Below are 42,516 nucleotides of genomic sequence, written 5' to 3'. Positions count from 1 at the left end.
GAATCCTGAGAGATAAGGACAAATACAAAGAGTGGTAAGGTGGTTGAAAGAACAGCTAGGATTTTCCATGCCATTATTAATCCCTCATAGATATAAATTAGTGCACAATTCCTATATCATGGCAAAAATTCTCTTCCTCCTAATGGATGAAAAAAGGCTTCCTACCTCGTTAGTAATAGCAAAGAACTCTCTTAATCGGTATGAAGACGTAAAGGTAATAATTTTAGGTGAAGCGCTTAAGGCACTTAAATCTCTAGATGAAGAAGGGTTGGCTGCCTTAGAAGAATTACAGAAACGGGGAGCAATAGATTCAGCATGCTTCTATTCAGCTGAAAAGGAGGGAATCAAGGATGATGTATTGGACATGGGTATAACGTTAGCTCCTATAGGCGAAAGGATGGCAAAATATATTAACCAAGGATATGTTCCATTAACGTTTTAAGATATCTTCAATGACCTTATGTGCGCTATTTCTTCCTGGAACCCCCGTTACTTGCCCTCCTGGATACGTTCCAGAGCTAGCATTATAAAGACCATTAATTGGCGTAGTATATCCCCACCCTTTAACTGGCCTTCTATCAAATAGAAATTCAGAATACATGGGCATATGGTTCATGTCTCCGAAAGGAGCGCTATACTCCTCTTCTAAAACAGAGCTTCTTAATTCTTCTATGTGAATTGCTTTCCTTCTAATGTCTGGGAAAAAGTCCTCAACTTCGTCTAATCCTCCCATGATAGTTATAACATGGCCTCCAAGCTCGTCTATCATTGAAGGTATCGTAACCTCACCACCTGGTAAAGTGTAGAGAGTCCCAGGATTTTTTTGAATGAAATCAGGCATTTTTGGTAACTCCTTTAGGATTACATTTGTACGTCTCCATGCCGGTCTAAATTCTGGATGACTTACTTTAATGTATCCAGAAGTGAGAGCAGAAAGATTAACAGGACTTCCGGCATTTATTACAACACCGGTTTGAATTTCCCTTTTATCTGTTAACACACCCTTTACTCCGTCATCAAAAAGTATTTCCTTAACAGTTTCCCCAAACAGGAAATCAACTCCCAAACTCTTAGCTCTTCTATACAAAACTTCTCCTACTGTTCCCATTCCACCCCTTACTAACCTCCAATCTAAAGAGAAGTAGTAAGTCATAACATAGGCTGGCAAATTCGTCATAAAGGAGTAGTCAAAATATGGATGAAACTCTGGATCAAGGTATTCTTTTAATACCTTACCAGTGTTCTCTGCAAAGATCTCGAGATCAGTTCCCTCAATTTCCTTCTTTACTTCCTCAAAAGATGGCGGAACTGTCAAGTATTGAAATTTTTCTTCTATTAATTTCTTAAACCTAAAGATCTTTTCCTCAAATTCTGGATATTTGAATTGCTTAAATGCCTTGAACTCATTAATTCTCTTTTCCTTATCTCTCCATATCTTCATAATTTTGCTATTTTCTGTAACGAAGATATCGGCTACTGGCGAATCTATTAGGGGGAATGTCACATTAATCTCATCCATTACTCTTCTGGGGAAAAGTCCTAGAACATAGGAAAGTCTCGAATATTTTACACCCTTATACTCCTTTGTCTCTGCCATACCCCCAGGAAGATTTCTTTTTTCCAATACTAAGACCTTTAGCCCATGCTTTGCTAGAACAATTGATGATACTAAACCGTTATGTCCTGAACCTATTATAATGGCATCATATTTCATAACAAGATTTCACATTTTCTAGCTTTAACTATTAACGGTTAACGAGGAAGTTATTTTCCCTTTAAGTAAAGTAGAATAAAATGGTAATTAAGTATCCAGATATTCTACTTATACATCTAGATAGTAACAATTTAACGAGATCTGAAGATTACTCTTATCATTTTAAATATCATCCTGAGTAATCTCCCCGTTCAAGAAAGGGTTAGTTTCTTTTTCGTATCCTAAGATTGTTGAATTTCCGTGTCCAGGATATACAACGAGATTATCATCAAGGGCCTTTATCCTCTCAAGGGATCTGAACATAGCTTCCTTAGAACCACCTAAATCTGTCCTACCAATTGTATTAGCAAATAACGTATCTCCTGTAAATATCTCTTCCTTTCCTAGAAGGCAACAACTACCCATTGTATGGCCCGGAGTCTCTATTACTCTAAGTTCTCTCCTCCCAATAACTATAGTATCTCCCTCGCTTATAAACAAATCAGGCTCAATTATCTTCTCAATTTTAATTCCAAATGTTTCAGCCATTTTGCTTGAAGCTTTAAGCAAATCTAAGTCTCTTCCATTAAGGAGAAATGGAGCTGATACTCTCTTTTTGATTTCATTAACTCCGAGTACATGATCAAAATGGCCGTGAGTTGCCACTATAGCCTTTACTTTCTTTCCTTGAATACTGCTTATGACTTCTTGCGGATCTCCTCCCGGGTCAATTATCACCGCTTCATCTCCATCTACCACAACATAACAGTTTGTATTTAACGGGCCGATTGTATAAACTTTAACTTGCATAATTTTCTAATTATAGGGAAATTAATTAATCTTACGAAATACTTTGAGAAGACTAGAAAGCGTTATTTTCTCATCATAGTTCAACTTGACCCAGTGAAATTTACATTAACCTCCTCTGGTTCTTCATACCACTTAACTTTTTCTCCAACCTTTGCTCTCATTTTCCACTTTAAACTCTTTGGATGTTCCTCTACCGCTTTCCTTATCCTTTCCATTTTGGATAGGATTTCATTGTATCCTTTAGAGTATTCACGCATTCTTTCGTCGTTTATAGTATATGTTTTGTAAAACCCCCAATCTTCTGAGAGTATTTTTACAACATAATTCAAGTCAAGGGTTTTTTCATCATCATGGTCCCCTAGATCAACGTCGTAAAGTAAAGCAGCTATGTCTTTTCTATCGTTCTCTGTTAAGTTAACTATTTGAATCTTGGTCAAGAAAAGGTCTGAAGTAGGGATCGTGTACTTCATTATCTTTAACCTATCCTTTAGGGTAATTTTATGGCACATCGCAAACTCATCAAGAAATACGTCTATTGTTGAGTTTAGGACTGGATCAAAAAACATAAGTCTGGTGCCTCCATGAAGAGCATTAAACCTTTTGTTTGGAGTCATACCAAGAGATTCCATAAACTTAGATATTTTGCTTGATTGAGAAGAAAGGCCGAAGTAATCGGCATCTTTATATTGTCTGGGAAAGAGTTCGCTCCCCCTTTTTGCTATAATTGCAATAGCTGCACCTCCTATAAGCCTCAATATGATACCTTCCTTATTTGCCCTTTCTATAACTTCCATTGCCCTTGAAAGGAGCTGTTCCTTTGGAATTACCATAATGTATATTAAAATACGATAGGTTAAAAACATCTTAATAAAAAGCTAACAATTTAACGTTATGTTAACCTAAACAATATGCGAATAAAAATATTCATTATTAACGATGGATAAAACTTTCATAAAATATAACTTAACCTACATAGAATGATAAATTATGATCAGAATCAACAAAATTTAATTAAAAGTTTCCATATGTTGTACAACTCAGTGCGAATAAATTATCATAAAGATACGGTCTTAAAATAATTTTTATTTTTCAGAACACTATTAATTTTATGACCCCAGAAGATGCTTACTCCATAAGGGTCATATCAGACGTTAAATTAAATGAAAATGGATTAATGTACGTAGAAACAGAAATAAGAAATCACGACTATTACTCTATGTTGTTTTCTAACGACAAGAAAGTTATCTCAGGACACATATCTCTTCCTTCATACTATAATGGTTATCTATATTATGTTAAAGGAAAGAAGGAAAAACACTTAATAAGAAAGAAAGAGTATGGAATTGAGGAAGATTTATTATCCCTTCGTAGCATCTCGAATTACACTTTTCATAGAAAGGGAATTCTTATCCTAGGAGAGGAAAAAATCAATTCTAAAACGCCTTTTTCTACAACTAAAAGGAAGTATAGATTTGACAGCAGAGGATTATTAAGGTCAAGACAATCTCTCTTTATATTTGATGGAGAACTTCGTAAGTTAGTTAGCGGAGACTTTGACGTTACTGACGTATCTACAAATGGAGAAAGAGTGGTTATTTCTGCCACGATAGATGATGATGATTTTGGTATAGCTAATGTTTATGAGGTAAACGTGGATACAGGTGAAATTCATAAAATCAGCGAGGGGAAGGGGACAGTTGAGGCAGTAGCAGTAAACAAGAAAGGAGAAGTGGCTTTTTTGGGCCAAAGAGAAGGACTATCTCCTTGGGCTAGTAATAGGATATTCTTTCCCGAAAAAGGAAAGAGCGTCATTTGTGGAAAGACTTGTGGTAACTTTGTTTTAACAGATATCTTTGATGGAACAAAAATAAGGATAATCTATGATGATGTAGTATACACTTTAGGGCAAGAAGGAGGGGAAACACATCTATATAAAGTCCTCGATGATGCTGAAAAGATTACATCAGGCCAAATATCGGTTAGAGGTTTTGATTATTATAATGGAAAGCTAGCCTACTTTTACTCCACTCCCACAAAACCTTCAATCCTAAAGTTTGAAGATAAGGAAGTAGATCCTAATCAAGGGATCAAATCCATAACTCCGGTAAAGGTTAATCATCACATCGAAGGTTGGGCAATGATCTCGTCTAACAATTCTCCTACAATTTTATTTATCCATGGAGGACCACATATGGCTTATGGTTATGCATACTTTATAGAATTTCAGTTTTTTGCCTCAAATGGATTTAATGTTATTTACTGTAATCCTAGAGGTAGCAAAGGGTATGGAGAAGAATTCGCTAAAGGTTGCGTAGGAGATTGGGGAGGAAAAGATATGCAAGATATACTAGACTTCACAAGGAAGGTAATTGAAGATTTTAAGTTAAACGGAAAGATCGGAATAACAGGAGGATCTTATGGAGGATTTATGACGAACTGGATTATCACAAGGACTGATCTTTTCTCTGCTGCAATAAGCGAAAGGAGCATATCCAACTTAGTTAGTATGTGTGGAACTAGCGACATAGGATTCTGGTTCAACGCAATAGAGGCTGGAATTGAGGATCCGTGGAATAAAGAAGGAATGGAGAAACTCATGACCCTATCACCCATATACCATGTAAGTAATGTGAAGACTCCTCTTATGCTAATTCATGGAGAAAATGACTACAGGTGTCCTATAGAACAAGCAGAACAATACTTTTTAGCGCTGAGGAGCAAGGGAGTGGAGGCAGAACTTGTTAGATATCCTGGGGAAAGCCATGAACATGCGAGAAAAGGAAAACCTGATTTCATGGTGGATAGATTACGGAGAAAGTTAGAGTGGTTCTCTTTACATCTTTACAGTAAAAAATAGGTTTCCAACTATCAGCTATTGGAATGTAAACTTAACATTGTTTTTCTAATATTAGCTATAATAACTTATCTAGATGAAATTAATTAATCAAGTTGATGTGGTATCATGAAGGGTTGGTCGAAAATATCAGTTCATGTCTCTTATTGTAAAGGCAACAAAATTGAGGAAGAAATATTGACCTTAATGTGAATTTTGATGTTAGTTTATCTTTTCAACTTAGAGCTTCTTGATCCTTTCCCATCCTCTTTACGTAATGTTCTAGACAACTTGCAATTGAGATCTGTTATATTTTAGTTCTATTGATCGCTTTCTATGCAAGATCAAAAATAGGACGTAACATAAGACATTTAATATTAATGTAAAATCAACCTTATAATAAGGATTATTTAACATTAATAGAAAGATTTTCAATCTCATAACTCCTATTTGCACAAAATAGATGATAGATTATAGTCAAGATTTATTAACCCTGTAACGTGGAGATAAATATGGATAGGCTAACCAGTACAGCCATTGTGTTGATAGGCCACGGTTCAAGGAGAGGTACGTATAATGAGGACATAGAGATTATGGTTAATGATATTTCTAATTACGTAGGGATTCCGGTATTTCTTTCGTATAACGAATTCAATTCTCCCAACTGGAGAGATTTAATTAATGAACTGATTGAAAAGGGTTACTCAAAGTTTATAATAGGACTCGTATTTCTAGGTAGAGGAAACCACATATATAATGATATAATGGGCGAGATGATTGGAAGGCCTGTAGAAATTGAGAAGTGGATCAATATAACATTGAATGGAAAAGAAATAAGTTTTTACTTCACTGAAACATTAGCCAGATCTCCTTTAGTAAGAACAGCCCTATTGTATAGGTTATTAAAACCACTTAATCTCTTTTCAACGGCTGAATTTGTAGAAAATCCAGAAGAAATAGAAGAAAGATCTCTTTCGCTAATTAATCAATATCTAATGGAAGAGGATAATAGGAAAAAGAGGATAATAGCTAAAGCCATCTTTGCATCAGGAAACCCTGAAATCGCAAAGGCTATCTATATTCATGAAAAAGCGATTGACTCTACCATAGAAGCTTTGAGGACAGGAGTTGCTATACTGTCTGACGTCAATATGGTAAAGGCCGGTCTCAGATGGAAGACCGATTGTCTAATTAATGACCCAAAAATAATAGAAGTCGCCAAAAAGGAGGGAATAACTAGAGCTGAGGCATCTATAATTTATGGACTGAAGGAACAGAGATTAGTTGTTATAGGAAACTCTCCAACTTCGATCCTAGGTCTAATTAAGGCAATTAAAATGGGCGCCGAGGTCCCAGCTGTCATAGCAACGCCTCCAGGTTTTACGAACGCTATAGAAGCAAAAAATGCGCTAATATCTTCAGGAATTCCATCTATAGTAATTAGAGGCACTTTGGGAGGATCTGGAATTGCTGTAGCGATAGCAAACGAGATAGTAAAAATGGCAGGTGAAAAAGCATGAGTGGAAAGCTTTACATCGTAGGTATTGGCCCAGGAGATAAAGACCTTAGAACCTTAAGGGCGCAGAGAGTCCTAGAGGAAAGTCAGGTTATTGTTGGATATAATACCTATTTGAAGTTGATATCTGATATCATTGAGGGAAAGGAAGTAATTGGGGCTAGAATGAAGGAAGAAGTGTTTAGGGCAAATGTAGCAATAGAGAAAGCTTTAGAGGGAAAAGTCGTATCTCTTGTGTCCAGTGGGGATCCTCAAGTTTACGGAATGGCTAGTCTAGTTTTTGATATCATTGCAAGAAGAGGAATGACTTTAGATGTCGAAGTAATACCCGGAGTTACTGCTGGATTAGCCGCAGCTGCTAGGATTGGAAGTCCAATTTCACTAGACTATGCATCAATAAGTCTTAGTGACTTGCTCATACCTAGAGAAGAGATATTAAAAAGAGTAGAAAGTGCAGCAACGGGCGATTTTGTAATCCTTCTCTACAACCCGATAAATAAACCTCTTCTTGAAGAGACGATGTCAATAATCTCGAAGTTTAGATCTCCTGAAACTCCTGTAGGCATAATTACCAAGGCTTATAGACAAGGAGAGATTAAGGAGGTAACCACGTTAAGGGACTGGAAAAAATACGAGAACGAAATAGGTATGGTTACAACGATTATTGTAGGGAACTCAAGAACGTATAACGCTGGAAATTTAGTTATAACGCCTAGAGGTTACGAGAGGAAGTACGAACTATGATTGAAACGCTAAAAAGATTTGGTATAACAACAGGAGGTTCAGCAGCTGCTGCTTCAAAGGCAGCTGTGATCTGGGCACTCACTGGAGTAAAGCAAAGAACAGTAGTTATTCCTACCCCAATAGGTCTCAGGATTGAAGTACCAGTGAGTGATTGTTGGACTGAAGGTGAGGAAAGATGTTGCATGGTGAATAAGTTTTCTGGAGATAATCCAGACGTTTTAAATGGAGTAGAAATCGTTGCGTGTATCTCTCTAAGGGGAGAAGAGATAAAAGTGGTAGGCGGAAGTGGAGTTGGATTAGCAACTAGAGACGGTCTAAAGGTAAGTAAGGGTGAGGCTGCGATAAACCCTATTGCAAAGCAAATGATTATTGATGCGATCAGGGAGGTTTGGGATAAAGGGGCAATAGTTGAAGTAAAAGTACCGAGAGGAGAGGAACTCGCTAATCAAACTATGAACCCTATTATTGGAATTAAAGGAGGAATATCAATACTTGGCACAACGGGAATTGAGTCTCCTGTTAGCGATGAAGATTACATTGAACATATAAGATGTGAACTTAACGTGATGAAGGGAGAGTGGATAGTCCTAGCGATGGGAAATACTAGCGTAGATTACTCAAGAAAAAGATTTGGAGAAAGAGTTGTTAAAATAGGTGATAGGATAGGAGATTCCTTAAAACTAGCGGAGGAACTGGGCTTTAGAAAAATAATTCTTGTTGGTCAACCGGGGAAGATGAGTAAAGTAGCTGCTGGCATCTTCAATACACATAATAGGTTTGGGGATTCACGTATTGAATCATTGGTTTACGCTTGCGTTATTGCTGGGATCCCTTCAAACCTTTTAACTAAGGTCGCTTCAGCGCTTTCGGTTGAAGAAGGTTTACATTATTTAGGAGATCTTTCAAGTAAAGTGATTAGGGTAATTGCAGAAAGATCTCTTTTTAGGTTATCGCACAAATTTCACGTCTCCTTAGGGATCGTAGTTATAGGATACTCTGAGGAGGTTCTTGCAGAGGTAGGTGATACAAGTGTGGGAATTTGATGTAGCAGGAATACCAGACGAAATGTTTGTAAGGGAAGAGAAAGTTCCAATGACAAAAGAAGAGATTAGAGCAATAGTAATAAGTAAACTGAGATTAAAAAGAGGGCAGTCATTTCTGGACATAGGATGTGGAACGGGAAGCATTACAGTGGAAGCTGGAATGATTGTAAAAGGGGGAAAGATAATAGCTATAGATAAAGATGAAAAAGCAGTTCGTCTTACTAAGGAGAATGTAGAAAGATCTGGTATTAAAAATGTTGAAGTAATTCACTGTGCAGCACCAGAGTGTCTAAAGGAAATGGGAGGATTTGACAGAGTTTTTGTCGGTGGAGGATCTGAAAAACTAGAGGAAATACTTTCACAAGTTAAAGGAAGGAGAATAGTAGTTGATGCAATACAAATAGAAAGCGCTTATAAGGCTATATCGACTATGGAGAGGTTAGGTTTTAAGGATATAGATGTTACTCAAGTTATAGTAAGTAAAGGTCTTAGAACTTCAACCGGAACTGCAATGATATCGAGAAATCCTGTAATAATAGTTTCAGGTGATTCGCCGTGAAATTATCAGTTGTAGGTTTAGGTCCTGGAGATCCTAAGTTGATCTCAGTAAGAGGTTCAGAAGCCCTTAGAGAAGCTGATGTTGTATTTGTCCCATATTCTTCTGGTACTGGAAGAAGTTTAGCGATTGAAATAGTTAAGGAATATTCTTTAGGGGAGATAGTTTTCCTTGGCTTTCCAATGAGTGAGGAAGTAGATGAAGGAAAACTAAAGGAAATAGGAAATGAAATCTGCACTAAGGCAAAGGCTAGATCGGTCTTTGCTACTCTTGGAGATCCTGTGCTTTACAGCACGTATTTTAGAGTAAAGGATTACATTAATTGTTTTGACCAAGTGGAACTAATTCCTGGAATCTCATCAATCACTGCCTGTTCTTGTAAAGCAGAATTAAACTTAGGTTCTAAGGACGACACAATAGCTATTATCCCTTCTAGCAGAAGAGATGTTATACAGCTAGCGAAGGATAAATTTGACACAATAGTTATAGTAAAGGGAAGCCATGAATTAGACGTGGATGCTAAACTACTATCGGGATATCATATCACTTATGCGAGGCGATGTTACATGACAGGAGAGGTAATAGCTAAATGGAAAGAGGAGAATTACCATAGGGACTACTTCTCCATGATTATAGCAAAAAAAGGTGAGGGAAGACGGTAGGTAAAGTCGTTTTCATAGGATCAGGCCCAGGGGATCCAGAGTTAATAACTGTAAAGGGAAAGCAGTACGTAGAGCAAGCCGATGTAATAATATATGCTGGTTCACTGGTTAACCCAACGATATTAAGCTGGGCTAAACATAACGCTGAGATTCATGATAGTTCTTCATTAACCCTTAACGAAATAGTGGAGATAATGGTCAAGAGCGCAGATGAAGGAAAACTCGTGGCTAGGTTAAAATCTGGAGATGGAGGAATTTATGGAGCTTTACTTGAGGAAATGTGGGCTCTTGAGGCTTCAGGAATTCCGTTTGAGATAGTGCCTGGAATAACTGCCGCTATAGCTGCAGCATCAGTTTTACCTAGCGAGTTAACCATACCAAAGATATCGCAATCCGTTATAATAACGAGGGCATCTTTAAGGGTTCCAATGAAAGGATCGCTAAGGGATTATGCTCATCACGTAAAGGAAGGAGCTACAATGGTGATCTACACTGGCGTGCATATAATAGAGAAGGTAATAGATCAACTGAGGGAAGGGGGACTAGACGATTCTGTACCAGTAGCTGTAGTTTACAGGGCAACATGGACAAATCAAAAGATTGTTAAAGGCACTATAGGAGATATAGTTCAAAAGGTAAAGAAAGAAAAAATATATAGAGATTCTGTAATAATTGTGGGAATATCCGCTAATCCAGATATAGTGAAGAACGAGGTAAGATCTAGCGTTTACGATCCATCGCATAACCACTCATATCGGCCTTGGAAGGTAAAGGAAGATGATTGAAAGGTTTTGGAGAGGAGTGCTAATCTTATCGGTATCAGAAGAAGGATGGAAAACTGCTGAGGACATCAGAGAAAAAATTGAAAAAGAGTTTGAAGTTCCAGTAATTCATTCTAGTTATAATCCAAAAATTTTAGAAAACTACTGGGACTGCATAGACCTAGTGATTTTTATCATGGCTTTGGAAGGATCTATAAGGATCTCTTGTAGATTTGCCAAGTCAAAGGATAAGGATCCAGCAGTAATATCTATCGATGATAGATCTAAATTTGTGATACCAATATTAGGTGGTCATTGGGGATCTAATGACGCTGCTGAAGATATAAGTAGGTTGATTGGTTCTCCTGCTGTTATAACTACTGCATCAGAACTTCAAGGTATCCCGAGCGTTGAAAGAATAGCATCGTTCATAATTGCGAAAGTAGAAAATCCCCAAGAGTTAGCAAAAGTAAATGGAGCTATAGTAAGAGGAGAAAAGGTTTGCTTAAATGGGATCGATTTAAACCTTGGAGATCATTTCATTAAAGGGGATGACTGTAAGTACGTCATTTCAATAGGTAAGGCTAAAGGGGAACATGTAATATTTTTGAGGCCACTAAATGTTGCTGTAGGTATAGGTTCAAAGAGGGAAGTCAACGTTGAAGGTGTATGGAAAGAACTTAGTGCTAGAGTTAAGGAAATGAATATTCAAGACAGAGTAAAAGTTATCGGTTCTGTAAGGGAAGAATTTAAGGAAATTGCACATAGGCTTAAAGCAGAATTTAAGGTATTTAGCTTAGAAGAATTAAAGGGATTTTCATCTCCTTGCATTACACCATCAGGAGAGAAGCTTAAGAGCCTAGGCGTTCCAGGAGTTTCTGAGGCAATTGCACTAACCTTAGGTGGAAAGAGTTCCAGGTTAATATTAAGAAAAGTAAAGGTAGGAAACTATGCTACACTTTCCTTTGCCACAATAGAGGGAGACTAATGATATACTTAGTTGGAGTAGGTCCTGGAGATCCAGAACTTATTACCGACAAGGGAAAGAGACTTATAGAAAGTGCAGATATAGTTGTAGGTTGGGGATCAGTAGTAGAGAGGTTCTCCAACATTATTAAAGGAGATATAGTAAAGTTGGAATACAAGTCAGAAAGAGAACAGCTAGACAACGTTATAGATAAAGGTAGGACTCAGAAAGTAGTTATTCTAGATCACGGAGATCCATCAGTTTCAGATTGGCAATTCATTGAAAAAATAAAGGAAAGATGCAGAATCCGTGACTTACCTCTTGAGATAACACCTGGTGTTTCATCATTGAATTATGCTTTATCTAGAGAAGGTATAGACATGGCAACAATTATCTTCTTCACCCTGCATGTAAGAGGAGATGTTAACAAATATCTGGAACAGGCAGTAGAAATTTCCAGGATCGGAAGAACAATAGCTCTAATTCCAGAACCTTATGCTGACGGCCCATCTAGGGTAGCTAAATACTTCTTAAGTAAGGGGATAAAGTTTAGGGCAGTGGTCTATCAGAGACTAAGTTACCCTGATGAGAAGAGGGAAGAATTTTTAGATGAAGACTTAGCCAACACATTAGAGAAGTTTAGCGATCTTACATTCATGTTTATTTACCCTCTTCAACGTCATTGAATTAGTATATTGTAATCTATAATCCTCCATCTTTTCTCTTCTCCCTTATCTCTCTAGCTATGTGTATTAACCATACATTCATGCTTCCAATATAGGACATTAGTCCAACATATTTTCCGTCTATGGCGTCAATTCTTGAACTCTGATTCCATGGATTAAGAGATCTTATTGTATCCCACTCTCTCTTAGCGATTTCCATTCCTTCACTATCCATTCCCCTTAAGATCATCAGTGCTGACACGGCAAAGGAAACCCTTGGCCAGCAAGATCTCATTTGCCCAGTACTAAGGTCAATTTTGCCATCGGGTAAAGTTGAATTAGTTAAGCAAAAATTTGAGGATCTATAGTTGAGTTCATATATAGATCTTAACGCCTTATCTATCTTTTCTTCCTCGACTATAGGTGGCAAAGAAAGTAATTGACACCAAATCTGCCCAGCTATTTGAGAGTTTATACATGAACTATTTTCTTCTTCATTTCCTCTTCTAGAGTTAATAAAGTACTTGCCATTCCATAAAGAATTCATAGAATAACTAGCCTTCTCGTAAACTTCCCTGTACTTTTTATCAATCTCCTTTCCAAGAATATTTGCCATTGAAAAGAAAGCATTCATTGAACATAGAAACATTGATGCAACGTATGATGATGTGCCATACATATGGGTTCCATCATATGAGTTGTCAAACCCTCCTTTTGAATCAGGGACACCATCGCCATCTCTATCTAGGGATATTAACCAGTCTATAGCTTCCTTTACCTTATCGAAAAGTCGCATCAAAAAATTAGTATCTCCTGTAAATAGATAATCTCTATATATCATCAATATCCATGTTGATGCTAAATCCGTCCAAGGAGATATATAGGATGCTCCATATATTGGATCCTCAATACTCTCTTCTCCAAGATCATGCGGTACCTCCCCTTCTCTTATGAAATTCGCGAAGTATTCGTCCATTTTGAGGACTAAATCTGGGAATAATTTAAGTAAAGCAAACGAAGCTCCGTCCCAAGTAAACGAACCAATTGTATTCATAAGGGGGGCAACGAAAGGAGTTTCATACATTGCTAGTCTTCCATCCTTTGTTAGCCAAGTGTTTGATGTCAATATATAGCTGCTATTCCTAATAGCCTCCTTTAGCCATCCTTCTTCTTCAACATTCCAATCCACATCTAGCCTTTTAACGTTATTTAGAGCGTATTTAGCCACATCTATTGCAGAGTGAAAGAAGTTTTCATAATAGTGGCCGTAAGGGTAGTTATATGGTCTTCCATTTGTATACCAAGATAGAACAAAGTACTTCTCCTTAATAATATCAGTGTAAACTATCCCCATTATTTCTTCTCTGGCATAAGGAAAAATTTCACCCCCACTGTTTTCTTCTCCTTCTATTAATTTGTTAAAAACCGAAATGTCCTCAGTCATTCCTTTCTTTCCTGGGATATAATAAGGATGAAATGCATAAACCTTACAATTTTCGCAGCCTAGAAACATCTCTCCATAAGCAGGATCTGATTGAAGCGACCTCAAGTTCTTGTACTCCACACCATTAATTTGTCCCTTCCAGGAGAAATTTGCCCTTCCATACCTTCTACCTATGATATTTGGAAAAGATATCGCAAATTTTCCTTCTCCTTTAATCTTAAAGAAAATAACTGGCAATGACGAATCCTTTAGATTACCTGGAATAAGAGGTGAAAAAACCTCAACGGAAAAATCTGGAGATGAATATGTAACCCTAGGAAAAAGTGCATCAAATTTAACTTTTTTAGTTATATATTTTGGCGGTTCTTCAATTCTCTCTCCTGGATTGTTTTGTAAAAATATTGGCTGATCATCTAACCTAACTACGTGAAATCCTCTTATATCTAATGGATTTGCCCAATTATTTAATACCGTTACATCTGTTATAGTAAAATCTGGAGTGAAATTCATCTTACCCGTTCCTATTGAACCAATAGGTATACTTAACATAACTGGTATTATAACGATTGAGATGTTATTAACTCTTCTCTAATGAAATATGAATTATTTTATAAAAAAATTATTATTAATAAACACTTATATTTCTTTAGAAGATATTTAGCTTGGCTTCGTATTTCTTTTTAATGTCTCCATTTTTGTTAGATATGCACTAGATTGTCCTTACTACAGTTATATCATCACCCTACTGAAGTGTGCTGTATCGACTAGGAGCTAGATTACGACGTAGTAACGCTACTTTACTACACCAAGTTATGTCCACAATAAACATGATAGGCAATCCAGCTGCGGAGCAGAACTTAAGGCCTTAAAACTTTTGTATTAATTCATCTCTCTTCCGAAGGGGATTCCTGACGCATCCTGCTAATAAATCACGTGTTGACTTGTTGGAAAACTCTGTGGGTTGGTCTACCTTCGATTATTGTTTTTCCATAATCTACTGTAGACTTGTAAGCGTAGGAGGAGATGAACTTCTTAAACGTGTCTAGATCTTCCCACTCGCTATAAATCAAGTACTCTCTAGGTTCCTTTACGTTTTTATAAAGTATAGCGTTCTTAAAGCCAGGATATTCTTTCCTTAGGTAATCTACTACTTTGTCAAACGTCTCTTCAAACTCCTTCTCGTGACCTTCTTTCACCTTATAGTAAAATCCTACGTTTATCATTACTGGTCATGTATTCTTTCCATAAAATAGAAAGAAATATTTATTGTTTATATAAATGAAGGTTAGCGGAATGAAGTCTATGTTGTCCTAAAAAGCGAATAGTCTTCTTGTGAACTACCTCGATCTTTCAGTCGATCCTGCTAGTCTAGGATAATTATCGCCATAAAACTCTTGGGCTTTATCACTTCTGAACAAAGCTCATTATCGCGATCCATTAGCGGGTTAACCCACTAACACCACCGAAGCTGTGGGGAAACCCGCACACTTTAATTCCTCTTGTCCCTTGCTCTTTTGTATTCCCTTTTGAGTCTATAATTTAGGGCAGAGTAGTTCACATACTAGCTAATCTTTTACTTCATTAATGGGACAAAGAGGATCGTCTCCTAAAAGGTCTCCTCCCCAATAATATGCCCTTACTCTGTCGCCTCCCCTACACCAAGCCAAATATTTACACGATGAGCATTTCTTACCATTAATTAAGTTCACAGGATTTGTGAAGATTTCTGGTATATTCCTTATAATTTCCTTCAGATCTTTTTCTCTTACGTTTCCAAGCGGACTAAAGTCAACAAACTGACAAGGATAAACTGTTCCATCAGGGTAAATAGATATCATTTTCCTACCACAACCTCCGCTTTCAGCAACAAAATCAAGATCTTCTTCTCCTTTAGCGAGGTAAATCCCATCAAATGTACCTAGCGTTGTCTCTATTTCTACTCTTCCTTTAAGTTTTTTAGCATAATCTATTAGTTTATCCATAAATTTCTTGTACTGCACAGGTGAATATGCCATATCCTTCAAGTTCTTTCCTCTTCCACTGGCTGAAATATGGTAGAAAGTTATCCTAGAAACTCCTAAACTAAGAGCTAAAGACATATAATCGTCTAAAAGGTCTATATTATCCCTTGTTAAAGTAAATCTTAAGCCTACATCAAGCCCAGCGTTTATGGCGTTTCTTATCCCATTTATAGTCATAGAAAATGCGTTCTTCATCCCCCTAAATTTATCATGCCATGCTGGATCTGGGCTGTCAAGACTAACTCCAACATACATAAAGCCTATTTCCTTTAATTCTTTAGCTATCCTTTCACTAATTAGCGTTCCATTTGTTGATAGGGCAAGCCTTAATCCTTTACTCTTTGCATAGTAAGCTAAAGTTAAGAAATCTCTCCTCATTAATGGCTCTCCACCACTCATGATTAGAAGAGGAGATCCAATATTAGCTATCTGATCTATAATCCTTTTTCCTTCCTCAGTACTCACTATGTCCTCCTTGTCGGGCCCAGCATTTATATAGCAGTGAGCACAATTAAGATTACATTTATAAGTCATATTCCACGTTACAACAGGTCTAAATACCTTGCTAAAACCGCTAGGATTTCCAGGACTATACTCACCTTTAACCTTAAAAGATACTGTTCCTCTACCTGTAACTATTACACTAATTGGAATCATAACGATAGATTTTCCTTAGACAAATTAAAGAAGGTTTACTTATAAATGATGTTAAATTCTTTAACAGGGTAAAACAAACGTCTTTACGTTAAACCGTGTTAATTAAGAAAAAGGCGCATTAAACTATGAATGCAATTTATTACTCTCTTTCAAAATCTACCTATGTTTAGCGATGCTCCACATTTAGTCTTTTGGGAGATGACAAAGGCATGTCCACTTACATGCCTTCATTGCAGAGCAAACTCTCTTACCTCTCGTCTCCCGGATGAACTAACAACAGAAGAGGCTAAGAATTTCCTGAGGGAACTTCCTCCGAGAACTGTAGTTATATTCACTGGAGGAGATCCTCTAATCAGGGACGATTTAATTGAGCTTATCTCGTTTTCAAGATCCTTGGGACTAATACCATCAGTCGCTCCAGCCCCCTCAAAGAGTTTAATTGAAAAAATTGATCTTCTTAAAAAGGCTGGAGCATCTTCCATATCCATAAGCATAGACGGAGCTACATCAGAAACTCACGATAAATTAAGGGGTTATGGAAACTTCAACTATGCAATTCAAAGTGCTAAAAGAGGTGTAGAAGTTGGTCTTGGTGTTCAGATAAATACAGTAATATGGAGAGAATCTTTTACAGAATTACCTAGGATGGTAAAATTACTAAAAGAATTAGGAGTGAAAGTATGGGAAGTCTTTTTCTTAATACCAGTTGGAAGAGGTAAGTATTCGTTAGATATAGATTATTCCAACTATATGGATGTAATTCAGTTTTTAGTAGATGTGACAACTTATGGTATAGCTGTAAGAACAGTAGAGGCACCCTTCTTTAGAAGGGCGTTACTTGAAAGATCTGAAGGAAAAACTTACGAAAGTCCAACTTATATAAAAATGATAAATGAATTACGTTCTCTTCAAGGAAATCCTATAAATCCTCCCCAAAAGTCAACATTACCTACCAGGGACGGATCAGGAATTATATTTATTTCATATAATGGCGACGTCTATCCAAGTGGCTTCCTTCCATTAAGGCTTGGAAACATTAGAGAAAAATCCCTTCTTTCCATATATAGAGAGAATCCAATTTTAAAGAAAATTAGAGAAGAGAAAATGGGAGGAAGATGTGGAAAATGTGAATTCTCGATTATTTGTGGTGGTTCTAGAGCTAGAGCTTACACCTTATCTAAAGATCCATTCGCAGAAGATCCATTATGCCCGTACTTTACAACTTAAAGCCTCGCTCTTTAGAGCGGGGAGGAGGTCAGATAGCGAGATTATGAGATAAAGTTTCTGTATACCTTCACGCTAGATATATAGAGAAAGCATGAAACTATTGATCTACATCATGAATCCTTTAATTCTCCATGAACTTGAAGAGTTTTAACTACTTCTGTACCAACACTTGAATGAACCACCTCAATTATAGATATTTGAAAAGTCTCGCTTGCAGGAATTTGTGACTCTATCTTCTCTAAAACAGTCTGAGGTAATTTAACATAGAAACTATAGGTCTTTGTTCCAGAGAAGTCAACTATACAAATGTTCTCCTTCGTACTATAATTTAAAACTTTGAAGGATACAACAAAAACTTTAAGATAATCATTTAGTATACTTGAAATATTTACCTTTATCTTAACAATAACGTAGTCTAAACTAAGCAATGCAGATATATTAATCCTAGGTCTAATCATATATGAGCTAATGTATGATGCAAAGATAAGAGATAGAACTAATACAATTAATACTAATGGAAACACGATGTCCTTTAGCACATGTCTAAATTAATTATATCCAAATAAATCCTTTCCAAATATTTTTCCTATTAAACTTCTGTAAAGTTCATATTTATTTTATCTTTAATTTAGACTTATGTTTCGATCATCTTAAAAGCTTCAATGGAATAGTCATTGTATGAAAACATACAAGATTTTCCCAGCCATACATAATGATAAAATAGCGTTTACAACTGATGATGACATTTGGATCTCCCAAATTAACGATCCTAAATATGAAAGACTTACTTCAGGATTAGGAGTTGCTATAAGACCTAGATTTAGTCCAGATGGGAAGAACATCGCCTTTACTTTAATCCAACTCAAGGATGGAAAAGGAATTTCAGAAGTTTACGTCATGCCATCATCTGGTGGTGAACCTAAAAGAGTGACTTTTTTTGGTAGACCAACTACATTTGCAGCAGGATGGAGGGATAATAACACTGTTCTAGTTATAACTGACTATCAAACACCTTTTAGTTATTGGACTGAACTTTATGAAGTTAACGTTAACACGAACTCGTTTAAGAGGCTCCCATTTGGAAACGTTTCAAGCGTGTTCTGGAAAGATAACGTAATCATAATAGGTAGGGGTTATCAAGATCTTCCTTTTTGGAAAGGATATAAGGGAGGTAGAAAGGGAGAATTATGGATATCAAAAGATGGAGGAAAGACGTTCTCCAGATTTGTATCGCTTGAAGGTAACGTCTCTTGGCCAATGATAGTGGGGGAGAGAGTTTTTTTCATATCTGAACATGAGGGAATAGGGAATCTTTATTCTGTGGATTTGGAAGGCAAAGATCTGAGGAAACATTCGGATTTCACCAATTTTGGGGCTAGGAACGCAAATTCTGACGGAAAGAGAATAGTGATGCAATCAGGAGGAGAAATTTACCTCTTTGATGGAGAGACTAAACAACTTGAAATTGACGTTCAAACAGACAGAAGGAAAGCCCAACAAAAGTTTGTTGACATAAAGATTGATGATTTTTCCACAAATGGCGATATGATTTCAGTTTCAGTAAGAGGAAGACCATTTCTTCTGAGACCTTGGAGTGGTCCCGCTGTTCAACTTGGAGAAAGGCAAGGAGTAAGATATAAGCTTGTTAGGGTATTAAACGATGGCGGAATAATTGCAGTAAGTGACGAAAGGGGATATGATAGGCTAGTCAGGTTAGACCCAAACAGATCAACAATAATAGATAAGGATTTTGGAAGAATAGAGCAAATCTCTATATCACCTGATGGCAAAAAAGTGTTGATTTCCAACAATAAACTAGAACTTTGGCTTCTGGACTTAGGGAGCTTAACGGAGAAGTTAATTGATTCATCAGAATATGGCATAATTTCTCAGATTTCATGGCACCCAAACAATTCATGGTTTGCCTATTCGTTCCCAGAGTCACCTGGAACTAGTTCTATAAGGATTTGCTCAATAAATGGAAAGCCAGTCAAAGTAACATCCGGGTATTCTATAGATTTCTCTCCTGCGTTTGACCCTGAGGGAAAATACCTTTACTTCCTCTCCTCGAGAAATCTAGATCCGATGCAAGATCCGATATTTCTTAATATGAGTTTTCCAAAGGCTGTTAAACCCTATATTGTACCATTATCAAATTGTTACTCTCCATTTAACCAACCGATTGAAAACATTGAATGTAAGCAAGAAGTGGAGGTTGACGGTATACAGGAAAGAGTTACTCCGTTTCCTCTAGATGGAGATAACTATGTTGCTATAGCTGGAGCGAAAGGCAGAGTATTCATGGCTATAGCTCCGATACAAGGAATGTTGAAGTCAAGAGAAGAGGTAAAAGAAAGGATCGACTTCTTTGACTTTAACACAATGTCAAAGGATGTATTTTTAGACAACGTAAATGCTTTTGTTCTTTCCTTTGATGGTACAAAAATTTTAGTTAAACAGGGAGATTCAATTAGATTTCTAGAAGTATCGTCTAAACCAGAACAGAACGTTCCTCCTAATCCAGATAGAAAAACTGGAGTTATTGATTTAAGTAGAGTTAAACTCATCACGGATCCTCGGATGGAATGGGAACAAATGTTTAATGAGACCTGGAGATTAATGGAAGAGAACTACTGGAGAAAAGATTTTGATAGTATAAACTGGTATAAAATTAAGGAAAAGTATAAGGAACTAATCCATAAAGTAGGGACTAGATATGAACTCTCAGATCTCCTTAAGGAGATGATTGGTGAGACCAGAACATCTCATTCATATGAAATTCCAACTGACTTTGATACACCTATACCATACCCTGTTGGTAGCCTAGGGGCATCGCTCGAATTCAATGGAGAGTGCTATACTATAACTAAAATATTTGAGGGTGATCCAGCTAATGATGGAGAAAAATCACCTCTTAAGGAGGCAGGAGTTAACCTTGAGGAAGGAGACTGTATCATAGCAATAGACGGTGTAAAGCTAGGAGAAAATGTTAATCCCCAATCTCTCCTAGTAAATAAGTCCGGAACCCAAGTAATCCTCTCTGTCATAACAAAGAGCGGTCAGAAAAGAGAAGTAACTGTAAGAACTTTAAACGATGAGAAAAGGATAGTATACAGAGATTGGGTAGAGAAGAACAGGAAATATGTACACCAGAAAACACAAGGCCAAGTAGGATACATTCACATACCTAATATGGGACCTGAGGGTTTTGCAGAGTTTTACAGATCTTTTATATCGGAGTTTTACAAAAGTGGACTGATTATTGACGTTAGATACAATGGAGGAGGTTACATATCTGGTGTTTTGCTTCAAAGACTCCTTATGAGATCAGTGGGATTCATAGTTCCTAGAAATGGAAAGAGTATTCCGTTCCCCGAATACTCTGTACCTAAAGTTACAGTAGCTATAACTAACGAAAATGCTGGATCTGATGGAGATTTATTCTCTTTTATGTTCAAGCAATTTAAGCTTGGGACTTTAATCGGAAAGAGAACATGGGGAGGCGTAGTTGGAATATCTGGAAGACATAAACTTATAGACGGTACAATGGTGTCCCAACCAGAGTTTGCTGTTCACATGTATGATATTGGTCTATGTATAGAAAATCACGGAGTTGAGCCTGACGTAGATGTAGATATTACTCCCCAGGATTACGCTTTAGACAAGGATCCACAACTAGATAAAGCAATAGAAATAGCACTAGCTAATCTCGAAAAGAAGTAAAAGTTATCTTTTTTTTTAAAATATTAGTTAAAAATTTAATTAAATATATATCTTGAAGAGGAAAATTAAACACACGGATGACAGTAGACAGCCCTTATACGTATAAAGCTTATAGATACAATTTTTTCCCTTATCTATATCTTTATTGCTATATCCAAATTGATCCTGATTGACTATTTGGTAAATGATATTAAGCCCATAGAAGGATGGAACTTAAGTTACTACTTTACCCTATTTCTTATTATACAAGGGTTTAGAGATACGAATATGCAAAAGTTGAATTCCTTTTAGTAATGAGCGGATGGTCTATATCATGAAGTTTTCAAACAACCAAAAAAGTAAGTGATTCACTTAATCTTTTTTTCCTCTCTCTCTTTCTTTATTTTCCTTTGCTTCCTTTCTATAGTCTTCTAGCAATCTCTTAACTAACCCAATGACAAGTGAAGGATCTTCTTCTCGAGGGAGAAGGAAAATTGGAGCTGGGGGAATTTCAACTTTCTCTTGAAGCATTAAAAGAATAGCCTGATTAGCCTTCGCTAACGCCTGATCTCCTTTCCCTTGTTTGAGCAGTTCATCAGCCTCTTTTATGAGTTCATCAGCTTTCTGCATAATACAAAACTTAGAAAGCCAAAATAAAAAGGTATATATCTATTCCTTCATCACTTTCTTGTCTCTTATTATATACCACGTACCTATACCTTTGGCTCCCAATTTCCCCTCGGAGTCAACAAAATCTATCTCCACTACTACTGCCGTTCTCCCTTTTCTAATTACCTTTGCCGTGACCTCAAAAGGACCTTTGTACATTGGTTCTAGAAAGTTAACCTTAAGCTCTTGCGTTACTTGATCAATGCCATCATTTACGGAAAGCGTAGCTAGTCCTCCAGCGAAATCAATAGCTGTCATTATCATGCCTCCATTTAGAACATTTCCTCTCCTACATAGTTCTGGTTTATATGGAATTCTTATTTTCGACAAGCCTTTCTCTAAAAGAAGAAGTTCCCCACCTAAGTATGAAAAAACGGGATCATTCTCAAGATTCTTTTGAAGTTCCAACATAGAATAATTTGATTATACCTATGATTTATGTGTTGCTATGTAGTTAATGTTCATGGATTATTTCGCAGAAAAATATATTTATAATGCTGAATTAAACTAGATTTTACCACGCTTATTTAACCTCTTTTTTACTTTGTCCGCAATGAGGTTCATGTGTTCCCTAACCTTAAATTACCCTAAGTAGAAGATGTAGCTTTTCAGTGAGGTGAAGAAGTCACATTAAGATCCTCTTTGATATTATTAATTTCATAACGTTTAGCGCTCCCTCAGCACCTACTAAGTAAGACATTATTCCTCTATAAGCCATTTCGATCATTGCATCCTTAGAGTAACCATAGGCTCCCATCCACATCATCACGCTCTTTACAATGTCAAATGCTACTTGAGGCGCTACTAATTTAGACATTGCTGCAAAAGTTGGAATATCGTCTTTATACTTTTCCTCATGATCTAGCATCCAGGCAGTCTTATAAACTAGCAACCTAGCCATTTCCAATCTAGTTTTAAGTTCAGATGCTTCAAAGGCTATTGATTGAAAATCCTTTAATTTACTTCCAAAGGCCTCTCTCTGTTTAATATAATCTAAACCCATGTCTAATATTGCCTCAGATGATCCTAGGCATGCAGCACCGACTAAAACTCTAGCGTGATTAAATCCATCCATAGAGTAGTAGAAGCCATTGTTCTCCTCTCCTACTAAATATCTTTCTGGAACTTCTACATTGTCATATGTCATAATTCCAGTGGAAATTCCCATTCTTCCCATATTCTCCAACTTGGAGACATTAAGTCCAGGAGAATTTGTCGGAACATATAACATTGATATTCCTTTATGTTTAGCTTGAGGGTTAGTTTTCACTAGGGTTAGATGTCCTCCTCCCATTTCCTTTGCTTCCATAACTCCGCTTACGTACATCTTTTGTCCATTAATAAGATATTTTTTATCTCTCTTCGTGGCTAAAGTCCTTATGTTAGCTATATCGCTTCCGCCAGTAGCTTCGGTAGACGATATTCCTAGAAACCATTTGCCTGAAGTTACATTAGGTAGAACTTCCTTCCTTAACTCTTCATTCCCGTACTTGTCCAAGATATATCCCCATCCGCTTTCCAAGAGGAAAAATACAGCGGTTGCCATAGTGAAGTCTGCCCTACCTATTTCCTCAGACGCTATAGCTGTCATAACAAAGGAGGCGCCTTGTCCTCCGACTTCCTCTGACACAGGCATAGCCCAAATACCATATTTTGAGGAATCTCTTATAAAATCCCTAGGAATTCCAGTATTATCGATTAGTTTAATCTTAGGCCTTAGAGTCTTTTGTAGGTACTCCCTTAGGTTTTCTTGAAATATCCTTTCCTCTTCCGAAAATTCGAAGTCCATGTTTTTTATTATGTTATGAAGCTTATGAAAGTTTCGAGATACTTTTAATTTAGTGTGACGTCTTCCTTCATCGAAATGGGATGCCTTCCGCTCGGAATGAGGTTACGAGCAGCGATCTCACTACCTCACCATACTAAGTTACGTCCTTCAAGGCATAATAGGTGGATCCACTACGGAGCAGAATTTAAAGTGGAAAGGTGATTGTGGAAGTGTTCAAGGATTTTCTGTCTTTTTCTCCTTATTTATAAAATGACATTTCGTTGTTGGGATAGAAAAGAAACAGAGTTTGTTTTTTCTTCTTTTTGATCTTTCTCTATCCCTCTTTTCCTTACGTTCTTAGAAGCGTTAACGCCTCTATCATTTTCGTAACACATCTTAGACATTTAAACACGCATGTCTAGAGGCGCTTCCTTAAGGGATGACCGCACTTAGAGCAAGCGCGCGAAGTGTTGTTTTCGTTGATAACTTGGAGAAAACCACGTGTTGCTTAACCTTATATTCAAGGATTTTTCTTGAGTTCGCCGACCGGCTTATCGTTAAAAAGTGTCCTATTAGCAAAAGGACTGACCATTAACGTCTCTCCAGAGTTCCAATCGCCATTGAAAATTGCGTTCTCGAGGGTTAACATCTTGTTGACATAAATATTCAAAAACTGTTTTTCTACTTTCTCTCTTCTAGAGACTCTCTCCTTAGCTTTCTTCAAATAAGAGGGGCTTTTGATAACACTACATTAGAACGCAACAAAAAATTATAGTTTAATTATGTCATAATATGGTCTTGTCAGTTTTAATATATCGCTAATGCTCCCTTGGAAGGAAATTAGTTCTTCTATAAACGGTATTGTAAGAATACGCTCAAAATTTAATTTATCTATTGAATTAGTAGTATATCCTAGAGGGACCATATTGATTATTAACCAAGAGGGTTTTTCTATTCTACCTATAGAGAAATTAATGTTATTTAAACTACCTGGAGTACTAACGTATACTTTAGTTTCCTTCTCTTTGACAACGGAATGAAATGCTTTGGCTTCTTCTTCTAATTTATCTCTGATTAGACCGGAGGAATCTACTATATAATGATCAAACTGGTTTTCCGATAGGAACTTTTTATAGGCGTTCCAATTACCTTTATCTGCTGATCCAAGCTTGATCAAAGTTATATTTCCTGCCCCTATAGGCATGTCGTAAATATTTTCACGTGAATCTTCATCAACTAATATACCATTTCCTTTTATTTTAGCTAAATTAGATAAATAAGATAACCTATCAGCGTCTATTACTAGAACCTTTAGTTCGTTCTGAGCAAGCTTACTAGCCAAGAGGAGAGAAATTGTAGACTTTCCAGTACCCCCTTTAATTCCTTGAACAGACAGCCTCATAATTGGATAAATAGGGCTACATTTTTATAATCGCATTAAAATCCTTCTAACTATTTTCGATCATTTCCATGATGATTTCGTCCCAATCATGTTCTGAAGACCTTATATGTCTATAAAGTTGAAGAGGTGTGCTAAATGTTTTTCCACAAATTGGGCAAGAATTTCCATATCTTTTCCTTATATATGGTAAAATTACTTCATTTCTAAACTTATTTTTTATTTGTTCTAAATATTTGGCTTGCTCTCCTGCATCTATATATTCAAGTTCTTCTTTAGCTTCTTGTAATACCTCACCTATAATCTCTAGTTCGTCTCTGCAAATAATACCTTTAGTGTAGAGCCCATGAAGTAGTTGCCTCGTACTATAAAACGTTTGTCTCCATTCAGGAGAGCTAACTATCCACTTTTTTTCAAATCCTACAGATAAAACTATTGTAATATCATCTCTTACTAATGTTCTTTGTCTCACCTTCTCAAAACCAATCATCTGTAATGCCTTGAAGACAGTAACTTTCATAGTTAGATCTCTCAAACTTCATTTATAGTATTTTCATAGCTTAGTCTTAGTATTAAACTTTAAAATGGTATAGTCAAATTTCTTTTTCTCCAAAAATATAAGACTAGGCGAGTTACATTTAACCTAAAATTAGTTCTGAATAAGATCTTCATAGAAAGAAAAATATTAAATTCCTGACATGAGGTAAAATTCCCTCTTTAATGCTAGACGCTATCAGTTTAATACATAACATTCAGAACCTATAGCAATAAAAATTTACTTATATGCTCTTTCCATTAAAATTTTTATTCTTCAGAAAATTTTTTATAATTCCTTCAAAATTAGTTATTTTACTATGTTCCATCATGTCGTCAGATGTTGTTAAAGTCTTAGTAAATGACGTTAATTATACCTTAATCTAACGATTTATCATAATTTTGCAACACTTTCCTATGATCCCAGCATTTATAGAAGTCGAGATAGTTATCCATTTAATCCTTTGCTCCGTTAGATAGAATTCATTTATTTTAAAATTTTTTAGTGAGTCTAAAGGAAATAACGGTTTCTAGATAAATGTAAATAATCAGTGCCTTAGATCATTTTATGCTATACGGTTTTTCCGCCTCTGCATTTCAATATGAGGAATTTAACCCTAATAGCGATTGGGGGAAATGGCTTTCAGATCCTACAAACGTAATTCTTGGAAAAGTAAGTGGTTTACCTATAAAGAATTTTTATCTTAAAAATTATGATAAAATCCACGACTTAGCTAGAAAAATTAACGCTAATGCCTGGAGGACTAGTTTGAGTTGGGAAAGGATTATGCCAGTTCACGGAAAAATATCTAGAGAGGCTCTCCTGACGTATAGGAAAATTCTAAAGGATTTAAAGGATAAGGGTTTCACTGTTTTCCTCTGTTTGAATCACTTTGTTCTCCCTCTATGGATTCACGATCCAATAACAGCTAGAGAAAGCTTCTTAGGACAAGGTAGTCTAGGATGGTACTCTAAAGATACAATTAAGGAATTTAAGGAGTTTTCCCTTATTTCCTTTGATGAGTTGTCGGAATACGTCGACTTTTGGTGTACATTTAACGAGCCTAACGCTATGATAAACTTTGGTTATCTTTCTGGAATATTTCCTCCTGGTATAAGTAATCAAAGTGTATCTGAGAAAGTTACTCAAAACGTAATAGATGCACATAATCAAATTTATGATGAATTTCGAAAAAGGGGAACTAAAACAGGAATAGTTTACAATTTTCCAGCTATAGAAGGCGATGAGAGATTGAAAGATATCATGATATGGAAATTTCTCAGCAAAGTAAACATTGATTGGATAGGCGTTAACTATTACTCAAGGTTAAAATTTGAGGATATGCGACCTATTAAAGGATATGGCTTTCTATGTCAAGGGAATAGATCTTTAGATGGATATCCAGTATCAGATTATGGATGGGAAATTTATCCGAGAGGAATAAAGGAAGTTATAGAAGATGCATCAAAATTAGGAAAACCTATATACATAACTGAAAACGGTGTTGCTGACTCTTCAGATTCCTTAAGACCTAAGTTTATCCTTGAGCATTTAGAGTGGATAACTAAATCCAACGCTAAAGTTGAAGGATACCTTCATTGGTCATTAATAGATAACTTCGAATGGAACTTTGGTTATGATTTAAAGTTTGGCGTTTATGATTTTGATATGAAGGAAAAGCCATCTGCTCTTGTATTTAAAGAAGCGACACAGATGTTTGGTTAAGTTATAGATTCCATATCCTGTTATTAAAGCTATGACGTACAAAGGTGAACGAACTATTCTTATTTTTATGTTACGTTATTTTTAAAAGCTTTCTTGATGAGTTAAGGGAACCTAGAAGATAACATGATCGCGGATAATCCCTTAAAGTATATAAACTATTTTAATGGATGATATTTAGTTAAAAGATCTAAGCTTTTCGCTTTTAAACTTGCGCTTATGATGAAACGTAAAATTAAAATCCGAGTTAGCGTTAATATACTCTCTAGTTAATTTATTAATTTTTATCCTAATATGAAAAATATATATTTTTATAATTTAGAATGTAAAAAATACATTTAAATAAATTGTAAATAACTCTTAATTGGGTAAGATTTTTAATCTATATTAACAAATAGATACTTACTAGAAAATATGTTAAGATTTTCAGTAATAGGTGTTAAGGGAGGAGTAGGGAAGTCCACTATAGCATATTATCTATCTAGTGAACTATCTAAATCATATAAAGTCCTTATAGTAGATAGAGATTACAATAGCACTATAAGTAGATCTTTTGGTCTTCGGAATGGACTAGTTAATTACGTTGCAGAAGGTGTTGAAGGTGACTTTATGACTGAAAGGGGGAATTTAAGAATTCTCTCGTTATCCAATTTTCAACCTTCTAGAATTCCTACGCCTAGAGAAATTTCTAAATATTATAGGGAAGCGTTAAGAGATGTAGATGTAGTAGTAACTGATAACCCTCCCACATTTAACGATGACATTTGTAACCTTGAAATGCGAGCATATTGGGACATACTTGGAGAATTTAACTGTAGTGGAATACCGGTAACAACTCCTGGTTTATCTTTGCAGATAACTCTCAGTAGTCTAAATTACTTTCCAGAGGTAGTAAACAGGATTGTGCCTAATCCATACATCACATCACCAGCACTAGTAATAAACATGGTTAGGGAAGACGTAAAAGTGGAAGGATGGCCTGAGGATAAAATAGTTAAGATCCCTTTTAATAAGGACATTCTCTTCAAAGGATTCATGAACGTTCCTCCTCCAAGTGAAATTAACAGGTTAGTGGAAAAAATATCTTTTTTACTTGAGAGGAAAAATTCCATCAAAACGTAAAAAGATCTGCTTTATCTTTTTATATTATACATAATAAAATTTTAAATTTAATTAAAAATTGTTTTTATTATCCCTTGAGTTCATCTATTGGAAGATGCTCCTTCTTCTCAAGAATAATGACTGAAGAGATCACAACAAGTCCTAGCACGTCTAAAAATATGCTTACCTCAATAAGCAAGGGAATAGGAATTAAGGAAATACCTAAAAGTACTATAGCGTTTTCCTCTTCTAAATAACCCAGAATTTGTGAGGGAGTCGATCTTCTTGACGCTATTAGGAAAAGTCCTTGAAAGAAAAGCGAAAAAGAAAAAAGAAGATCTAGGTCATTAGGAAATATTTTTGTTATCGCCACAATAAAGATGACTAATACTGCAACGAAAAAGAAAGCCATATCCACAATAAGGAGGGACGCGACGCCACTAATTTTTTCTCGTTCTCCATACTTTCCTCCCAATACTTTTAGTAGAACCAAGGGCGTTACCACTCCTCTTATTGCTATTAATATTATACCTAGGATGATGTAATCAATAATTCCTGTAGTTAAGAAGAAGTAAAAGGATATAACAGCTATGATCGTAGATTGAACTCCAAACGCCTTAACTAACGGTCTGTAATAAGCTTGTCCTTGTACATAAAAAGCTAAAACTATTACAAGAATATACATTAAGTCTAGTATTTCAGACATAACCTACCACCGAAAAGAACAGGGAAATAACTGACAATACTAAGGCTACAGCTAAAAAGTCCTGTACCTTAAAGAGTCTAAATTTTGCCAAGGAAGTCTCCAATATTAGAACTATTGATATTAAGAGAAGCCACTTTAGGAACATAACTCCCACGTCAATTATTGAACCTAAAACTCCTGTAAACAATCCCCACGGGAGGAAAAATACATTAAGTAGGACAGATCCTAGTAGATACGCCTTAAGATAACTTCCCCACTTTAGTATAGCTAATGGTTTTCCACTATATTCGTAGGTTAAGGAGTCATCAATCATTCCCAACTCATTTAGACCAGAGCTCTCTACAGGTAGCTTACCCGTTTCAAACAGCCAAAGCATAAAAAATGAAACTGAGGCCAACACATGATCTAGCGCAAGATAATTTGAAGGGTTAAGAACAAAATGGGACTCAACATAGGGGTTATTTGTTCCTGTAGAAAGAGCTACTGCAAAGAAGACAGTGATAAGCGTTGCCTCTCCTAAAAAGTTAAAAGACATTACTCTAGATACCCCCAAGGCGACCAGGTTACTCTTTGACTCCATCGCCTCTATAGTCTTCAGGAACGCAGCTAAGGAGAAGAGAAGCGCTCCTCCTAAAAAGTCAACAACAGGTGTAAAGAATACTGGTTCTGGATAAACAACTGGAATAACAAAGGAAATGAGTATATAAGTAGCAAGAACAAAGTATGGAGTATAAAGGAAAATCAAGCCCGAACTATTTGGTAAGATGGTTTCCTTTCTTAAGAGTTTAAAGATATCATAGTATGGTTGAAATACGCTTTGTGCCTTTCTTGAAGATACCATACCCTTTAGCTTATCAAGGATGCCAACATAAAGTGGGGCAAGTAAGAAAGAACCGAGAACTTGAACTATTGCCTCAACGATCTGCGAGATCATATTACCACCACTAACAAAACTACGACTATGAACGCAATAATCATATAAACCATGTAAATCCTTAAGTCGCTGTTCATATATGCCGTTGCAATTAGCTTGGAAAACTTAATGTAAGACCTGGAAATCTTAAGCATTGCTATCCAAAAAATATCCTCTGCTATTTCTACACCATTAATTAGAACTTTGGTTCTAAGTAGTTTTCTTAACATAAGCCTGATGTTGTTTGAGTATGCAAAGGAAGTATACTTATCCTTGATTTCTCTTCCATTGTTCCAGACCTCGGCCGTTCTAGTTTTAGGTTTTCCGAAAACTAGGATTAACAAGAGGGAAAAGAAAGGTATTAAGAACAGAATGAAGAATGGAGCTATTCCTCCAAAAGCAGAAGACGAAAACCTTGAAGATAACAAAAATCCAGGTGGAACACCTAAGTTAGTACCTGAAATAAAGGAAGGGAAAAGAAAAATGGATAAAGATCCAGCGATCAAAACGAGAACTCCTACAGTAAGAACAATCGCAGATTTTCTAATATCCTTTCCATAGGAAGTCTTAAAGATCTGAGTAAAAGAAACATATTTTATCATTGCAGCAGTCGCAAACCCTTCACCCATTGCTATGATAGTCCCGACTAAAATTGGAATGATTGATAGCACTGAATGTAAAACGAAAGCATCCATGAAAAGAGATTCGAGAAGCGCCCATGTTGCTACTCCTCCTAATGTTGGCAAAAGACCTGACATTGAAGAGGTTAGAAGTACTACTCCAACAACAGAAAACGTATCCTTAAGTGTGTTTGAAGAACTAATTGATTCACCTTGAATCAAACCTGTTGATAGAAAGAGCCCTGTCTTCGCTAGAGAATGAGCAGAAACGAAAAGAGTTACAGTAGCTAATGCAAATAAGGAGAGAACATGGTTAGGATAAGAAATATATAATCCGATTGAAGCCAAGATTGCACCATCATTTTCAACTGTGCTAAAGGCAAGAAGACCCTTTACGTGTTCATTTACATAAGAATAAAGGGAACCAAAAAGAGTAGAAAATGCGCCTATAGCCATAAGTAGAAGACCAAGGAAGATATCCGAAGGAGATAGAATCGCCATTCTAGTTAAACCATACACTGCTATTAATGTCATGGATGCACTAAGAATTGCAGAGAGATTCGAAGGCGCGCTTCCATGAGCTATCGGCAACCACTCTGTAACCAAGAAAGGAAAAATACCCATCTTTATCATAAAACCAAAGGAAACCAAGACTAACGGTAAATAGGTAAACACATGTTGGAAGTAAAGTGAACCCGTCTGCAAATACGCATCTAAGAACCCCACTAGAACTAAGACAGTACTAAATTCCCCAAAAGCCATAAAAGTAAACGCTGGAGATTTCATTAGCCTGTTTACACCTATAGCGAAGTAAGCTGGAATAGTCATTATCTCATAACCAGCTAAAAATTGAAGATATGTGCTAGAAATAAGGGCTATTTGCATCCCTAGAATAGATGTTATGAAAGATGGAGCCAGCCACTTCTCATGATCATAAAAAATTGAGAATAACGAAGAGAAAAACCATACAAAACCGCCTACAATAGAAAACACACCTAAGTAATTTAACAAAGAAAACTGATTTATTCCAAACCAAATAAAGAACAACGAGTCTAGCGATAACAACGCGTAAGCTATCCTTTTCCACTTAACAGAAATTAGAGCTAGTACTAATGTGAATATAATAAGATATTCAATTATCATTATTTTTCGCCTCTTGCCCTTAATATTGCATCTATAATAGTTGGAGGACTAGGGGGACATCCTGGGATTATAACATCAGCCTTAACTCCCTTTCCGAATAAACCTCCGGAAATTGCGCATGAACCTAAAGCAATAACTAATTTTGGATTAGGCATTGCATCAAATGCCCTTCTAAACGCATCCTCCATTCCGTCAGTTAAAACTCCCATCACTACCAATGCATCTGCATGTCTTGGTGTATTTGTGAAGAATATTCCAAATCTAGTCATATCGTATTGCGGAGAAGATATTAGCTTAAGCTCAACATTACATGAACCACAACTACCAGTATCAATAGGATAAAGGTAAAAGGATCTCTTAAACAGTGGAACTCTTCTGGTTACGCTACCCATTCTATAGTCTCCTGATGGAGAATAGTTTGGATAGCATTTTCTGCAGAATATACATTTTCCAGAGTTCCAACCGTTATCTAATGCTTTAGTAGGACAGTCATCAAACTTCCCATTTCCTATCAACGACGTTGCCCAAGGTGCTATTTCCTTAACTTCTTTCTCAGTTTTAATCCCCTTTCTAATTCCTTTTAGAAACCAACTCATTCAAAGATCACCCCTACCTCTGAAAGCCATATACCAAAACTTTCCCAGTTAAAAGGAAAATCTGTAAAAATGTTTTTTACCATCGAAGAAGAAAAAGCCAAAATATTATAACTTGATGGAGCAAAAAGATATACTTCCTTTATAATATTTTCATTGACTTTTACGTAATAGGCTAGATCTCCTGAAGGACTTTCAACCCTTCCAATTCCCTCTCCTTCATTATTTCTCTTTTTAGATTCATATTCTACTGAATGAAGATTAATTGAGGAGAGAATTCTCAAACTCTCCTCAACTTCCTCTCCTCTTACTATAAACCTACCAAATGCGTCTCCTTCATCATAAGTTACAGTTGAGAAACCTAATTCCTTATAAATCTCTGCATAATTACCATCATTTCTAGCATCATTTTTAAAAGATGCAGATCTAGCTACTGGTCCAATTCCTTCCTTATCAACTATAACTCCATTCGACTGGAGTCTATCAATGAATATCCTGTTGTCAATAATTCCCCGATAAATTTCTTTATACTCTTTCTTTATCTCCTCTAGGCTTTTGATTTCCTCATAAAACCTTAAGGATCCTAAACCATTAACACCGTAAAAATATCTGTGTCCAAATGACTTTGCTATAACCCTGTTAACTTTCTCGATTAAGTAAAGAAGTTGAAAAGAGGGGACTGAAAATCCAGCAGCTTCTACCACCCTCTGCATTACTATGAGATGATTTCTAATTCTTTCCAACTCCATCTCAACAATCCTACCAATTTTTACCTCATATGGAGGTTCTATGCCTAAACCTTCTTCAATAGCTGTAATGAAGGAAATTGTGTGAGACGCAGAAAAGCTACCATTTATTCTCTCTACATATAGAATAGAATTGTCTATTATTGACTTAACCCTGACTTTCCTTATTTTATAAGGAATTACCTTAACGTCGGATATATATTCGCCAAATGTGTCCAAATCTATTCCTACTGATTCTAACAATCCTCCTGCTGAAGGTCCATAAGCGAAAGTAAATCCTTGGATGGAACGATAGTTTTCTTTCTTCAACGTTTCCCTTTCAGGGCAAATTCCTTTTTCTATTCTGTCTGAATAGAGACAAAATTCACCTAATTGCCCTATCATTCTCATAGTAACCACCATATGAGAGCTATTCCCATAATTAATGGAATTAATGATGTTACAAAAGATATTATTCCCATAAATTTATCTTCCTTTAAATTTTCATTACCTTCAAAACTCATTTTGCTTACATGATAATTAATGGAAATAAACGCCACAGCTAAGGAGAAAATGACGATGGAAAATATTAAAGGACTGTACTTTAAGGCTGACGAAAGGATTAGAAACTCCCCTACAAATGTCGCTAGTGGAGGAGCTCCAGTAACAGTAAGCGATGAAAACAGAAGTGATAAACCCGTGTATTTAAGCTTCCAAAGTCCATAAGGCCTAATCTCCTTACTACCAGAGGCCTTAAATATAACCCCAGTTGTGTAGAAAGCTGATGATTTTCCAAAGGCGTGAGCGACCAGAAGAATTATTGCTCCTAAAGGTTGATTTAAAGCAAAACCTAGGAGGGCTAAGTTCATGTTTTCTATCGTTGAATAAGCAAATAATCTCTTCATATTTTTTTGAGATGCCATCATGAGGGATGCTACAAAAATTGATATAGTCGCAGCCCACGTAAAGAGAGGTTCAATAGGATAAATTTCATAAAGTCTATATAAAACATAAAGAGCTACCGGTAAAAGTACTCCAGAAAACATAGCGCTAACTGGAGAAGGAGATTCGCTATGTGCGTCCGGTAACCACGTGTTCATTGGAAAGACACCAACTTTTGTTCCGAACCCAACAAGTCCTATACCACTAGCTAATGCTAGAATTATAGATGGCTTAGGATCTACATTAACGGCTAAGGAATGAATTGAATAGTATACGAGAATTACAGAAATGAAGGCAAAAGTAACTCCTGCTGAGACAATTATTGTATACCTCCAAGAGGCTTCTATAGAAGTCTCCGTTCCTTCTGTTAGGACAAGAAGAATAGTAGTTATTGTTGTAGTCTCGATTCCTACCCACATTAGACCTAGATTATTTATAACTAAGGCAAATAGCATTGAGGAAGCAAAAAAATTTAGAAGGACAAAATATGTCTTCTTTGAGATCTTTGTCTTTTCACCTTTCAAGTACCTGATGGAAAAAAGAGAAGAAAGAAAATAAATTGAAGTTACCATAAGAACGAAATACCAAGTTAACCTTGTTACATAGAATACTCCTTCAATTGGAATATCTAAGTATAAAAATAACGAAAAAATTAAGTCTATCAATGAAAAAGGAATAGATAACCATTCCTTGATCTCTGTGAAAGCACTCCCTATTAATGGTATAACTATTATTAAGACTACTAACGGATTCATGGTCTCAACCTATCTCTGTAGAGATAGGCGTCATCAGCCCTCATTGTTTAGGCAGTTTGAGGGAAAACCCTCAGGGGGACGCCATCCCCCGTCTCACTTATCGACAGTAAGTGAATAACAGATGGGATATAAAAACATTTCTTCATGATTATAATAATGAATTACCTATTTCATATTTAGTTTCAGATCTTCAAAGCGTATGAGTATATCTTAACAATTATGATTTGAGGGTATTAGTTCTACAGTAACATTCATTATCCCTCTGCTTTCATACTTATGTTTACTCATCAGTGTCAACCCTAAAGACCTATAGTCATCGTATTAGTATCCGTCAAAGAACTTCACATTTTTCTAAAATAGGTTATATCTGTCCTAAAGAGTGTGAGTTCTTCCACCCAGTTAAGCCGTTGTCAGCAGTTTAGCTTAGATCGTGACATTTATATACATTTCATGATTTTCACTTCAAACCAAAATACTTAATATATATTCTAAAATCAATATTATATCTTCCCAAATGTGGGTTAATGTAGACCCGAAGAAGGGACAAAAAAAGGGAGAAGGAGGAATTAAGGATGTGCGGGTTTCCCCACAACCCGGTCTTCGGTGGTGTGGGCGGGGTTATCCCGCTAATGGGGCGGATCGTAATGATGAGCTTCGGCTCAGAACGTGGTGAAGCCCAAGGGTTTCATGAACATGACATTAAATGTCCGTAAAACCCAAACCCCTATGGAAATAAACAAGAAATAATCAATGTTCTAAGAAAATGTTTAATTTCTACAAGGGAACATACCATAGTAACAGTCTACTTTTACTCTCTCTCTTCTTATACTATTCCAAATTTCAGGAAATTCGTCCTTTAAGTACTCATCTGGTAACTCTGAAAAATTAACTAATTTTGTCTCCTCTTCTTTTTTCTGTTGTTTGAAGGCTGATATCATAAAGTCTCACTAAAAATTATATTGCTTTTTGAGCTTATAAACTCTCCTATTGTTATTTTGATCATACTAACATCACATAGTAAGGATTAAACTGTAGTGTAATACTTTAACTTTTGTATTAAAAGAAAAGCTTAAATAAATTTAGAATATTGTGTACGACGTAAAAATTTTTTATGCAACTCGATTAATTTTTCCAATCTAGCTACATAATCGCTTAATCCTTCTTCTGGAGGTAAATTCTCCTTGATAGCTATCTCTGTTGTATATTTGCCTTTAACTTCTCCGTCTGGCGTGAAGAAGTTCAGATCTATTTCAACTTCTATAGAAATTTCCTTTGACTTTTCCAATGATCTTACGAGCGAGCTCCAATTGTCATTAATGTAGTTCACCTTCGCTCTATTTAGGACTAGACCAAAGTAAGTTGATGCGATCGCATCCATCCTAAGTTCAATATACCTCAAGAATTGTTGTAAGTCCATGGAAGATATTTTTATGAATAGTAAAAAAAGAGATATGAAAGGAAAAACTCTTTGATTTTGCATATTTCAAAAGATTTTTATATATGGAAAAGAAGAAAATTTTATGAGCATTCAAGTTCTTGAGGATGAAATAGTAATAAATTTTCCAAGTTTTGAACCTCTAAGGCTAAAGAAAAAAGACGTTGAAAGTATAGAAGAAGTAGAACCTCCAGAAGATGTATGTCAACTAGTAATGAAATTAAGGGAAAAAGGGGTAATAATTGCCGGTTCAACAATAGATGGTAAAATCTCTTATTATAACATTACTCCAGGAAAGAAATGTAAAGTGATAAAAATGAAGGATGGTAGAAAAATTTTCGTTTCTGAATAATCCTTATTTTATTACCCTTTAAGATTTATATATGGACTTAAAAGACCTAGAAAACATAGAACATAAAATAGAGGAAAGGGAAGATTTTTCCGGTTTTAAGGTTTCTCCAATAGAAGTGTTCTTTCCAAAAGATGAAGAGGAAGTTGAGAGAATTGTAAAGTTTGCATATGAAAACTCTATTCCTATAGTTCCTTGGGGATCAGGAAGTAGCCTAACTGGCGCTGTATCCTGTGAGGGTTGTATAGTAATTGATCTTTCTAAGATGAATAAAATCCTTGAGATTAATGACGTGGACTGGTACGTTAGGGTACAACCTGGAGTAAAACTCATTGATTTATACGAGGCAGTAGAGGCAAAGGGTCTATTCTTTCCTCCAGATCCAGCAAGCTTTTTCCTTTGTACTGTAGGAGGTGCAACATCAGAGGGTTCAGGTGGAATGAGAGGAGTTAAATACGGACCATTTAGAGAGTGGGTTCTTGCCTTAAAGGTTGTCATGCCTAATGGAAATATTGTCAAGTTAGGAGAGCCATTAAGGAAAAATAGAGCTGGTTATGATCTGATTCATCTTTTAGTTGGTAGTGAGGGAACTCTTGGAATTATAACCGAGATTTGGTTAAGGTTGATTCCTTTGCCAAAGAAAAAGATTTTCCTAGTAATCTCCTATCCAGAAAGCATAAAGAAAGCTGGAGAAGCTATAATCGAACTAAGAAAGGCTAAGATCCTTCCTGAATTCTCAGAGTATCTAGACGCTGACGTTGTTAAATCAATGAATAAGAACTTGAACGCTCAACTCAAGGAGACAGATGGAGGTATGCTAATGATTTCAATTGAGGACGATCAGCTTCAAGACGTTATATCCATAGTTAAAGAGAAGGGAGAATATAAAGTCCTTGAAGGTGAAGAGGCGGAAAGGATTTATTCGCTTAGGGCTCAGGCTGCGATAGCAGTAAAGACGGAGAACTCAGGTTATTTTTATGCCGAAGACATTGTAGTACCAGTATCTAAACTTCCAGAAGCAATAGAAAGGCTAAATGAACTTGGAAAAAAATATGGGACTAAATTTTACATAATTTCCCACATAGGAGACGGAAATCTCCATCCTAATATTCTAGGAAAAAATAAAGACGAAGTAGAGAAACTCTTTAAAGAAGTAGCTAAGATTTCAATCGATTTAGGCGGTTCTGTTTCAGGTGAGCATGGAATAGGAGTACAGAAAGCAGAGATGATGAGAGTTCAACTCTTTAAGAGTAATGGTCCTCTCGTTCTTGATTTAATGATGGGAATAAAAAGGTTGTTTGATCCAAAGGACATAATGAATCCAGGAAAATATGTGGAAAGAGCTTATTTAGCCGGGACTACTGCTGCCTCATTTAAGGATAGCTCTCCATAAATCTCGTCTTCATCTTCCCTTATCATAAAGCCTAATCTTTTACCTAGCTTTATCATAGGAACGTTTTCCGGGAGAGTAAAAAATTTTAACTTTTTTAGCCCCATTCTTCTACCTTCTTCTATTAACTTTGAGACTAAAATAGTGCCTATTCCAAGTTTTCTATATTCAGGTTTGACAACAAGGGAAATTTCTCCATCTTTCTCTAGAGTCGCCTCTCCAATTATCTTTTCATCTATCTCTGCAAGTAAAGTCACATGTTCATCATCTGAACTTAACTTTATCGCATCTTCAATAGTAAGCCTATAAAAATGGAAGAACCTTAGATAGAGATCTTCTTCACTCAAAGATGAATAAAGATCATATATCCCTTTCCAATCGTCCCTAGATGCTCTTCTTATTGCTAGTTTTTCTTTTTCCATTATAGATTATCTGTTTTGTGGGTTTATATATTTTTAGGTGTGCTTAATTATGCATCTTCATAATTAAAATAAAGAAAAATAGTAATGAGAATTCGTAATATCTTTAATAACAAATTTATAGTTAACGTAATGTTAGTTCCTATTTTTTAAGTATAATCTCTTTATTTTTTAAAATAATTAAGGGAGTTAAAGACATTTATCTAAAATAAAGTACATTAAAGAGGATGTTCAGAACGTAAGTTCAATGCTTACTATTTAAGGAGGATTAGCTAGGTTTCCCGGAGATGACTATCACTTTTCTGAATATTTATATAATAGTACTGGACCAGATCCTCCATGGATAATAACTGCTCTTTTTAAAGCACTTTATTATGCTCGGGAAGGAAATTATGTTAGATCAGTAAATCTCCTCCTTTATTGGACTTATAATCATTCACAACAGGGTTTACTACCAGAGGCTATAGACCCTAAGCTTGGCGTTCCTCTTCCTACGACCTCACCACTTACATGGTCAGCATCAATGCTCGTCATTGTCTCTCTATCGCTTCCTGAACCTCAAAACTCTTCATATGTGATCATTATTGAGCTTATCATCAGTATAGTCGTAATAGTTACATTATTCTTTGCTCTTAGAAAAAGATAAATTTCTAGTATTACTAATTTTTTGCCCCTACTTACCATAGTAGTTTACTGTGAGCTAGCCACTATACTATCCAATGATCCATTATTGACTGATATAAGGGAAAATCTAAGGGAACTCCCTTATACGAATCAAGATGTTATTTTATATGAAAACTTTTCGTCTTTTATTTAAAATGAGCTTAATAACTATAACTCTAAGCTCAAAATTTTGAGATTAGTAAGAATAAGGCCAAATATATATCAGAGAACCAATATTGTGACCGAAAAGAGAGTATTGTTATATAAGAATAGGTTTAGATTAACTTTTAATTTCTTTAAAAATTTCTAGAAAAAAATTAATATAAAGGATTATTATTTGGAAATAATTTAAGTAAGTACTAAAACTACTTGCCAGTCAAAGCTAATATTTCTGCTACCAATAAAAGATCAAACAGACTTCCAAAAATATCGGTGTAGATAAAAACGAAGAGATAACCAGAAGTATACCTTCTAATTGTCTATCAGATATTATAGAACACCCACTAAATCTGGCACTATTACCAAGGATACAAAGGAAAACTATGAGAAAGAACTAACACTTTTCATTTGCATAGGTCAAAGATCTTATAATTTATTATCTTTATGTAGTATGTACTTTATGGTAATAGCGTGTACAAGAGACTGCTATGATACGTGTATTTTTGACGATGAATATAGACCCATGTCTATTTTCCCAACAAATGGATTTACGTGCTCAAGGGGAATGGCGGATCTTAAGAGGAATGAAATAAACAGATTAGTTCATCCTGTAGTCGAAGGAAAAGAAGTTGACTGGGGCTATGCGTTAGATTACGTGTCACGGCTTATTTCAGCAACGGATAAGAAAAGAATAGCCCATATAGAGTATGATGGAAATCAAGGTCTCTTAACGTGGTATTTTCCAGCAAGACTTTGGAACTTACTTGGAACAATTTCAACCGATTACTCAATCTGTAGTACAGAAGGTCATGAAGGTATAAAAGCCCATTATGGTTCATCTCTAGGTTCATCTCCAGAAGATTTTTTGAAGGCTAATTCGTTTGTAATGTGGGGATCGGAGACACCATTTAGCTTCATCCATGGATGGAAATTAATAAAAGATAAGTTCAAAATTGCAATCGACATTAGAGAGAGTGAAGCAGTTAAAAGAAGCGATGTTTCCTTTATCATAAAACCTTCTTCTGATCCTTACTTAGCAATAGGAGTTATCAAGGAAATTATGAAATATAACATGGAAAATTCTCTTCTAGACGATCCAATAACCCTTCAAAAATACGTTAACTCTTTCTCAGATGATGAAATTGCTATTGAAACAGGTCTAGCATATAATAAGATCAAGGAACTAGCAAAAATATATCAAGACATGAAACCTTTGACAATAATAGGTTTCGCGTTAGGTAGAACCATCAATGGTGGCCATGCTGTTGGGTTAATTTCCCTAATACCGGCACTTCTAGGATTAAGGAGATGGTTCTTTTATGCTAATAGTCAAGGCCTTGGAATAGATTTCAACTACCTTAGGGGTTTGCACGCTTACCGTCCATCAAGAGTAGTTGGAATGTCTGAGTTGGCCTATGAGATCGAAAAAGGGAAAATTGACTTACTTTACGTCTGGAACTCAAACCCAATTCATTCCTTACCTGGTTCTGATAGAATTATTGATGCTGTAAATGAAGGCAGACTAAAAGTAATTACCCATGATCCCTTCGTTAATGAGACCACGAAAATATCTGAAGTTCAACTGCCTGCAGCAACATTTCTTGAGAAAGAGGATGTTGTATATAGTTATTGGCACAACTATTTAGTTTATAATTCGCCCATTCGGAAAAAGAAAGGATTAACAGAAATTGAACTTATGAGAGAAATAGCTAAAAGATTAAAAATATCGGACGAAGTTATATGGGAAGATGAATGGAATGCAATATCTAAATCAACTGGAATTGATAGCGAGAGACTAAAAAAAGACAAGATAATCAAGCTAGACAGGAAGATAGAAGGTAATAAGGTTAAAGTTTTACCCCTTCCACAAAAGTTAGAGAGATGTGAGAATGTGCTTATTTTTTCTTCACATCCTAATTTTACCAATTCGCAATTTAGAGAGATATATAAAGGTGAAGCGAAGGTCTTTAATTCAAGATTTGAAGGCGTAGGATACATGTACAATGAGTTCGGAAAAGTCAGAGTACATTTTGTTAAGGATGAAAGAATTCCTGAAGGAGTATATTTCATGTATAAAAGTCATTTGTTTGACTTAGATGGAAAACCAATAAATTGTCTCGAAGGCCCAAGAAAAGGAAAACTAAGCGGAACCCCGCCTCTTAACTCATGTGAAATTAAGGTAGAAATCGATCAAAAATCTACTTCATAGATCTTAATTTCTATAAAATAGAAATCATTTGAATATTGTAAAAGAGAGGAACAATCATCTATTTATATCATTTAAAAACACTAAATTACTTAACTGACCTCCTCCCCGCTCTAAAGAGCGAGGGTTCCTCTCAGAGCGGTTCATAGGTTTTGGTCCATACGTTTCACCCTCATAGAATCATATCTAGCTGGTACTACCAGCCCCGATCCTCTCGTCCACGTATAGACCAGTGGGGTGGTCTTACCCCAACTTATCCCTATCCCTCTGGTGGAGGAGCCCTCAACACCACCATCATTGGGACTCGGGATTATGGATATATTAAACGCACCAACTAGGTCTGCGTTATATACTTTGTTAGACGTTATACACTTAAACAAACCCCTTGAAACTCTTTTCCCGCATCCATTGCCGTGGATGGGACAAGTAGTTGAAGTGTATGCCTCGTTAACAAACTTAACAGTTATTCCGTGTTCTTCAGCAACATCCCTCAACTTGTCCATAACTTGTTTATAAGACCAGACGTTAACAACTAGAAAGTTAACCCTTTTTCTGACTTATGTTCTTTGGATAACCAACCTTGATTAATGAGACACCTTTGTTATACAGAAACTCAACAACTTTCCTTACGGTAGTATCTATTATAGTGTTTAACTCCCTCTTCCACTTAACATATAATCGTCTTATTTCATTTGAGAACGGTTGTTTATACAAGGATAATAACTTCTGTTTCATACTTATCAGTTTCATGAAGTAGTACGAGATAGACTTCAACATCCTAGTCTTGATTAACACTTGTGTACCATCAGAGACATAAACAGCAAAGAGATTGTTTATCCCTTATAGTGTTTAACTCCCTCTTCCACTTAACATATAATCGTCTTATTTCATTTGAGAACGGTTGTTTATACAAGGATAATAACTTCTGTTTCATACTTATCAGTTTCATGAAGTAGTACGAGATAGACTTCAACATCCTAGTCTTGATTAACACTTGTGTACC

The 42,516-nt window shown here is 36.0% G+C and carries 42 protein-coding genes and 1 riboswitch; of the genes, 17 read left to right on the top strand and 25 right to left on the bottom strand.

From position 1 onward, the window contains the following. The first annotated feature begins 43 nt into the window (after positions 1-43). The gene (locus CM19_RS03340; protein WP_150111367.1) at positions 44-442 is read left to right on the top strand and encodes a DsrE family protein; all 399 of its coding nucleotides are present in this window, start codon (positions 44-46) and stop codon (positions 440-442) included. On the opposite strand, the gene CM19_RS03335 is transcribed toward CM19_RS03340, so the two are convergent. The 3 genes from CM19_RS03335 to CM19_RS03325 all read right to left on the bottom strand — a co-directional run bounded on the left by CM19_RS03335 (position 431) and on the right by CM19_RS03325 (position 3,333). Continuing rightward, on the bottom strand, positions 431-1,714 hold the full coding sequence (locus CM19_RS03335; RefSeq protein ID WP_048099039.1) for a phytoene desaturase family protein: 1,284 nt from the start codon (positions 1,712-1,714) through the stop codon (positions 431-433). The genes CM19_RS03340 and CM19_RS03335 overlap by 12 nt on opposite strands. Before the next feature lie 162 nt (positions 1,715-1,876). Continuing rightward, a complete protein-coding gene (locus CM19_RS03330; protein ID WP_048099038.1) occupies positions 1,877-2,503 on the bottom strand; it encodes an MBL fold metallo-hydrolase in 627 nt (208 codons plus the stop codon). 80 nt (positions 2,504-2,583) lie between these two features. After that, positions 2,584-3,333 (bottom strand): hypothetical protein, encoded by a 750-nt coding sequence (locus CM19_RS03325; protein ID WP_048099037.1) that lies wholly within the window; start codon positions 3,331-3,333, stop codon positions 2,584-2,586. Positions 3,334-3,611: 278 nt separating this feature from the next. Here CM19_RS03325 and CM19_RS03320 point away from each other — a divergent pair, with 278 nt between their 5' ends. The 9 genes from CM19_RS03320 to cbiE all read left to right on the top strand — a co-directional run bounded on the left by CM19_RS03320 (position 3,612) and on the right by cbiE (position 12,271). Further along, the gene (locus CM19_RS03320) at positions 3,612-5,360 is read left to right on the top strand and encodes an alpha/beta hydrolase family protein (protein WP_048099036.1); all 1,749 of its coding nucleotides are present in this window, start codon (positions 3,612-3,614) and stop codon (positions 5,358-5,360) included. Positions 5,361-5,848: 488 nt separating this feature from the next. Next, positions 5,849-6,856, top strand: coding sequence for a precorrin-8X methylmutase (locus CM19_RS03315; protein ID WP_048099042.1), 1,008 nt, complete (start codon positions 5,849-5,851; stop codon positions 6,854-6,856). Next, positions 6,853-7,596 carry a precorrin-3B C(17)-methyltransferase gene (locus CM19_RS03310; RefSeq protein ID WP_048099035.1) on the top strand — a complete coding sequence of 248 codons (744 nt, stop codon included), beginning with the start codon at positions 6,853-6,855 and terminating at the stop codon, positions 7,594-7,596. Before CM19_RS03315 ends, CM19_RS03310 begins: the two co-directional genes overlap by 4 nt. Then, the gene (cbiD, locus tag CM19_RS03305; RefSeq protein ID WP_048099034.1) at positions 7,593-8,639 is read left to right on the top strand and encodes a cobalt-precorrin-5B (C(1))-methyltransferase CbiD; all 1,047 of its coding nucleotides are present in this window, start codon (positions 7,593-7,595) and stop codon (positions 8,637-8,639) included. Before CM19_RS03310 ends, cbiD begins: the two co-directional genes overlap by 4 nt. Before the next feature lie 22 nt (positions 8,640-8,661). Next, positions 8,662-9,198, top strand: coding sequence for a precorrin-6Y C5,15-methyltransferase (decarboxylating) subunit CbiT (cbiT, locus tag CM19_RS03300; RefSeq protein ID WP_048099041.1), 537 nt, complete (start codon positions 8,662-8,664; stop codon positions 9,196-9,198). Continuing rightward, complete coding sequence (locus CM19_RS03295; RefSeq protein ID WP_048099033.1) at positions 9,195-9,857, top strand: cobalt-factor II C(20)-methyltransferase; 663 nt, start codon at positions 9,195-9,197, stop codon at positions 9,855-9,857. The genes cbiT and CM19_RS03295 overlap by 4 nt, the downstream gene beginning before the upstream one ends. Positions 9,858-9,871: 14 nt before the next feature. Then, entirely contained in the window at positions 9,872-10,642 is a 771-nt protein-coding gene (cobM, locus tag CM19_RS03290) for a precorrin-4 C(11)-methyltransferase (protein ID WP_048099032.1), read from the top strand. Next, a complete protein-coding gene (locus CM19_RS03285) occupies positions 10,635-11,606 on the top strand; it encodes a cobalamin biosynthesis protein (RefSeq protein ID WP_048099031.1) in 972 nt (323 codons plus the stop codon). The genes cobM and CM19_RS03285 overlap by 8 nt, the downstream gene beginning before the upstream one ends. After that, the gene (gene cbiE, locus CM19_RS03280; RefSeq protein ID WP_048099030.1) at positions 11,606-12,271 is read left to right on the top strand and encodes a precorrin-6y C5,15-methyltransferase (decarboxylating) subunit CbiE; all 666 of its coding nucleotides are present in this window, start codon (positions 11,606-11,608) and stop codon (positions 12,269-12,271) included. The genes CM19_RS03285 and cbiE overlap by 1 nt, the downstream gene beginning before the upstream one ends. Before the next feature lie 16 nt (positions 12,272-12,287). On the opposite strand, the gene CM19_RS03275 is transcribed toward cbiE, so the two are convergent. The 3 genes from CM19_RS03275 to CM19_RS03265 all read right to left on the bottom strand — a co-directional run bounded on the left by CM19_RS03275 (position 12,288) and on the right by CM19_RS03265 (position 16,372). Beyond that, positions 12,288-14,243, bottom strand: a complete 1,956-nt coding sequence (locus CM19_RS03275; RefSeq protein WP_048099029.1) for a GH116 family glycosyl hydrolase — start codon at positions 14,241-14,243, stop codon at positions 12,288-12,290. A gap of 380 nt (positions 14,244-14,623) precedes the next feature. After that, the gene (locus tag CM19_RS03270) at positions 14,624-14,917 is read right to left on the bottom strand and encodes an antibiotic biosynthesis monooxygenase family protein (RefSeq protein ID WP_048099028.1); all 294 of its coding nucleotides are present in this window, start codon (positions 14,915-14,917) and stop codon (positions 14,624-14,626) included. A 342-nt stretch (positions 14,918-15,259) separates the two neighbouring features. Then, positions 15,260-16,372 (bottom strand): radical SAM/SPASM domain-containing protein, encoded by a 1,113-nt coding sequence (locus CM19_RS03265; protein WP_048099027.1) that lies wholly within the window; start codon positions 16,370-16,372, stop codon positions 15,260-15,262. A 162-nt stretch (positions 16,373-16,534) separates the two neighbouring features. On the opposite strand from CM19_RS03265, the gene CM19_RS03260 reads away from it, so the two are divergent. After that, complete coding sequence (locus CM19_RS03260) at positions 16,535-17,599, top strand: TIGR04053 family radical SAM/SPASM domain-containing protein (RefSeq protein ID WP_235185607.1); 1,065 nt, start codon at positions 16,535-16,537, stop codon at positions 17,597-17,599. Between the two features lie 110 nt (positions 17,600-17,709). On the opposite strand, the gene CM19_RS03255 is transcribed toward CM19_RS03260, so the two are convergent. After that, entirely contained in the window at positions 17,710-18,138 is a 429-nt protein-coding gene (locus tag CM19_RS03255; protein WP_150111366.1) for a hypothetical protein, read from the bottom strand. A 139-nt stretch (positions 18,139-18,277) separates the two neighbouring features. Between CM19_RS03255 and CM19_RS03250 the strand changes: the two genes are divergently transcribed. Continuing rightward, a complete protein-coding gene (locus tag CM19_RS03250; RefSeq protein ID WP_048099024.1) occupies positions 18,278-21,322 on the top strand; it encodes a S41 family peptidase in 3,045 nt (1,014 codons plus the stop codon). Positions 21,323-21,673: 351 nt separating this feature from the next. Here CM19_RS03250 and CM19_RS03245 read toward each other — a convergent pair whose 3' ends face one another. The 6 genes from CM19_RS03245 to CM19_RS03220 all read right to left on the bottom strand — a co-directional run bounded on the left by CM19_RS03245 (position 21,674) and on the right by CM19_RS03220 (position 25,657). Continuing rightward, a complete protein-coding gene (locus CM19_RS03245) occupies positions 21,674-21,931 on the bottom strand; it encodes a hypothetical protein (RefSeq protein WP_048099023.1) in 258 nt (85 codons plus the stop codon). A gap of 39 nt (positions 21,932-21,970) precedes the next feature. Continuing rightward, a complete protein-coding gene (locus CM19_RS03240; RefSeq protein ID WP_048099022.1) occupies positions 21,971-22,381 on the bottom strand; it encodes a PaaI family thioesterase in 411 nt (136 codons plus the stop codon). A gap of 214 nt (positions 22,382-22,595) precedes the next feature. After that, entirely contained in the window at positions 22,596-23,759 is a 1,164-nt protein-coding gene (locus CM19_RS03235) for an acyl-CoA dehydrogenase family protein (RefSeq protein ID WP_048099021.1), read from the bottom strand. Positions 23,760-24,258: 499 nt separating this feature from the next. Beyond that, positions 24,259-24,462 (bottom strand): hypothetical protein, encoded by a 204-nt coding sequence (locus tag CM19_RS03230; RefSeq protein ID WP_048099020.1) that lies wholly within the window; start codon positions 24,460-24,462, stop codon positions 24,259-24,261. Positions 24,463-24,507: 45 nt separating this feature from the next. Continuing rightward, positions 24,508-25,140, bottom strand: a complete 633-nt coding sequence (locus CM19_RS03225) for a nucleotide-binding protein (RefSeq protein WP_048099019.1) — start codon at positions 25,138-25,140, stop codon at positions 24,508-24,510. Between the two features lie 46 nt (positions 25,141-25,186). Then, positions 25,187-25,657 (bottom strand): C2H2-type zinc finger protein, encoded by a 471-nt coding sequence (locus tag CM19_RS03220; protein ID WP_150111365.1) that lies wholly within the window; start codon positions 25,655-25,657, stop codon positions 25,187-25,189. Between the two features lie 582 nt (positions 25,658-26,239). On the opposite strand from CM19_RS03220, the gene CM19_RS03215 reads away from it, so the two are divergent. Together CM19_RS03215 and CM19_RS03210 are read left to right on the top strand one after the other, a co-directional pair. Further along, positions 26,240-27,397 carry a family 1 glycosylhydrolase gene (locus CM19_RS03215; RefSeq protein WP_048099017.1) on the top strand — a complete coding sequence of 386 codons (1,158 nt, stop codon included), beginning with the start codon at positions 26,240-26,242 and terminating at the stop codon, positions 27,395-27,397. A 411-nt stretch (positions 27,398-27,808) separates the two neighbouring features. After that, the gene (locus CM19_RS03210; protein WP_048099016.1) at positions 27,809-28,516 is read left to right on the top strand and encodes a tyrosine-protein kinase family protein; all 708 of its coding nucleotides are present in this window, start codon (positions 27,809-27,811) and stop codon (positions 28,514-28,516) included. A gap of 67 nt (positions 28,517-28,583) precedes the next feature. On the opposite strand, the gene CM19_RS03205 is transcribed toward CM19_RS03210, so the two are convergent. The 8 genes from CM19_RS03205 to CM19_RS03175 form a co-directional block, all read right to left on the bottom strand. Next, entirely contained in the window at positions 28,584-29,201 is a 618-nt protein-coding gene (locus CM19_RS03205) for a hydrogenase (protein WP_048099015.1), read from the bottom strand. Next, positions 29,194-30,135 (bottom strand): respiratory chain complex I subunit 1 family protein, encoded by a 942-nt coding sequence (locus CM19_RS03200; protein WP_048099014.1) that lies wholly within the window; start codon positions 30,133-30,135, stop codon positions 29,194-29,196. Before CM19_RS03200 ends, CM19_RS03205 begins: the two co-directional genes overlap by 8 nt. Next, on the bottom strand, positions 30,132-31,877 hold the full coding sequence (locus CM19_RS03195; RefSeq protein WP_048099013.1) for a proton-conducting transporter transmembrane domain-containing protein: 1,746 nt from the start codon (positions 31,875-31,877) through the stop codon (positions 30,132-30,134). The genes CM19_RS03200 and CM19_RS03195 overlap by 4 nt, the downstream gene beginning before the upstream one ends. Beyond that, a complete protein-coding gene (locus tag CM19_RS03190) occupies positions 31,877-32,473 on the bottom strand; it encodes an NADH-quinone oxidoreductase subunit B family protein (RefSeq protein WP_048099012.1) in 597 nt (198 codons plus the stop codon). Before CM19_RS03190 ends, CM19_RS03195 begins: the two co-directional genes overlap by 1 nt. Continuing rightward, a complete protein-coding gene (locus CM19_RS03185) occupies positions 32,470-33,606 on the bottom strand; it encodes an NADH-quinone oxidoreductase subunit D-related protein (RefSeq protein ID WP_052349432.1) in 1,137 nt (378 codons plus the stop codon). The genes CM19_RS03190 and CM19_RS03185 overlap by 4 nt, the downstream gene beginning before the upstream one ends. After that, positions 33,603-34,892 (bottom strand): proton-conducting transporter transmembrane domain-containing protein, encoded by a 1,290-nt coding sequence (locus CM19_RS03180; RefSeq protein ID WP_048099010.1) that lies wholly within the window; start codon positions 34,890-34,892, stop codon positions 33,603-33,605. The genes CM19_RS03185 and CM19_RS03180 overlap by 4 nt, the downstream gene beginning before the upstream one ends. Positions 34,893-34,909: 17 nt before the next feature. After that, positions 34,910-34,990, bottom strand: a riboswitch (Fluoride riboswitch). A gap of 669 nt (positions 34,991-35,659) precedes the next feature. Next, a complete protein-coding gene (locus CM19_RS13190; RefSeq protein ID WP_200869382.1) occupies positions 35,660-35,830 on the bottom strand; it encodes a hypothetical protein in 171 nt (56 codons plus the stop codon). 131 nt (positions 35,831-35,961) lie between these two features. Beyond that, positions 35,962-36,309: a hypothetical protein gene (locus CM19_RS03175; RefSeq protein WP_150111364.1), complete on the bottom strand. Its 348-nt coding sequence runs from the start codon at positions 36,307-36,309 to the stop codon at positions 35,962-35,964. Between the two features lie 103 nt (positions 36,310-36,412). On the opposite strand from CM19_RS03175, the gene CM19_RS03170 reads away from it, so the two are divergent. Further along, complete coding sequence (locus CM19_RS03170; RefSeq protein ID WP_048099008.1) at positions 36,413-36,679, top strand: hypothetical protein; 267 nt, start codon at positions 36,413-36,415, stop codon at positions 36,677-36,679. Between the two features lie 31 nt (positions 36,680-36,710). After that, on the top strand, positions 36,711-38,069 hold the full coding sequence (locus CM19_RS03165) for an FAD-binding oxidoreductase (protein WP_048099007.1): 1,359 nt from the start codon (positions 36,711-36,713) through the stop codon (positions 38,067-38,069). On the opposite strand, the gene CM19_RS03160 is transcribed toward CM19_RS03165, so the two are convergent. After that, positions 38,021-38,488, bottom strand: a complete 468-nt coding sequence (locus tag CM19_RS03160; protein ID WP_048099006.1) for a GNAT family N-acetyltransferase — start codon at positions 38,486-38,488, stop codon at positions 38,021-38,023. The two genes, CM19_RS03165 and CM19_RS03160, sit on opposite strands and share 49 nt — an antisense overlap. A gap of 1,279 nt (positions 38,489-39,767) precedes the next feature. On the opposite strand from CM19_RS03160, the gene CM19_RS03155 reads away from it, so the two are divergent. Next, complete coding sequence (locus CM19_RS03155) at positions 39,768-41,516, top strand: molybdopterin-dependent oxidoreductase (RefSeq protein WP_048099040.1); 1,749 nt, start codon at positions 39,768-39,770, stop codon at positions 41,514-41,516. A 140-nt stretch (positions 41,517-41,656) separates the two neighbouring features. Here CM19_RS03155 and CM19_RS12490 read toward each other — a convergent pair whose 3' ends face one another. From CM19_RS12490 to CM19_RS13275, 3 genes are all read right to left on the bottom strand, one after another. Further along, complete coding sequence (locus CM19_RS12490; protein ID WP_052349431.1) at positions 41,657-42,016, bottom strand: zinc ribbon domain-containing protein; 360 nt, start codon at positions 42,014-42,016, stop codon at positions 41,657-41,659. Positions 42,017-42,053: 37 nt separating this feature from the next. Then, positions 42,054-42,308 carry a transposase gene (locus CM19_RS12485; protein ID WP_150111363.1) on the bottom strand — a complete coding sequence of 85 codons (255 nt, stop codon included), beginning with the start codon at positions 42,306-42,308 and terminating at the stop codon, positions 42,054-42,056. Positions 42,309-42,318: 10 nt separating this feature from the next. Beyond that, positions 42,319-42,516: hypothetical protein (locus CM19_RS13275; protein ID WP_235185606.1), on the bottom strand; the 198-nt coding region annotated here is incomplete at its 5' end.

Source organism: Candidatus Acidianus copahuensis, from assembly GCF_000632495.1.
GTDB classification, from domain to species: Archaea; Thermoproteota; Thermoprotei_A; order Sulfolobales; family Sulfolobaceae; genus Acidianus; species Acidianus copahuensis.
This window is presented reverse-complemented; position numbering and strand designations above follow the sequence as displayed.

What these genes read in the sequence shown, in the direction of transcription:
- CM19_RS03335 (WP_048099039.1), bottom strand. Translation starts at nt 1,714, where the DNA reads ATGAAATATGATGCCATTATAATAGGTTCAGGACATAACGGTTTAGTA.
- CM19_RS03330 (WP_048099038.1), bottom strand. Translation starts at nt 2,503, where the DNA reads ATGCAAGTTAAAGTTTATACAATCGGCCCGTTAAATACAAACTGTTAT.
- CM19_RS03325 (WP_048099037.1), bottom strand. Translation starts at nt 3,333, where the DNA reads ATGGTAATTCCAAAGGAACAGCTCCTTTCAAGGGCAATGGAAGTTATA.
- CM19_RS03320 (WP_048099036.1), top strand. Translation starts at nt 3,612, where the DNA reads ATGACCCCAGAAGATGCTTACTCCATAAGGGTCATATCAGACGTTAAA.
- CM19_RS03315 (WP_048099042.1), top strand. Translation starts at nt 5,849, where the DNA reads ATGGATAGGCTAACCAGTACAGCCATTGTGTTGATAGGCCACGGTTCA.
- CM19_RS03310 (WP_048099035.1), top strand. Translation starts at nt 6,853, where the DNA reads ATGAGTGGAAAGCTTTACATCGTAGGTATTGGCCCAGGAGATAAAGAC.
- cbiD (WP_048099034.1), top strand. Translation starts at nt 7,593, where the DNA reads ATGATTGAAACGCTAAAAAGATTTGGTATAACAACAGGAGGTTCAGCA.
- cbiT (WP_048099041.1), top strand. Translation starts at nt 8,662, where the DNA reads ATGTTTGTAAGGGAAGAGAAAGTTCCAATGACAAAAGAAGAGATTAGA.
- CM19_RS03285 (WP_048099031.1), top strand. Translation starts at nt 10,635, where the DNA reads ATGATTGAAAGGTTTTGGAGAGGAGTGCTAATCTTATCGGTATCAGAA.
- cbiE (WP_048099030.1), top strand. Translation starts at nt 11,606, where the DNA reads ATGATATACTTAGTTGGAGTAGGTCCTGGAGATCCAGAACTTATTACC.
- CM19_RS03275 (WP_048099029.1), bottom strand. Translation starts at nt 14,243, where the DNA reads ATGTTAAGTATACCTATTGGTTCAATAGGAACGGGTAAGATGAATTTC.
- CM19_RS03270 (WP_048099028.1), bottom strand. Translation starts at nt 14,917, where the DNA reads ATGATAAACGTAGGATTTTACTATAAGGTGAAAGAAGGTCACGAGAAG.
- CM19_RS03265 (WP_048099027.1), bottom strand. Translation starts at nt 16,372, where the DNA reads ATGATTCCAATTAGTGTAATAGTTACAGGTAGAGGAACAGTATCTTTT.
- CM19_RS03260 (WP_235185607.1), top strand. Translation starts at nt 16,535, where the DNA reads ATGTTTAGCGATGCTCCACATTTAGTCTTTTGGGAGATGACAAAGGCA.
- CM19_RS03250 (WP_048099024.1), top strand. Translation starts at nt 18,278, where the DNA reads ATGAAAACATACAAGATTTTCCCAGCCATACATAATGATAAAATAGCG.
- CM19_RS03245 (WP_048099023.1), bottom strand. Translation starts at nt 21,931, where the DNA reads ATGCAGAAAGCTGATGAACTCATAAAAGAGGCTGATGAACTGCTCAAA.
- CM19_RS03240 (WP_048099022.1), bottom strand. Translation starts at nt 22,381, where the DNA reads ATGTTGGAACTTCAAAAGAATCTTGAGAATGATCCCGTTTTTTCATAC.
- CM19_RS03235 (WP_048099021.1), bottom strand. Translation starts at nt 23,759, where the DNA reads ATGGACTTCGAATTTTCGGAAGAGGAAAGGATATTTCAAGAAAACCTA.
- CM19_RS03225 (WP_048099019.1), bottom strand. Translation starts at nt 25,140, where the DNA reads ATGAGGCTGTCTGTTCAAGGAATTAAAGGGGGTACTGGAAAGTCTACA.
- CM19_RS03220 (WP_150111365.1), bottom strand. Translation starts at nt 25,657, where the DNA reads ATGAAAGTTACTGTCTTCAAGGCATTACAGATGATTGGTTTTGAGAAG.
- CM19_RS03215 (WP_048099017.1), top strand. Translation starts at nt 26,240, where the DNA reads ATGCTATACGGTTTTTCCGCCTCTGCATTTCAATATGAGGAATTTAAC.
- CM19_RS03210 (WP_048099016.1), top strand. Translation starts at nt 27,809, where the DNA reads ATGTTAAGATTTTCAGTAATAGGTGTTAAGGGAGGAGTAGGGAAGTCC.
- CM19_RS03205 (WP_048099015.1), bottom strand. Translation starts at nt 29,201, where the DNA reads ATGTCTGAAATACTAGACTTAATGTATATTCTTGTAATAGTTTTAGCT.
- CM19_RS03200 (WP_048099014.1), bottom strand. Translation starts at nt 30,135, where the DNA reads ATGATCTCGCAGATCGTTGAGGCAATAGTTCAAGTTCTCGGTTCTTTC.
- CM19_RS03195 (WP_048099013.1), bottom strand. Translation starts at nt 31,877, where the DNA reads ATGATAATTGAATATCTTATTATATTCACATTAGTACTAGCTCTAATT.
- CM19_RS03190 (WP_048099012.1), bottom strand. Translation starts at nt 32,473, where the DNA reads ATGAGTTGGTTTCTAAAAGGAATTAGAAAGGGGATTAAAACTGAGAAA.
- CM19_RS03185 (WP_052349432.1), bottom strand. Translation starts at nt 33,606, where the DNA reads ATGAGAATGATAGGGCAATTAGGTGAATTTTGTCTCTATTCAGACAGA.
- CM19_RS03180 (WP_048099010.1), bottom strand. Translation starts at nt 34,892, where the DNA reads ATGAATCCGTTAGTAGTCTTAATAATAGTTATACCATTAATAGGGAGT.
- CM19_RS13190 (WP_200869382.1), bottom strand. Translation starts at nt 35,830, where the DNA reads ATGATATCAGCCTTCAAACAACAGAAAAAAGAAGAGGAGACAAAATTA.
- CM19_RS03175 (WP_150111364.1), bottom strand. Translation starts at nt 36,309, where the DNA reads ATGGACTTACAACAATTCTTGAGGTATATTGAACTTAGGATGGATGCG.
- CM19_RS03170 (WP_048099008.1), top strand. Translation starts at nt 36,413, where the DNA reads ATGAGCATTCAAGTTCTTGAGGATGAAATAGTAATAAATTTTCCAAGT.
- CM19_RS03165 (WP_048099007.1), top strand. Translation starts at nt 36,711, where the DNA reads ATGGACTTAAAAGACCTAGAAAACATAGAACATAAAATAGAGGAAAGG.
- CM19_RS03160 (WP_048099006.1), bottom strand. Translation starts at nt 38,488, where the DNA reads ATGGAAAAAGAAAAACTAGCAATAAGAAGAGCATCTAGGGACGATTGG.
- CM19_RS03155 (WP_048099040.1), top strand. Translation starts at nt 39,768, where the DNA reads ATGGTAATAGCGTGTACAAGAGACTGCTATGATACGTGTATTTTTGAC.
- CM19_RS12490 (WP_052349431.1), bottom strand. Translation starts at nt 42,016, where the DNA reads ATGGACAAGTTGAGGGATGTTGCTGAAGAACACGGAATAACTGTTAAG.